The sequence below is a fragment of the Asanoa hainanensis genome (assembly GCF_900188485.1).
Lineage (GTDB): Bacteria > Actinomycetota > Actinomycetes > Mycobacteriales > Micromonosporaceae > Asanoa > Asanoa hainanensis.
Genome location: NZ_FZPH01000001.1, coordinates 679722 through 735810, shown reverse-complemented (window position 1 = coordinate 735810; position 56089 = coordinate 679722). Strand labels below are relative to the sequence as shown.

Sequence of the window (56089 nt, the reverse complement as noted above, 5' to 3'; positions counted from 1 at the left end):
CCTGGCCCAGGCCGGCGATGACCCGGCCGCCGCTGAACCGGTCGAGGGTGGCGAGCCGACGGGCCAGCATCACGGGCACGTGCAGCGGCGCCACCAGGACCGCGGCGCCCAGCTTGATCCGCTGGGTCACCGCGGCCAGGTAGCTCAGCGTCTCCAGCGGCTCGTAGACCGAGCCGTAGAAGTCCGCCATCGGCTCGGGCTCGCCGCCGTACAGCGGCACGACCTTGTCGATCGGCCGCAGCAGCCGCTCGAACGTCCACAGGGCGCTGTAGCCGAGCCGTTCGGCCGCCAGGGCGACCTTGACGATCGTCTCCGGCGACGTCTGCGGCCCGGCGGTGGGCAGCGCGAGACCAAGTTCCATGTCCCCGAGGGTCACACCCGCCTTGACCGCCCGACCACGCCGATCCGGCCCACAACTACTCGGATTCGGACGCGGCCCGCACGAGCCGGCCCACCGCGTCGTGGTACGCGTCCGGCTCCTCGATCTGCGCGAAGTGGCCGCTGTTCTCGAAGATCACCAGTTCGGAGCCCGGGATGCCGTCGTGCAGGAGCCGCGCCCACACCGGCCCGCAGATGAAGTCGTGCCGGCCGGTGAACACCACCGTGGGAGCGGTGATCTGCCAGAGCTCCGGGCGGTAGTCGACGTTCTTGTCCTCGAACGGTGTGTGCCAGGCCCGGACGGTCTTGCGGAGCACGTCGAACTCGGCGCGCCGGCCCCAGAAGTCCGCGAAGTAGAGCGGCAGGAAGGTCCGCAGGATGGCGGTCTGCTGCTCGTCGGTCTTCACCTCGTCCCACTGGGTCGCGGCCGCCACGATCTCGGCCGCCTCGGGGACGTCCGGGTGGCGCTCCCCGTACGCGGCGGCGTTGGCCTCCTCGGCGGCCCAGAACTCGGGCGTGGTGCACGGGGTCGCGCTGTACAGGGCCAGGCCGGCCGTCCGCTCGGGGTGCAGGAGAGCGAACCGCACGGCCACGATGCCGCCGTGGGAGTGGCCGAGCAGGAGCGCCCGCGCGACGCCGATGTGCTCGACCAGGGCATACAGGAAGTCGACGTAGGTGTCCACATAGGTCGCGCCGCCCGGCAGCGGGCCCGACTCACCGGTCCCGACCGGCTCGACGTACACCACGGTGAACTGCTCTTCGAGGCGCACCGAGCGCAGGTACGCGTACTCGACGCCGGGACCTCCGGGGTGGGCGATCATCACCGGTCCGCGACCGGCCACGTGGTAGACCTGCCGGGTCCCGTCGACGGTGAAGCTGTGCGTACCAGGGCTGAGGTTGTTCGTCACGAGGTCCAGATGCGGACCGGCGCCGGAAAGTTCGGTCCCCGAGCGGAGAATGTCAGCGCCAGAGGAACCAGCACAGGTACGCGGCCGACGGCAGCAGGCTGACCAGCGCCGCCCACAGCCACGCCAGGCCGGCGGTCATACCGGCGGGGCGCAGGCGCGTCACCCCGGCATTCATCGCCGCGAAGACCAGCAGGACCACCGCACTGGCGCCGACGAACAGGAAGCCGACGACGCCCACCTCGTCGCCGTCCACCGGAATCGGCGGGGGCCGGCCCGCGAGGGTCGCGTAGGTGTGGTTCGTCCCGACGACGTCCTGCGCGCTGTTCCCATGTGCCTCGGTTTCTGTGTCGGTTCCGGGCGGATTTCTGACCTGGTGGGTGATCCCGGGGTGGCTACGTGGAGTGAAGTCTGGAAGTCGGCTCGTAGTCGGTCGAGGAGTCGCGGATGAATCCGAACTGGGCGCGCCACGGGTTGCCCGCGGGTGTGTCGACGGTACTGGCCGTCGTCGTCGGTGCGTTGACCAACCTCGCCACCTCGAAGCCGTCGTGGGGGTTGGTCGCCGGCGTCGTGGTGGCCGCCGGGTGCTGGGCGGTCTGGGAGGTGCGGCTGCGGCAGCGGGACCAGCGGGCGGCGGTCGTCGAGGCCCGGGCCCGGGCGCTGGCTCCGATCGACCGGGTCGAGGCCGCCGACGGCGACGTCTTCGGGCTGCTGGTGGCGGCCCGGCGGGCTCTGCCGTTGCAGGGTCGGCGCGGTGAGCTCGACGAGCTGGTCGCCTGGTGTGCGGGCGATGCCGCGGTCTCGGTGCTGGTGGTGTGCGGGCCGGCCGGTGTTGGCAAGACCAGGCTGGGCCTCGAGCTGGCCGACGAGCTCGGCGAGCTGGCCGAGCCCTGGGTCACGGGGTCGTTGGTGCCGGGTCAGGCCGAGCGGGCGCTGCCCGCGATCGTGGCGTGCGGCGACCCGGTCCTGGTCCTCGTCGACGACGCCGACACCCGCACCGACCTGCCCGCGTTCCTGTCGACGCTGGCCGGGCACCGCGGCACTCCGCCGGTGCGGGTGTTGCTGATCGCCCGCGACGGCGCCGGCCTGCTGGCGGGACTGCGGCCCCTGGTGACCGACACCAGCCGCTCGCTGACCAGGGGTCAGCTCCTGGAGCTCGGGCCGCACGGCGGGCGTGGTGACCGGGAGCGTTGGTACGTCCAGGCCGTCGGCCGCTTCGCCCGGGACCTCAAGGTGCTGGCGCCGCCCGCGACCGTGCTGGCCGGGCGGGTCGGTGCCGACCACGAGACCATGCTGATGATCCTCGCCCGCGCGCTGCTGACCGCGCTGGCCGCCGAGCGGCACGGGTCGGTCCGGCGGTCGCCGATCGACGCGGTGATCGGCGACCTGTTCACCCACGAGGAGGCCTGGTGGGAGGCGGCCGCGTCGCCGTCGACCTGGGGCGTGTCCGCGCTCAGCTCGCAGACCCGGGAGCGCTGCATCCTGGCGCTCGCCCTGCGCGGCGCCGCCGACGAGGACGCCGCCGTGCGGGTCCTGCGCCGGGTCCCGGACCTGTCCGACGCGGCCGAGGAGAGACTGCGAAACGTCGCCCGGTGGGTCACCCATCTCTACTCCACCGGCGTACGGATCCAGCCGGACCTGTTCGGCGACTGGTTCATCGCCGACCGGCTGGCCCGACAGCCGGCGCTGGCGGAGCGGCTGCTCGCCGACCTGGATCCCGACGAGCGCCAATGGGCCACCACGGTGCTGACCCGGGCGGCGAGCGTCTTCCCCGCCGCGCTGCCGGCCCTCGCCCAGGTGTGGCGGGACGGCGACGCGGAGGTGGTCTTCCTGGCGATCCGGCTCGTGGCCGTGCAGCACACCGCCGCACTCGACCACCACCTCGCCTCCTTCATCGCCGACCTGGAGCTCGCCGAGGCGCACCTCGTGGCGCTCGATCAGCAGGTGGTCGACTACCAGCTGCCCCGCACCGCGATCGCGGTCTCGCGGCGGCTCGTCAGCCTTCGGCGGGCCCAGGCCGCCGAGGACCCCGAATACCAGCCCGACCTCGCGGCCGCGCTGAACGTCCTCGGCCTCCGGCTGGGCGGGTTGGGCGAGCACCGGGAGGCACACCTCGCCAGCGAGGAAGCCGTCACGCTCTGGCGGAGCCTCGCGGCGGACAACCCAGCCCATGAGCCGCAGCTCGCCCGGGCCTTGATCAACCTGGGTGCCCGGCGGTGGGCGTTGGGCGACTATCGCCCGGCCCTCGACATCGCCGAGGAGGCCGTCACCCGGTGGCGCACCTTGGCGGCCGACGACCCGGCCCACCAACCCAACCTCGCGTCGGCCGTCTCCGACCTCAGCACCCACTACGGAGCATTGGGCGAGCACCGGCAGGCACTTCAGGTCGCTCACGAGGCGGTCGTCCTCTGGCGCACGCTCGCCGCCGACGACCCGTCGCTCCAGCCGCGCCTCGCCGCGGCCCTCAACAGGCTCGGCTTCTGCCTGCGGGAGTCGGGCGAGTACCGGCGTGGCCATCTCGTCATCGAGGAAACGGTGGCGCTGTACCGCGCCCTCGCCGCCGACGAGCCCTCACACCAGTCCGACCTCGCCTCGGCCCTGACCAACCTCGGCGCCGCCCATCGCGAGCTGGGAGACGACCGGCAGGCGCACACCGCCACCGAGGAGGCCGTCACGCTGTATCGCGCGCTGGTCGCGGACAACCCCGCCCACCGACCCGACCTGGCCAGGGCCCTCAGCAACCTCGGCGCCCTGCTGCGGGAGCTGGGCGAGTATCGGCCCGGCTATACCGCCACCGACGAGGCCCTCGGGCTCTATCGCGCCCTGGCCGCGGACAACCCCGCCCATCAACCGAACCTCGGCTGGGCGCTGACCAACCTTGGCGTCCTGCTGCGCGAGTTCGGTGAGCACCGGCAGGCGCACGACGTCACCGAGGAGGCCGTGACCCTGTACCGCGTCCTCGTGGCCGACAACCCCGCCCACCAGTCCGACCTGGCCAGGGCCTTGAGCAACCTCGGCGTCCTGCTGCGGGAGCTCGGTGAGGACCGGCAGGCGCACGCCGCGACCGACGAGGCCGTCACCATCTATCGCGCCCTCGCCGCCGACAACCCCGCCCACCACCCCCGCCTGGCGGGGACGTTGGGCAACCTGGCGACGCAGCTCTGCGCGCTGAACGACCACGACGCCGAGTTCGCCGCGAGACACGAGGCGGTCGGCCTCTACCGCGCTCTGGCCGCCGCGGACGCGGAGCCCTACGAGCGCGACTACCGGCTCGCCGTGGCGCAACTCCAGGCCGCGTACTCCCGCCACGGCCGCGACGAGGACGCCATCCGCGTGGAGCTCCGCCTGCTCGCGAACGAGAACGACAGGAAGAACCGCACCTGACCCCCAGGGGTACGAGGGATCAAGGATGGTGTGGCGGGGCCGCCTTGTGGGGTGGTGGTGGCGGGATCGTGTCGACCGGGGGTGGCGGCGTCGGCCAGACCAGCAGGACCGCGCACGGGGCGTGGTCGACCACGAAGCGCGTCGGCGGGTTGAGGCTGCGCGGGCCGAGGCGGGTGACCGGGCCGTCGCGGGCCACCACCAGCAGGTCGGCGCCCTCGGCGGCCGAGACCACCTCGCGCTCCAGCCGCCCGCGCCGCAGTGCGGGTGACGAGGGCCGGTCCAGCCGGGCGGCCGCGGCGGCCAGCATGGCCTCCGCGGCGCGCGCGGCGGCCGCGTCGACAGCGAGACCTGGATCTCGCCCGCCGGAACCCCGACCGACCATTCCGGCGTACGCGTCGGACACGTCGGAGGCCAGCGCCGGATCGGTGACGTGCAGCAGGGTGATCGACGCGGCGGGCGGGGCCACCTCGGCGGCGGCGTCCACGCACGCCTGCCAGGTGCCCTCGGCCAACCAGACGACGACCTTCATAACACTGTGGATAGTTTCAGAGCCACCCATAGTGCGACAACCGCCGCGAGCAGACACGCCGGTACGGAGACCGCGCCGAGTCGCAGGAAGGCCGAGGTCGACGGTGGCTCGTCGCGGGCGTGCAGGATGCGCCGCCAGAGCAGGGTGGCCAGCGAGCCCACGTACGTCAGGTTGGGTCCGATGTTCACGCCGATCAACGCGGCCAGCACCAGCCCGGGGGTGTGCGCCACCACCGGGACCAGCACCAGCGTCGCCGGCACGTTGTTGACGATGTTCGCCAGCAGGGCGGCCAGCGCGGCCACGGCGAGCAGCCCGAGGAAGTCCGCGCTGCTCGGGGTGAGCGCCGCGATCAGGTCGTCGAGGCCGTTGCGGCGCAGTGCCAGCACCACCACGCCGAGCCCGAAGACGAAGAAGCAGAACAGCGGGTTCGTCGACAGCGCGATCTCGCGAGCGGTGCGGAGGCGCCGACCGACCGCACGCACCGACAACGGCACCGCCAGCGCGACGGCGCCCCCGGCCGCGACCCACGCCGGCGCCACACCCATGGGCTCCGCGGCGGCGAAGCCGGCCAGCGTCAGCGCCAGCACCACCAGGGCGAACCGCGGCGCGGGGGAGGGTGCGACCGGCGCCGGGCGCGCCGGAGTGGCCAGGTCACCGGCGAAGAACCACCGGAACACGGCGTACTCGACGGCGAGCACCGCCAACCACGGCAGCGCCATCATCCCGGCGAAGCCGAGGAACGTGAGCCCGGTCGCGCCGAACGCCAGCAGGTTCGTCAGGTTGGCCACCGGCAGCAGCAGCGAGCCCGCGTTGGCCAGGTGCGTGCACGCGTAGACCTGGGGGCGGGCCCGCACGCCGGCGGCCGCCGCGGTCGCGAACACCACCGGCGTGAGCAGCACGACCGTGGCGTCGAGGCTGAGCACCGCGGTGACCGCCGCCGCGATCCCGAACACGACGGTCAGCAGCCGCGTCGGGCTGCCGCGGGAGGCCCGTGCCGCCAGCGCGCCGGCGTACCCGAAGACGCCCCACGCGTCGGCCAGGTGGGCCAGGGCCAGGATCGCGGCCAGGAACCCGACCGTCGGACCCAGCATGATCATTTCGTCGCGGGCCGCTGCCCACGGCACGAGCCCGCCGCCGACGGCGATGGCGGCGGCCGGCACGGCGGCGGCCGCCTCGGGCAGGCCACGCGGGCGGACCACGGCGAACGCCAGCACGACGGCCAGCAGCAGCACGGCCCACACGGTCGACACAGAGCGCCAGGGTACGGCCGGTGCGACCGGTTCGCCCGGCGGCGGCGCGCCGGAAAGGGACAGGCGTTCGCCCACGAATGCTCAACCGGACGCAACCCGGTCATCATCTACGTCTCGATCATCAATGGGGTACGCGTTGTCAAACGGAAGGGCGAACCCCGACCCATGTCGTACCGTATCGACCGACGCCAACTCCTCACTCTTGCCGGCGCCGGTGGCGTCGGACTGGCCGCGACCGTTGCCGGCGTCAGCGCCGCCCCGGTCATGGCCGACCCCAAGCACCACCTCGACCCGTTCACCCTGGGTGTCGCCTCGGGTGATCCGCTGCCCGACGGCGTCGTCCTCTGGACCCGGCTCGCGCCCGAGCCGCTGGTCGCCGACGGCCTCGGCGGGATGAGCCGCCACGTCGTCCCGGTCCGCTGGGAGGTCGCCGAGGACGAGCGCTTCCGCCACGTCGTCAAGCACGGCGTCGAGCGCGCCACCCCGGAGCTCGGCCACGCCGTCCACGCCGAGGTGCACGGGCTGCGGCCCGACCGCGAGTACTTCTACCGGTTCCGCAGCGGCACCGACGTCAGCCCGGTCGGCCGCACCCGCACCGCGCCCGCCGCGTCGGCCCGGCCGCGCGAGCTCGCGTTCGCGTTCGTGTCCTGCTCGAACTACCCGACCGGCTACTTCACCCCGTACCGCCACCTCGCCGCCGAGAGCCTCGACCTGGTCGTGCACCTCGGCGACTACATCTACGAGGGCCCGGCGGCGGGCACGCTCGGCCGCGCGCACCTGCCGGCGACGGAGATCTTCTCCCTGGCCGACTACCGGGTGCGGCACGCGCAGTACAAGACCGACGCGGACCTCCAGCTCGCCCACGCCCGTTTCCCGTGGGCGGTCACCTGGGACGACCACGAGGTCGAGAACAACTACGCCGACGAGGTTTCCGAGGACGCCGCGCAGGACCCGGAGTCGTTCCTGCGCCGGCGGGCCGCGGCCTACCAGGCGTACTACGAGCACATGCCGCTGCGCCGGTCCGCCGTGCCGCACGGGCCGGACATGCGCATCTACCGGCGGCTGCGCTACGGCCGGCTGGCCGAGTTCAACCTGCTCGACGGCCGGCAGTACCGCGACGACCAGACCACCGACCCGGTCGAGCTCGACGACCCGGCCCGCTCGATGCTCGGCGCCGACCAGGAGCGCTGGCTGATCGACGGCCTGAGCCACTCGGCCGGCACCTGGAACATTGTGGCCCAGCAGACCGTGATGGCCAAGGCCGACCGCGACCCGGGGCCGGGCGAGCTGCTGCCGAACGACAACTGGAACGGCTACGAGCCGGCCCGCCAGCGCCTCTTCGACGGCGTGGTCCGGCGCCGGGTGGAGAACCTGGTCGTGATCACCGGCGACGCCCACTGCAGCATGGTCGCCGACCTCAAGCAGAACTTCGACGACCCGGCATCGCGTACGGTCGGCACCGAGTTCCTGGGCACCTCGGTCACCTCGGGCGGCGACGGCGCCCCGATGGACACCCGCGGCACCGAGTGGCTCGCGTCGAACCCGCACATGAAGTTCTACGACGCCCGTCGCGGGTACGTCCGGTGCACAGTGGACAACCGCACCTGGCGGAGCGATTATCGTGCCGTGCCACGGGTGTCCACTCCGGACGCTGCCGTATCGACGGTCGCCAGCTTCGTGGTCGAGGAGGGTCGTCCCGGCGTACACGCCGAGAACGCCTGATGAACGTGCGGGGTGCGTCGCCGGTGCGGGACGGCGCACCCCGCGCCCATGGCCCGGATCACATAGCCAGCGGCACGAACGCGTGGCTACGTTCGAGTCCGGCACCGTTCATGAGCTAGAGGGGAAGTGCTGGCCGGCTTCTCGATGGGCTCGGGCGAGGTGACGCGCTACCTCGGCACGTGCGGCTCGGGTCGGGTCAGGAAGGCCGCGCTGCTCGGCGCGATCCCGCCGTTCCTGCTCAAGACCGACGACAACCCGGAGGGCGTCGACCGCCAGGTCTTCGAGGACATCAAGTCGGCGATCGTCGCGGACCGCTACGGCTACTTCAAGGGCTTCCTCGACAACTTCTACAACGTCGACAAGCTGATGCCCGAGAAGATCAGCCAGCAGGCGTGGGACGCGAGTTTCCAGGTCGCTGCCGCCAGCTCTCCGTTCGCGACGTACGCGTGCGTGGACACCTGGCTCACCGACTTCCGGGGCGACCTGCCGAAGATCGACGTGCCGGTCCTGGTCGTACACGGCACGGAGGACCGGATCCTCCCGTACGAGGCGACCGCGAAGCGCCTGCCCGGGCTGGTCAAGGACCTCAAGCTGGTGCCGGTCGAGGGCGGCCCGCACAACATCGCCTGGACGCACCCGGACGAGGTCAACACGGCCCTGCTGGAGTTCGTCACCACGTGACCGGCGTGGGGTGCGCCGACGGGCGTCGACGCACCCCACCCGATCGATCAGCTCCGCTGACAGGTCACCGTGGACGGCGACCCGGAACCGCTGCCGAGGAAGCCGAACGTGGTCGTGCCGTTCGGTGCCAGGGCGCCGTTCCACGAGACGTTGCGGACCGTCACTGTCGTGCCCGACTGGGTGTACGTGCCTCCCCAGAGCTGGGTGACCTGGGTTCCGCTCGGGTACGTCCAGGTCACCGTCCACCCCGTGGTCGGGGTGCTGCCCGTGTTGCGGACCGTCACCTCGCCCTGGAAGCCGCCTGGCCACGAGCCGGTCGTCCGGTACGTCGCGCCGCAGCCACCGGGGGCGGCCGTGGGGGTCGCGGTGGGTGTCGGGCCGGTGGTGGGCGTCGCCGTCGGGCTGGCCGTCGGGCTCGCGGTCGGGCTGGCCGTGGGCTCGGCGCCCGTCCGGTCCGCGACCAGGATGCCCCGGCCGTTCGTGCCGAGGTAGACGCGCCCGAAGACCCGCGGGTCGCCGGTGATCGCCTCGCCCGCGTTGCCGTACTGGTGCTGGTCGTCGTTGATCCGCACCCAGGACGCGCCGGTGTCGTCCGAGCGGTAGACGCCCGTGACGCCGTCGACGGTGCCGACGAGGAAGATCGCCGGGTAGGAGCGCCCCGGAGCCGCCTTGCCGAAGCCGACGTTGACGGCGGCCGAGACGGTCGAGACACGGCCGAACGTCGCGCCGTTGTCGGTCGACCGGTAGAGCCCGCCGGAACCGGCCACCCAGACATCACCGCCGACGGTCCGCAGCTTGCCGCCGTCCGGCAGGCCCGACGCCCCACCGGTGAAGGTCCGCCCGCCGTCCGCGCTGGCGTAGACCCGCCCGGCCGCGTACCCGAAGAAGCGGGAGGCGCTGGTCCGGCTCGCCTCGACCTGGGCCCCGGCCGGGATGCCCGACGACGCCGTCCACGAGCTTCCGCGGCTCGTCGAGTAGTGCACGCCCGCACCCTGCGGGCTCCACACCACGGCGCTCGCGTCCGTGGCGAGCGCCACCGTGCCGCCGCCGGTCACGCCGCCGGGCTCCTGACCCTGGTACCACGTGCGCCCGCCGTCCGTGGAGACGCCGATCCGGTTGAGGTTGGGGTTGGCCGCCCGGTCGCCGTTGCCGACCCGGACCATCACGGACGGGTTCGCCTCGGCGAAGTCCAGGCTCGTGTTGCTGCCCAGGTTGGGCGTGTCGTGGAAGCTGGCCGGCACCGTCGTCAGGTCGTCGTGCCGGAAGCCGCCGATGTCGCCGAGCGCGCTGACGAGGGGCGCACCCGAGGGCGGGCTGGCCAGGTCGAGCACCGCCGTCTCCTCGATGCCACGGGCCATCGGCCGGACCGTGAACGTGCCGCTCGCGCTGTCCCACGCGGTCAGGTTGGTGGTGGCATAGAGGGTCGCGCCGGTTCCGTAGAGCAGCCGGTCCGAGTTGAACGGGTCGATCTCCAGGGACTCCGTCATCCACCCGAGCTTCGGGGTCTGCTCCGGAGCCGACGGGGCCGTGTTGAAGTCGAGCCACGGGTTGGCGGAGATGTCCATCGTGTAGCGGTTGGCGCGGTTGGGATAGCCGTTGAAGTCCCACACGCGGGACCAGGTGGCACCACCGTCGCGGGTGCGGAAGAAGATGACGTCGGGCCACCAGGAGATCTGGGTGGCGACCACCAGCGTGCCGGGGTTCTGCTTGTCGATGGTCAGTCCACTGTAGCCGTAGTAGTCGTCGGCACTGGTGGACGGGACCGGGCTGATCCGGGTCCAGGCGCCGGTCGACCGGGACAGCTTCCAGACGTCACCCTTGGCACCGTCGTACGGGCCGCCGGTGTCGCTGGTCGCGATGTAGAGGAAGCCGCCGGCCGGGTCGACGACGGCCTTGTGCGCGAGGTACCCGGTGGGCTGGTCCGGGATCCGCTGCCAGGTGGCGCCCGCGTCGGTCGAGCGGTAGACCGGGTTCTGCTTGTCCGCCACGCCGACGTAGATGGTCCGGGTCGGGGAGCCGGACGTGCCGGTCGACGAGTCGAAGTCGACCCACGTGACGCCCTGGTTGCCGGTCAGGTAGCCGTTCGGGTCCGACGGGTCCTGCGCGTAGTTGCCGGCGTTGGGGAACGCGGTCACCCGCGCCCAGGAGGCGCCGTAGTCGGTGCTGCGCCACAGCCCGTTGCCGCCCTCGGCGCCGTAGTAGAGGACGCGGCCGTCGTTGGGATCGACCGCGAGCCGTTCGCCCTGACCACGCCCGGGCATGTTGCCACCGACCTTGAACGGCAGGTTGTACGCCTGCCAGGTGGCACCCCGGTCGGTGGAGCGCAGGATCGCCCCGTTGTTCGGGTCCCAACTGTTGGTGTACATGCCGACCGCGGCGTACACCCTGTTGGTCTGCACCGGGTCGGCGGCCATGCTGAGCACGCCGTTCCAGCCCCACCGGTCCCAGCCGACCCAGTCGAGCAGCGGGACCCACGAGCCGGCGCCGGCGTTCCAGCGGTAGGCGCCGCCGATGTCGGTGCGGGCGTAGATCAGGTCGCGCTGGCCCGGGTTGAACACGATGCCGGAGATGAAGCCGCCGCCGTCGATCCGGACGTTCTTCCAGGTGTACGAGTCGGCGGCGGCCGCGGTGGACCGCACCGGCGCGAAGACGAGGGTGGCCGCCGCGGCGAGCACGGCCGCGACCAAGGCGGGCCACCAGGTTCTGATTGAGCGCATGTTCTGCCTCTCGGATGTGGCGCGCACTCCGGAGGGCATGAGGCCGCCGCCACCCGACATGCGCGGACGAGCGGAACGGGCGTGCGGCGCGCCTGCCCTGGCGCCGCACCCGGCCCGGCTCCCACGCCTCGGCCTCGCCGGTGAGGTTCACACGTGCTATCGGGCCCTGTCAATGGTGTGATGGCCGCATGTGTACGACGCAGGAGTGTCCAACACCGACCACCAACACCGTCACGCGACGGGCGGCCCTGCTCGGGGGCGCGCTGGTCGCCGCCGGCGCGGCACTGGCGCCCGCCGCACCGGCCCAGGCCTCGGGCCGGCGCGGCATCGCTGACCTCACCTACCCGCTGACCACCTCGTTCCCGGCGTTCGCACCGGGGGAGGAGGCGGCCAGGCGGACCTACGTGACCATCGAGGACAACGGCTACTACATGCAGGAGTGGCGAATCCTGGAGCACTACGGCACGCACGTCGACGCGCCCGGGCACTTCGTCGCCGGCGGCCGGCTGGCCACCGAGATCGGCATCGAGGAGCTCGTCGCGCCGGTCGTGGTCGTCGACATCGCCCGGCGGGCGGCGCGTGACCCGGACACCACCGTGACGGTCGACGACCTCGTCGCGTACGAGCGCCGCTACGACCGGATCCCGCGCGGCGCGGCCGTGTTCATGTACTCCGGCTGGGGTGCGAAGGTCGGCGACGCGGCCGCGTACCGGGGCACGGATTCGGCCGGTGTCCTGCATTTCCCCGGCTTCAGCCCGGAGGCGTGCGAGTGGCTGCTGCGCCGCAGGAGCATCCGCAGCCTCGGCGTCGACACGCTGAGCATCGACCCGGGTGTGTCGGCCACCTTCGACACCCACCTGGTCCTGCTCGGCGCCGACCGCTACGGGGTCGAGAACGTGGCCAACCTGCACCGCCTGCCCCGCCAGGGCGCCACCGTCAACGTCGGGCTCATCCCGTACGAGGCGGGTTCGGGCGGTCAGGCCCGGGTCTTCGCCACCTGGTGAGCTGCCGCCATACGAGGGCCCCTTTATTCATTTGAACACCCGCGATCGCCGCCGTGGGGCGAACTTCGGGAAATTCCATCATGGTCTTGGGAAGAGGTGAGTTTCCCCAGGTCGCGGGTACCGGCGGTGAGAGAGGAGTTGGGCAGATGATCAGCACTTCAGACGCCGCCAAGCTGACCGGTCGAGACGTGTTCGGTAGCAACGGCGACAAGATCGGCACCGTCGGGCACGTATGGGGCGACCCTGCCGGCGCACCGGCGTGGGCCAGCGTGAAAACGGGCTTGTTCGGGGCGAAGGAGTCGATGGTTCCGCTCGCGGACGCGAACCTGCGGCGGGGCCGCCTCATGGTGCCGTTCAACAAGTCGCAGGTGAAGGACGCGCCGCGGATCGACGGGTCGAGCACCGCACCGCTCGCGGACAACGAGTTCGCCCGGCTGTACGAGTACTACGGCCCGCAGGGCGCGAGCCGGTCCTCCGCCACCACGAGCGCCGGCTACACGGCCGACGACGTGGTCGAGGACCGCGGCACGGGGACCGCCGACTTCCTGACCCGCTCGGAGGAACGACTCACGGTCGGCACCGAGCGCGAACGGATCGGCCACGCCCACCTGCGCAAGTACGTGGTGACCGAACAGCAGCAGATGACCGTGCCGGTCTCCCACGAGGAGGTCCGCCTGGTCCGGGAGCCGATCTCGGGCACGACGGCGAGTGCCGCCGAACTGATCGACGCCGAGCTGGACGTCGAGCTCTTCGCCGAGCGCGCCGTCATCAGCAAGGAGACCATTCCCGTCGAACGCGTACGGATGGTCAAGGAGACCGTGACCGAGCAGCAGACGGTCAGCGGCGAGATCCGCAAGGAGCACATCGAGGCGGCTCTGCCGAACGAGGAGAAGCGCGACCTCGACTGAAGGCTTGCGGTTGGGGCCCGCCGGGTCAGTCGGGCCCCGACCGCTCGTCTTCGCCGTGCCGGCGCAGGGCCCGGATCGCCAGCTCCGCGTGGACCAGCGCGCCGTCGGCGAGCACCCGGTCGTCGAACACCGCCCGCGGGCTGTGGTTGACCGGTGCCGTCGCCGGATCGTCGGCGGCGCTGGCCCCCAGGTGCAGGTAGCACCCGGGCACCGCGGCGAGCACCTCGGCGAAGTCCTCGGCGGCGCTGATCGGGTGGGCCATCGGCTCGAACCGGTCCGCGCCGAGCACGTCGGCGACGACGGTGCTGGCGAACTCGTACTCCCGCTTGTCGTTGACCGTCACCGGGTAGCCGTCGACGTAGTCGACCTCGGCGGTCAGCCCGTGCGCCTCGGCGATGTGCCGGCACAACCGGGTCGCCTCGGTGCGCAGCCGCGCGTGGTTCGCCGCCGAGAACGTGCGCACGGTGGCCGCGATCTCGGCCGTGTCCGGAATGATGTTGGACCTGGTGCCGGCCTGGATCGACCCGACCGTGACGACCACCGGGTCGAAGACGTCGAACCGCCTGGTCACCATCGTCTGCAACGAGGTCACGATCTCGGCCGCCACGGTGACCGGGTCGAGGCCCAGGTGCGGCATGGACGCGTGCGCGCCGGCTCCAAGCACGGTGACCTTAAGGTCGGCGGTCGCCGCCATCAGCGTCCCGGGGCGGCTGCCGAACTGGCCGGCGGGCCTGTTCGAGCCCACGTGCATGCCGTACGCCGACGAGACCCGCTGCCCGGCGGCGTCCAGGACGTCCTCGTCGATCATGCGGGCGGCACCGTTCCACCCCTCCTCTCCCGGCTGGAACATGAACACCACGTCGCCAGCCAACGCGTCGCGGTTCTGGCTGAGCAGTCGGGCCGCGCCGACCAGCATCGCCGTGTGCAGGTCGTGCCCGCAGGCGTGCATCACGCCGTCGATCTCGCTGGCGTAGTCGAGCCCGGTCGCCTCGGTCATCGGCAGGGCGTCCAGGTCCGCGCGCAGCAGCACGGCCGGGCCGGGTCGGCCACCACGCAACACGGCGGTCACTGAGCTCAACGCCTTGCCTGGCGTGATCTCCAGCGGGAGGCCAGCCAGCTCGGCCAGCACGGCCCGCTGTGTCCGTGGCAGGTCGAGCCCGACCTCCGGGTGCCGGTGCAGGTCACGCCGCAACCGCACCAGGTCGTCCTGAAGCGCCGCCGCGTCGTCGCGCAGTGTCATCACGTACCCCCTTGTCACCCTGAACGGCGTAGCAGAGGGTCGCACAACCTGTTCGTGACCCGGATCGCACGGCTAGCGTGCCCGGGTGGATGTCACCCGTACCTTCCTGACCGAGGTCGACGCCCGGCAACCCGGTGCGCTGACCGGGCTGTTCCTGCACGGTTCGCTGTGCTGGGGCGAGTTCTTCGCCGGCAGCGACGTGGATTTCGTCGGCGTGTGGACCCAACCACCCGACCACGCCCTGCTGGCCGAGGCCCACCAGGCGACGAAGGCCCGCCACCCGGACGTGGTTTTCGACGGCTTCCACTGCTCGCCGCATGACCTGGCCGGCTCGTCGTTGACGGTCGGCAAGCGCCCGGCCTTCTACCAGGGTGAGTTCGACGCGAGCGGCACGATCGACATCAACCCGGTGACGTGGCACGAGCTCGCCGAGCGCGCGGTGGTGGTCCGCGGCGCGTTGCCACCGGTGCACACGGACCGGGCCGAGCTGCGCTCGTTCACCTGGAACAACCTCGACACGTACTGGCGGTCCTACCTCCCGCAGATCTCGCAGGGCGGCGTCGAAGCGATCGGCGGCCACGATCCAGCGGTCGCGTGGATCGTGCTCGGCGTCGCGCGTCTGCACCACCTGCTGGCCAAGGGCGAGCTGACCTCCAAGAGCGGAGCCGGCCGGTACGTCGCGGCGGAACTGGACCCGCGCTGGCACCGCCTGGGCGTCGAGGCCCTGCGCATCCGCGAGAACCCGGACCGCCCGACCGCCTACGACGACCTCGTCGAGCGGGGCCAGGCAACCTACGACTTCCTACGCTGGGCGGTCGAGGACGGCGTGGCTATTCCACCGGGCGGCGCAGCGAGTACGTGACGCCGTACAGGCGGTGGGGTTCGTTCGGGAAGTAGGTGGCGCTGCGGTCGTAGGCCTGCCAACCCGCGGCGCCCGCGCGGTTCAGGTGGCGCATGTCGTTGAACCGCTCGTCGGTGCCCCACCGTTGGGCGCCACCGGAGTGGTGGAAGGTGGCGTTCCAGTCCATGAACTGGTCCTCGCCGTAGGTGCCGGCGGCCCGATATTCCAACCGGGCGTACTCCCATGTGGTCACAGCGAGGATTCTGCCGGTCGGCGGTGGTGTTCAGCGACTCGCTGTCGCGAGATCGACGGACCTGGCGGGCTCGGGCGCCGGCTGCGGGGTCTCGGTTCGGGTCGGGCGGGTGGAGAGCCAGCAGCCCGCGACGATCAGGGCGAAGCCGAGCAGCGTGCTGGTGTGCAGGGGCTCGTTCAGGATCGCGACGCCCAGCAGGACCGCGACCACCGGGTTCGCGTAGGTGACCAGGCCCGCGCGGCCCGGGCCCGCCTCGCCGATCAGGCGGTAGAAGGCGAGCAGCGCGACTGCGGTGCAGAGCAGGCCCAGGGCCAGCAGCGCCGCCCACGATCCGCCGCTGACCGGGGTCGTCGGCAGCGCGAACGCCGCGAACGGGGCCAGGACCAGCGTGCTCACGGTCGTCGTGCCGGCGACCAGCGCGGTCGGCGGCACCTCCGACGCCTTGCGCTGCACGTAGACCGTGGCCACCGCGTACAGGAACGTGGCCAGCAGGATCATGCCCGCACCGAGCAGGCCCAGGCGGTCGCCCGAGATGTCGAGGCCGACCAGGACCGCCACGCCGACCAGGCCCAGCGCCAGGCCGGCACCGCGCACCGGGGTCAGCCGGTCCGTGCGCAGCATGAGCAGCGCGATCAGCACCGGCTCGATGGCGATCAGCAGGCCGGTCAGGGACGAGCTGATGTGCACCTCGCCGTACGTGATCAGCAGGAACGGCCCGACGATGTGGACGAGGCCCAGGAAGGTCACCGGGCCGAGATGGCGGCGCAGCGACGACAGGGTGCCTTGCGCGGCGGCGATCGGCACCAGCACGAGGGCCGCGATGGCCACCCGGCCGAAGACCACCAGCAGAGGCGACAGGTCCTCGATGGCGATCTTGATCAGCAGGTACGGGATGCCCCAGAGGACGGCGACCGTTGCGAAAAGGATCCAGGCTCGTCTGTTCACACTTCGAGCCTCGCCCCGTACCGTATTCAGCGGTAGTGATGATTTGGGTTGCTCGTATTAAGGAAAACTGATGATCGACGTGCAGCGGCTCAGGATCTTCCGTGAGGTCGCCCGGCAGGGCAGCTTCAACCGCGCGGCCGCCGTGCTCCGGCTCACCCCGTCGGCGGTCTCGCAGCAGATCAGCGCGTTGGAGCGGTCGCTCGGCGCCGGCGTGGTCTGCCGCAGCACCCGCGGCATCGAGGTCACCGAGGCCGGCCGGGTGCTCGTCGAGGCGGCCGACGTGATCGCCGCGGAGCTCGAGAGCGCCGAGCGCGAGATCGCCCGGCTCGCTTCCGTGGGGCCGCGGCTGACCATCGCGACGTTCGCCAGCGGTGGCCAGCGGCTGCTGCCCGGCGCGCTGACCCGCTTCTCCGCGCTGCACCCCGAAGCGTCGATCACCGTGCTGGAGAGCGAGCCCGACGAGGCGCTCCTCCAGGTGCGCTCGGGCGAGGCCGACGTGGGGCTGAGCTACCACTTCGAGGGGCCGCCGCCGGTCAGCCCCGACGACCGGTCCGGGCTGACCTGGACCCCGCTGCTCGACGATCCGATGTGGGTCGTGCTGCCGGCCGGGCACCGGCTCGCCGGCCGTGACGAGATCGCCATGGCCGATCTCGCCGGCGAGCGCTTCGTGCAGGGCTGCCTGACCGCGACCGACATGATCGGCCACCACGCCGCCCTGGCCGGCTTCGAGGTCGACGTGGCCTGCCGGAGCACCGACTACGTGTTCGCCCAGGCGCTGGTCCGGGTCGGCGTCGGCGTGAGCCTGATCCCGCAGACCGCGCTGCTCGCCGATGCCGCCGGTCTGGAGATGGTGCCGCTCGAGGCGCCGCGGCCGTCGCGCCGGATCGGCGTCGCGACCGCCCGACGGCGGTCCGCGGACCCTCTGACCCAAGCGCTGCTCGCGGCCCTGTCTCAAGAGGTGGGAGATCCCTCCCGGATAGCGGGATGATCGGCGTACGGTCGGCCGCATGGCCGTCTACACCCACGGGCACCACGAGTCCGTCCTGCGCTCCCACCGCTGGCGCACCGCCGAGAACTCCGCCGCCTACCTGCTGCCCGCGCTGACCCCCGACGCCCGGCTGCTCGACGTCGGTTGCGGCCCCGGCACGATCACCGCCGACCTGGCCACGCGCGTCGGCTCGGTGACCGCGATCGAGACCGCGCCGGCGGCCCTCGAAGCGGCCCGCGCGGTGGCTTCCGAGCGCGGCCTGGCGATCGACTTCGCCGTCGAGGACGTGCACGCCCTGAGCTATGCCGACGACAGCTTCGACGTCGTGCACGCCCACCAGGTGCTCCAGCACGTCGCCGACCCGGTGACCGCGCTGCGCGAGATGGCCCGCGTCTGCCGGCCCGGCGGGGTCGTGGCCGCCCGCGACAGCGATTACGCCGCGTTCACCTGGTGGCCCGAGGTGCCCGCATTGTCCGAATGGCTCGACCTCTACCGCCGGGTCGCCCGCGCCAACGGCGGTGAGCCGGACGCAGGACGCCGGCTGCTCTCCTGGGCCCGCGCCGCCGGCCTGTCCGACGTCACCGCGACGTCGTCGACCTGGACCTTCGCCACACCGGAGGACCGCGCCTGGTGGGGCGGCATGTGGGCGGACCGGGTGGTCGGCTCGGCGATCGGGGAGCGTGCGATCGAACTCGGCCTGGCTGGTCCGGCCGATCTGGAGCGGCTGGCCGCCGGCTGGCGGCAGTGGGCGGCGGCCGAGGACGGCTGGTTCGTGGTCCTGCACGGCGAGATCCGGTACACGATTTCCTGATCGTTATCGGTCCAGTACGGACGGTGACCAGCTCTTGTTGGATCTCCACAAGATGTCGGCCACGCCATGCGCGAGGTGGCGCGTTGGTGTACCGGAGGGTAATCGGGCAGGGTAAGGGCGAGTGTGGGTGATGGCCCGAGATCCGGGCTTCGCTTTCGCGCATTCGTCAGTGGGAGGCTCAGCCGGTGTTCAGTCGTGTCGCCATCGTCAACCGTGGAGAGGCCGCCATGCGGCTCATCCACGCCGTCCGGGATCTGTCCGCGGAGACCGGAGCGCGCATCGAGACGGTCGCCCTCTACACCGACGCCGACCGCAACTCGACCTTCGTGCGGGCCGCCGACATCGCGTACCCGCTGGGTCCCGCGTCCGCCCGCCCGTACCTCGACCATGCCGTCCTGGAACGCGCCCTCGTCGAGACCGGTGCCGACGCCGCCTGGGTCGGGTGGGGCTTCGTCGCCGAGGACCCGGCGTTCGCCGAGCTCTGCGAGAAGCTCGGTGTCACCTTCGTCGGCCCGAGCGCCGACGCGATGCGCAAGCTGGGCGACAAGATCGGCGCGAAGCTGATCGCCGAGGAGGTCGGGGTCCCGGTCGCGCCGTGGAGCCGCGGCGAGGTGGCCACCCTCGAGGACGCGCTGGCGGCGGGCGAGCGGATCGGCTACCCGCTGATGCTCAAGGCGACGGCCGGCGGCGGCGGGCGCGGCATCCGGATGGTGGCGTCGGGGGAGGACCTCGCCGACGCGTACGAGCGGACCAGCCAGGAGGCCCTGCGCGCGTTCGGCTCCGGCGTCGTGTTCCTGGAGCGCCTGGTCACCGGCGCCCGGCACGTCGAGGTCCAGGTCATCGCCGACGGCCAGGGCACCGCCTGGGCGCTGGGCGTCCGGGACTGCTCCGTGCAGCGCCGCAACCAGAAGATCATCGAGGAGTCGGCATCGCCGGCGCTCTCGCCCGATCAGGCGCTCGAGCTCAAGACCTCGGCCGAGCGGCTCGCGGTGGCCGTCGGCTACCGGGGCGCCTGCACCGTCGAGTTCCTCTACCACCCCGGCGAGAAGCTGTTTGCGTTCCTCGAGGTCAACACCCGACTCCAGGTCGAGCACCCGATCACCGAGCTCACCACCGGCACCGACCTGGTGCGGCTCCAGCTCCACGTGGCCGGCGGCGGTCGGCTCACCGGCGAGCAGCCGGCCGAGTCCGGCCACGCCGTCGAGGCCCGGCTCAACGCCGAGGACCCCGACCGCGACTTCGCCCCCGCGCCCGGCCGCATCGCGCGCCTGGTGCTGCCCGCCGGCCCCGGCATCCGCGTCGACACCGGCGTCAGCGAGGGCGACACCATCCCGGCCGACTTCGACTCGATGATCGCCAAGATCATCGCGTACGGGCAGGACCGCGAGCAGGCGCTCGGCCGCCTGCGCCGGGCGATGGCCGAGACCACGGTGATCATCGAGGGTGGCGCCACCAACAAGAGCTTCGTGCTCGACCTGCTCAACCAGCCGGAGGTCGTCGACGCGAGTGCCGACACCGGCTGGATCGACCGGGTACGCGCCGAGGGTCGCCTGGTCAGCCACCGGCACTCGGCGGTCGCCCTGGCCGTGGCGGCGATCGAGGCGTACGAGGACGAGGAAGAGGTCAGCCGCCGCCGGCTGCTGTCCACCGCGCACGGCGGCCGCCCGCAGGTGCACCACGACCCGGGCCGCCCGCTCGACCTCAAGCTGCGCGGCAGCGGCTACCGGGTCAGCGTCGCGCGCGTCGGCCCTAAGCGGTTCCGGGTCGGCATCGGCGAGGGTTGGGCCGACGTCGAGCTGGACCGCTTCGACGAGCACAGCGGCCAGGCCGTCGTCAACGGCAACCGGTTCCGGCTGGTCGCGGCGACCCACGGCCCGGTGCACCTGGTCGAGGTCGACGGCGTCACCCACCGGATCAGCCGCGACGAGGGCGGCGTCGTCCGCTCACCCGCTCCGGCGCTGGTGGTCGCGACCCCGCTGGCCGTCGGCGACGAGGTCGAGTCCGGGGCCCCGATCCTCGTACTCGAGAGCATGAAGATGGAGACGGTGCTCCGCGCGCCGTTCCGGGCCCGGGTCCGCGAGTGCCCGGTGTCCGTCGGCAGCCAGGTGGAGACCGGGGCGCCCCTCATGCGGCTGGAGCCGCTGGGCGGCTCGGAGGTTCCGGAGGAGTCGTCGTCGCCCGCTGTCGAGATCGAGCTGCCGGCGCCGCCGGCGAACGGCTCGGCCGCCGCCCGCGCGTCCCGTGGCCTGCAGGACCTGCGTGGCCTGCTGCTCGGCTTCGACGGCGACGCCGGTGACCACAAGCGGGTGCTGGCGGCGTATCTGGCCGCCCGCGCCGAGCAGGGTGGCCAGCCCGTGGAGGGCGAGCTCGGCCTGCTCACCGTGTTCGCGGACCTGTCCGAGCTGAGCCGCAACAAGCCCGGCGGCGAGCTGGACGCCGAGCCCGACAGCCCGGTGCACAGCCCGCGCGAGGCCTTCCACAGCTACCTGCAGAGCCTCGACATCGAGCGGGCCGGTCTCAGCGAGAGCTTCCAGGCCAAGCTGGCCACGGTGCTGGCCCACTACGGGATCGACGGCTTCGACCGTACGCCCGAGCTCGAGTCCGCGGTCTTCCGGATCTTCCTGGCCCAGCAGCAGATGACCACCTCGGTCCGGATCGTCTCCGAGCTGCTACGCCAGTGGCTGGTCGGCAACCCGCCGGTCGAGGCCCTCACGGAGCGGGCCGGCCTCACCCTCGAACACGTCATCGCCGCCACCCAGGTCCGCTTCCCGGCGATCTCCGACCTGGCCCGCGGCGTCGTGTTCCGCTGGTTCGCCCAGCCGCTGCTGCGCCGCAACCGCGCCAAGGTGTACGCCGCCGTCCGCGCCGACCTGCGCTACCTCGACCAGAACCCGGCCGCACCCGACCGCGCCGCGCGGATCCAGGCCATGGTGGCCAGCAACGAGCCGCTGGTCCGGCTGATCGGCCAGCGGGCCGGTCGGGCGGGTCTGGACCACGCGCCGCTGCTGGAGGTGCTGACGCGGCGCTACTACGGCAACCGGGCACTGTCGGCGGTGACCGTCCGGGAGACGGCGGGCTGCCGCTTCGTCACGGCGTCACACACGGGGCCGCGCGGCGTGACGCAGGTCGTGACGACCGCCGTCGACATCGCGGCGCTGCCGTCCGCTCTGGGTGCGGTGGCCGCGTTCGCCTCCTCGGGGCCAGCGCGCGGGCTGGTCGCGGACCTCTACATCACGTGGGAGGACCAGCCGGACGGTGACGCGGTGGCGGAGCGGCTCGGCGAGCTGGTGGCCGCCGCCGCGCTGCCAGAGGGCGTCCGCCGGATCACGACGACGATCGCCGGCACCAGCGGCGCGGTCGTCCACCACCACTTCACGTTCCGCCCCGCCTCTGGCTCGGACTCCGGTTTTGTCGAGGACCGGCTGATCCGCGGGCTGCATCCGCAGATCGCTCAGCGGCTTCAGCTGCAGCGGTTGCGCGAGTTCCACCTCACCCGGCTGCCGTCCGCCGACGAGGAGATCTACCTCTTCAAGGCGGCCGCGCGCAGCAACCCGGCCGACGAGCGGCTGATCGCGATGGGTCAGGTCCGCGACCTGACGCCGCTGCGCGAGGCCGACGGCCGGCTGGTCGCGCTGCCCGCGCTGGAGGACGCGATCACCGCCGGCCTGGACGCGATCCGCAACATCCAGGCGCAGCGCCCGCAGAACAAGCGCTACGACACCAACCGGATCATGATGTACGTCTGGCCGTCCACCGAGCTGACCATGGACGAGCTGCAGGCGCTGGTCGCCCGGATCCTGCCGACCACGGCCGGCGCCGGTCTCGAAGAGGTGCAGTTCATCGCCCGGCAGCGCAACGCGGCCGGCGAGCTCGCCGAGGTCGCGGTGCGCATCACGCTCGACCCGGGCCACGGCTCGACGCTGCACGTCGACAAGCCGACCACTGAGCCGTTGCGGCCGCTGGACGACTACCGCCAGAAGGTGCTGCGCGCGGCCCGGCGGGGCAACGTCTACCCGTACGAGCTGACGGGTCTGCTCGGTTCGTTCGTCGAGCACGACCTGGACGCCGCGGGTGTGCTGGTGCCCGTCGACCGGCCCAAGGGGCGCAACACGGCCGCGATCGTGGCGGGCGTGGTCACGACCGAGACGCCGCGGCACCCCGAGGGGATCACCCGGGTCGTGTTGCTCGGCGACCCGACCAAGGCGCTGGGTGCGCTGTCGGAGCCGGAGTGCGCGCGGGTGATCGCGGCCCTCGACCTGGCCGAGTCGATGCGGGTGCCGCTGGAGTGGTTCGCGCTGTCGGCCGGCGCGCGGATCTCGATGACCTCGGGCACCGAGAACATGGACTGGGTCGCGGCGGCGCTCAAGCGGATCGTCACGTTCACCCAGGCCGGCGGCGAGATCAACATCGTCGTCGCGGGCATCAACGTGGGCGCCCAGCCGTACTGGAACGCCGAAGCCACGATGCTCATGCACACCAAGGGCATCCTGGTCATGACGCCGGACTCGGCGATGGTGCTCACCGGCAAGCAGTCCCTGGACTTCTCGGGCGGCGTGTCGGCCGAGGACAACTTCGGCATCGGCGGGTACGACCGGGTGATGGGCCCCAACGGCCAGGCGCAGTACTGGGCGCCGAACCTGACCGCCGCCCGCGACGTGCTGATGGCGCACTACGACCACACCTACGTCGTGCCCGGCGAGTCCGGCCCGCGTAAGGCAGTGACCTCGGACCCGACCGACCGCGACGTGTCTGACTTCCCGCACGTGGTGGCCGGCAGCGACTTCACCACGGTCGGCCAGATCTTCTCACCGGCCCACAACCCGGACCGCAAGAAGGCGTTCGACATCCGCACGGTGATGCGCGCGCTGTCCGACCAGGACCACGCGGTGCTGGAACGGTGGGCGGGCATGGCCGACGCCGAAACGTCGGCGGTGCAGGACGTCCACATCGGAGGCTGGCCGGTCTGCCTGGTGGGCATCGAGTCCCGCTCGGTCCCACGGCGCGGCTTCCCGCCCACCGACGGCCCGGACACGTACACCGCGGGCACCTTGTTCCCGCGCTCGTCGAAGAAGACGGCCCGAGCGATCAACGCGGCCTCGGGCAACCGCCCGCTGGTGGTGCTGGCGAACCTGTCGGGCTTCGACGGCTCACCGGAGTCGATGCGCAAGCTCCAGCTGGAATACGGTGCCGAGATCGGCCGGGCGATCGTCAACTTCGAGGGCCCGATCGTCTTCTGCGTGATCTCCCGCTACCACGGCGGCGCGTTCGTGGTCTTCTCGAAGGCCCTGAACCCGAACATGACCGTGCTGGCCCTGGAAGGCTCGTTCGCCTCGGTCCTGGGCGGCGCCCCAGCCGCGGCGGTGGTCTTCTCGGGCGACGTCAACAACCGCACGGCCACGGACCCACGGGTGACCGACTTGCAGGCCGCGGTGTCAGCGGCCAGCGGGGCGGAACGCGCGGCGTTGAACGCGCGCCTAGCCGAGATCACGTCGTCGGTCCGAGCCGAGAAGCTGGGCGAGGTGGCCGCGGAGTTCGACCGAGTCCACAGCATCCAGCGCGCGGTCGAGGTCGGCTCGGTGGACGCCATCATCAGCGCCGCCGAACTCCGCCCACGCATCATCGAAGCCATCGAGCGCGGCCTGGCCTGACACGTGCGTCACGGGCTCGACCCGGCCCCGGGGCGCCGCGCCAGGCCCAGGCGTCACCCGTGCGGTTCGGGCTTGGGTCGGGGTCTGGCTTTGGCCGTGCGGTTCGGGCTCAGGCCCGCGGTCTGGCATTGCCCGAGCGGTCGGGGCTTAGCCGCGCTCCGGCATTGCCCGAGCGGTCGGGGCTAAGCCGCGCTCCGGCATTGCCCGAGCGGCCCGGGCTAGGGCCACGCCCAGGCCTCGCCCAAGCGGCCCGGGCTAAGGCCAACGCGTCTGCCCGCTTGGTGGGGCGGTCAGTCGGCGACGTGGGCGGTGTTGTCGAGCCAGTGTCGGACCAGGGCGGCGTCGCCCTCGATGGTGATGTCGGTGGCATTGCCATCCATGAGCGGTAGTCGTCGGACCAAGGTCAGGAACAGCGATCCCGCCGGCCCGGATACCGTCACGTCGGCCTGCTGCCGCCCGTGCTGCCAGGTCGCACCCTCCGGTCGGCGCTCGACGAACCAGGCACCTGGGTCGTCCGTGGCCAGCCACTGCAGGGTCTGCCCGGTGCCCCGGATCGCGTGAGCTGATGCCGACCGCCGCAGCTCCCACGTGGGGGACGTGAGCATCGCGAGATGGTTGCTGACGAGCGCGGCTGCGATGTCGGCCTCGACGTCGGCCGGCCTGCCCGCCGCCTCGGCTGCGTCGAAGCCGTGGACCACCGCCTCGTTGAGGCTGCTGTCCAGCCAGAAGCGCGCGCCGGATCGCTCGTCGCCCGCGGCGTTGAACACCGGTGCGTGCAGAGCGTCGTCGGAGAACGCGCTCGCGACCCGCGCCGCGGACTCCGACAGCCACGCCTGCCATGCGGCGGGGTCGGCGGGGAAGACCGCCATCTCTGTCGGCAGCTTCGCGGGGTCGGTGATGCGCTGTTCGATCATCTCGGCTACCCAGTGCTGGGTCTGGCCCACGTGCGCGACCAGCTCGGCGACGGTCCACTCCGGCGCCGTCGGCACGGCGGCGTCGGGTCCGGCTTCGGTGGCCGATGCCGCCAGCCGCCGGCTGTGTTCGACGATCGCCTGCCGGGCACGCTCCACGTTCAGTGTGGTCACTGGGTCGTCCTTTCCAGTAAGTCGAGCTCGATCGTCATCGTGCCGGGCTCACCTCCGACCCGCTGAGCGACTTGGCCAACGTGGCCGAAAACCGGGGAAGGAGGTCCGGTTCCGGCGCGTGGTCGGGGTTGACCTCGGTCAGGACGAACCCGGCGAACCGCGGGCTGGACGCGAACACGGACAGGCTCGCGGCCAGCTCGGTCAGTCGCAGGCCGATCGGCTCGTCGCCCGAGTCCGGCACGTCGGCCAGGGGAGTGTCGTTGAACGACAGCACGTCGACGTCGCAGTGCACCACGAACCGCGGCCCGGCCGACTCGATCGCCGCACGTGCCCGCGAGGCAGCCCGCACGGGGTCGGCACGCACGTCGTCGGCATGCACGTGGGTGATGCCCAGCCGGTCAAGGAGGCCCCGCTCATGGTCGACCGCCGGCAGTGAGTGTCCGTAACACACGACATCTGAAACGGCCAGCAGAGGCACGACCGGCCCGACGCCCGCCACCGCCGGAACATGACCAGGAATCGCCAGCAGGTGGGCCAGACCCATCGAGTCGAGGTTGCCGTTAACCCTGGTCAAGGGCGTGTAGAGGTCGGGCCCGCCGTCGACGTAGAGCAACGCCGGACCCACGCCGGCGCGGGCGAACCCAGCGACCACTCCGACGGTGATCGAACAGTCTCCGCCGATGACGAACGGCAACTGTCCCGCCGCCAGGATGCGCTCGACCCCGGCCGCCGTGTCGGACGCGACCCGCGCGACGGCATCGACGTTCTTGGCGGTGGGCCGAGACAGGTCAGCGCGCCAGCGGAAGCCGGGCACGTCGCCGTGGTCGAGGACCCCGCCGGCCAGGAGAGACGCCAGCCCCGCGGCCCGGAGCGCCGCCGGACCTTTCTCCAGACCTGGTGTGTGCGCGCCGGCACTGGACGGCACACCGAGCAGTCCCCACCGTTCATCCATGTCCATGAGGTTCGCATGCGCCTACGACACTCTTGGGCGGCGACGTCGGCGGACCGGGCGGTTCGTCGCTAGGTTCGGTCCATGGCCGCGAGTTTGGTCGCTGTCGCGGCGACGTCGGGATGGCTGTCGCCCAGCACCTCGCGCCGACGGGCCAGTGTTTCTTCCAGGATCGCTTGCGCTGTCGTGCGGTCGCCTCGTCTCAACGCGGCAATGGCCAGTTGGTCGGCGCATTGGAGGGTGGCCGGGTGGCTTTCGCCGAGCACTCGCCGGAGAGTGGAGTGCGTTTCGTCGAGTTGCCTGTATGCGGCCTCGAACTCGCCGAGTTCGATCAAATCCATTCCGATGTAGAACGCGGAGATAAGTGTCGCGGGGTGTTCGGCGCCGTGTACGCGTCGGGAGCGTCCCCACGTGTCCTGGTGAAGTGCTTTGGCAGCGGCGAACTCACCGGATTTGCGCAGGGTGGAAGCGAAGTTGTTCGCCGTCCTCAACGTATCGGGATGATCGTCGCCCAAGGTCCTCCGCCGGCGGGCCAGCGTGTCGTGGTCCAATGCGCGGCCAGCCGCGAGGTTGCCCATGCGCGTGAGACTCCCTCCGAGGTTGTTGGCCGATTCGAGGGTGTCGGGGTGGTCGGGGCCGAGGAGGCGCAGGCGAGCCGCGTATGTCGCGGCGTCCATGTCCTGGGCCTCAGGCCATAGGCCCGCGAGGTAGTAGGCATGCCCGAGCAAGAACGACGCATGGAGCATCGTCAATTCATCCTGGTGGTACCTCGCTGACCACCGCCGGTGCAGGTTTTGGATGAGCGCGAGACCGTCTGCGATCTCCCCGCGTTTGAGCTGGGTCCGGATGAGCCCACATACGAGCTCACGGAACGGGATCTCGTCGGCGTCCACGGAGTCGATCGCGAGAATGTGTGGCGCGAGCGCGGCCCAGGTCGGCCAGTACCGCGGGTCATCCGTGTCCGGAGGCTGAGCGCCGACGAGCAAGCTCCGGATCCGCGACAGGTCAGCCTCGAGTGTTCGCGGCGGCGCCGAGGACCGGAGGACCGACTGGGTGAGGCGGTGAAGCTGAATCGTCGTCTTGTCCACCCGAGCGAGGCCTAGTCGGGCCAGCAAGCCGATGCTGCCGCGCAGTCGCACCGGGTCTTTGACAGCCGCCGACAGCGGTGTGGGGAGGATGCGATCCGCGGCTCCGGTGAACAGCCACAGCGGAATCGGCTCTGGTCCGAGGGCCGCGCAGAGCCGGAGCAGCTGCCACGCGGGCAGGTCCGTCTCCCGCACCCGCTCTGCGGCGAGCTTGACGGCCGCGGGCAGGGTCAACGGGTAGGACGCCGGTCGGCCTTCCTGCAGGATGCGGCTCGCACCGGCCTCCAGGGAGGCCAGGTAGTCGTCGATCGGAATGCTGGTTTCGCTGATGAAGCCCGCCGCTTGGACCAGGGCGAGAGGAAGATCGCCGAGCTTGTCCGCGAGTAGGTGCGCGCCGTCGCCAGTGAGATCGGTGCGGCGGGTCAGCAGCGCCACAGACTCGGCCCGTGGGAGCACATCGACACGGACGGGGGTCGCCAACTCGCGCCAGTCCGCGCGGCGGGACGTGATCAGAACGTGTCCGGCGCCATCCGGAATCCAGGGCCGTAGTGCCTCGGGATCTTCCGCGTTGTCGAAAATGATGAGCCAGCGTTGGCGCTCGCGGAGGCAACGGCGGGCTGCGGCGGACGCGACCATTGTGTCGCTGCCCGCCGGCGCCACTCCAAGCGCGACAGCGAGCTGTGCGTACTGCTCGGCCAGAAGCTGAGGTTGTTCCGACACGAACCACCACACCACGTCGTAGTCGTCGGCGTACCGATACGAGTACTCGATCGCTGTCTGGGTCTTCCCCACCCCGCCCCAGCCGTGGAGCGCGTTGATCACCGCGGGTCCGCTGGTGAGCGCGTTGTTGATCGACACGATCAAGTCGTCGCGTCCGATGAAGGCGGGATTCCTCGCCGGAAGGTTCCGGACGAGAACTGACGCGGCGGCCTCGTTGTCGCGCTCCGTGAGCTCGGAAGAGCTGGGTACGCCACGCGACGCGACGCTCCGGCGCGAGGCGATCAATGCGACCAGTAGCGCCGCCACGCCCGCCACCCAGCTCAGGCGTTCCATCCAGGCCCACGTCGACGCCGCACTTCCCCGGTCGATCAGCGCACGGACCCAGGCCGAACGCATGACGGCGGCGACGACGCCCGCGGCGCCCCCGATGCCGCACGCCCACCATGCCGCCCAACGCCAGCGGTGGCGTCGCGAGACCGTCATCCCTGCATCATGCTGTCGCGGCCTCGATGATCGCGAGTGGCGAGCGGGACGGTTCCCGTGTGGATGATCCCTCCGTGTCAACGAACCAACGCCAGCAGTTATCTTGAATTGTTCCAGAATGTGGCCTAGCGTCATCGCGTGGCGGCGAGCGGCCTCGTCGAGGCGCGGCTGCGGGAAGGAACGCAGATGAGCGACATACAGGACAAGGACCAGACCAGCGGCGGCGGGTGCCCGGTCGTGCACGACTCCGCGACCGCGCACGGCAGCGAGAGCGAGAACCCGGCGATCGACGCGCCGACCCCGAAGAACAACCGGCCGCTCACCAACCGCGACTGGTGGCCCAACCAGCTCGACCTCTCGGTGCTGCACGCCCACTCGGCCAAGGGCAACCCCCTCGGGGAAGACTTCAGCTACGCCGCGGCGTTCGCGTCCCTCGACGTCGAAGCCCTCAAGCGCGACATCGCCGAGGTGCTCACCACCTCGCAGGACTGGTGGCCGGCGGACTTCGGCCACTACGGCGGCCTGATGATCCGGATGAGCTGGCACGCCGCCGGCACGTACCGCATCCATGATGGTCGTGGTGGTGCCGGTGACGGCGGCCAGCGGTTCGCGCCGCTCAACAGCTGGCCCGACAACGCCAACCTCGACAAGGCCCGCCGTCTGCTGTGGCCGGTCAAGCAGAAATATGGTCAGCAGATCTCGTGGGCCGACCTGCTCGTGCTCGGCGGCAACGTCGCCCTGGAGTCGATGGGCTTCAAGACCTTCGGATTCGGCTTCGGCCGCGCCGACGTGTGGGAGCCCGAGGAGATCTTCTGGGGTCCCGAGGACACCTGGCTCGGGGAGCGCTACGTCGACGACACCACGATGGCCGACAACGTCGGCGCCACCGAGATGGGCCTGATCTACGTCAACCCAGAGGGTCCGCGCGGCAACGCCGACCCGGCCGCCGCGGCGCACTTCATCCGCGAGACCTTCGGCCGCATGGCGATGAACGACGAGGAGACCGTCGCGCTGATCGCCGGTGGTCACACCTTCGGCAAGACGCACGGCGCCGGCATCGCCGACGACCACGTGGGTGCCGAGCCCGAGGGCGCGCCGCTGGAGGCGCAGGGCCTCGGCTGGCTGAGCAGCCACGCCAGCGGCAAGGGCGCCGACACGATCACCAGCGGCCTCGAGGTCACCTGGACCGACAAGCCGACGCAGTGGAGCAACCGCTTCTTCGAGATCCTCTTCGGGTACGAGTGGGAGCTCACCACCAGCCCCGGCGGCGCCAAGCAGTGGGTGGCCAAGGACGCCGAGGCGATCATCCCCGACGCGTACGACCCGGCGAAGAAGCACCGCCCGACGATGCTGACCACCGACCTGTCGCTGCGCGTCGACCCGGCGTACGAGCGGATCTCCCGTCGCTTCCTGGAGAACCCCGACGAGTTCGCGCTGGCGTTCGCCAAGGCCTGGTACAAGCTGCTGCACCGCGACATGGGTCCGGTCAGCCGCTTCCTCGGCCCGTGGGTCGCGGAGCCGCAGCTCTGGCAGGACCCGGTGCCGGCCGTCGACCACGAGCTCGTGACCGAGGCCGACGTCGCCACGCTCAAGGCGATGGTGCTGGAGTCGGGCCTGACCACGGCCCAGCTCGTCTCGACCGCGTGGGCCTCGGCCGCGAGCTTCCGCTCCACCGACAAGCGTGGTGGTGCCAACGGCGCCCGCATCCGGCTCGAGCCGCAGCGCGGCTGGGAGGTCAACGAGCCCGAGCAGCTCGCGACCGTCCTCGACACCCTCGAAGGCATCCGGCGCAAGTTCAACGAGGCCGGCGGCGCCAAGATCTCGATCGCCGACCTGATCGTGCTGGCCGGCTCGGCCGCCGTCGAGAAGGCCGCGCGCGACGCCGGTGTCGAGGTCAGCGTGCCGTTCCACCCGGGCCGCACCGACGCCACCGCGGAGCAGACCGACGTCGAGTCGTTCCGGGTGCTCGAGCCGCGCGCTGACGGGTTCCGCAACTACCTGCGTGCCGGGGAGAAGACCCAGCCCGAGGTGTTGCTGATCGACCGCGCGTACATGCTGAACCTGACCGCGCCCGAGCTGACCGTCCTCGTCGGCGGCCTGCGCTCCCTGGGCGCCAACGTCGGCGGCGCCAAGCACGGCGTGCTCACCGACCGGCCGGGCCTGCTCACCAACGACTTCTTCGCGAACCTGCTCTCCCCGGGCACGCGGTGGAAGGCGTCGGAGACCGACGAGCACGTGTACGAGATCCGCGACGTCACCACCGACGAGGTGAAGTGGACCGCCACCGCGGTCGACCTCGTCTTCGGCTCCAACTCGCAACTGCGGGCGCTGGCCGAGGTCTACGCCAGCCAGGACGCTGGCGAGCGGTTCGTCACCGCCTTCGTCGCGGCCTGGACGAAGGTCATGGAGAACGACCGCTTCGACCTGTCCTGAGCCTTTACGGATGAGCCCGGCCGCCTGCGGTCGGGCTCATTTGGCGTTCGGGGATCGTTTCTCCGTGCCGGACGGCTCGAGCTGGGCGGGGTCTCCGGCGCCGCGGCCCAGGTTGATCAGAGCGAACCCGGTCCGCAGCTTGTCGCGGAACGTGGGGTCCACGGTGATCAGCACGTAGAGCACCGCCCAGCCGATCGTGAGCAGGCGCGCCCAGTTGAGGATCGTCTCGTTGAACCGCAGCCACGGCTGCGCGGCCAGGACGACGCCGAGCGGGAGGCCGGCGAAGAACAGCATGCGCAGCGCGTCGACCGCGATCTGGCGGCGGGACCGGCGGTGTGTCTCCGGCGCGGGCGGGTCGGTCGCGTGGAGGCGGCCGAGCGACCCGGTCGCCAGTGCGGCGATGTCGTCGCGCAGGACGGTCTCGACGCGCCGCCACGCACCGGGTGGCGCGGCCACCACCAGGTACTTCAACTCGCGAAGGGCCGCCGCCGCCCGCCGGCCACGGTGGCGCAGGAGGTCAGCACTGCCCGGGTCGTGGGCGAAGAACAGGGGCAAGTCGATCTCCATTCTGGCGGCGACCTGCTCGAGTGTCTGTGACCATTGGCGGCGCCAGCCCAGTTCATTGCGGAACACCGGCCGGCGGAGTTCCGAGAGCATGTCCAAGAGGCTGATCAGGGCGTAGCCGCGTGGATCGGCCCGCTGGATGCGGCGCACCTTCAAGGCCTCTCCGACCCGCACGGCGGACGCGGTCACCAGGCGCAGCATCGCCACCGCCGCGACGGATACGACCGTCACCCCGACGAGCAGCGGCCAGCGGCCGTCGATCCGGGTGACCGCGTAGCCGGCCGCGGCGACCGCGAGGATGGCTGGCAGGACGCGGGTCAGAACCCGGCTGCCGGGCTCCGCACGGGTGAAGCGGTAGACACCTCTCAACGCGCCCAGGATGATCGCGGCCGCCCCGACGCCGACCACCGAGGACCAGAGCGGACCGAGGTCGCTCGCCAGGCGCGCCACGACGAAACCGCCCACCACGATCCCCGCGTAGCCGGCGGTCAGGCGGGCGACCACATTGGCCCGGCCCCACCTCAGCCGACACCGCAGCTCGTGCAGCACCGCGCGATCCGGTGCCACCCGAAGCTCGTCGAGCCGCTCGGGTCCGACGACAGAACCGAGAACAATGCCGAGGTCCTCGCAGCGATCCTTCCAGAACTCGAGCGTGAACTGGTCGCTGTCCCGCAGGCGCTTGTGGAGCCAGCCCAGCGGCCAACCGATGCGCCACCACTGCCTCCGCCGCGAGCGTGGCGACCAGCCGCGCAGGTCAGCGGGACCGAACGCATCCCAGGACAGGGCGGAGAAGCCGAGGCCATTCAACAGGTACCCGTGGGTCGCGCGCGCATTTTGGGGCCGGCCGAAGGATGCGGCATGCCGATCGCAAGCTCGCACTCCCTCGAAGTCTCGGTCGAGGAAGCTCAGGGTCATCACTTCGATGTCGAACAAGGAGGCTTTCGCCGGCTCCAACGCACGGGCATCGCGGATCCGGCGCAATGCTTCCTCTTCCTGATTGTTCAGGTAGAGGGCCCAGGCGAGTTGTTCGAGCAATGGCACGCTCGGCCGGTCCGGGTCGTTGGCCGCGGTGAGAGTGGCGACCGCGGGTCCGCGGCGCTGCTGGTCGGCCTTGGTGAGGGCTTCGTGGACCTCCGCGGCCCGGGTGAGCGCGCCGGCCAACGCCGCGGGCGCGATTTCCTCGATCGCACCATGGCTCGAGCCCAGCCGGTCGGCGAGGTTCTCCTGATCCCGTCGGCGGCCCCGAGACCGGACGAACCACAATGGCCCACCGGTGCGCCACCAGAGCCGGCGCCAGTTCCGTCGCCACGAGGAGGTGTCTCCCCGGGCGTCGACGGCCAGGTACGACAGTCCCACGTCGACGAGAAGCTCGGCCCGGGCCTCGCGGAACTCGTTGCCGGCGGCGCCGTTCTGCAGCCGCGTCCACGCGTCCATCAACCGACCGAGCTCGGTCAGCAGGCCGGCGTGCCGCACAGGCAGACCACTGGTGGCGGGGTCGAGCAGGAGGAGGATCCGCAGGGCCAGCCTCGTATCGCCCAGAGCCGCGGCGACCCCCACTGCCTCGCGGAGCACAAGGGGATGTGGCCCGGTGGAGGAGATGCCGTCCGCGAGCAGTCGAGCGGCGGCCGGGGCGGCGGCGTCGTCGTCGAGCCGAAGCCGGCTGGCCTGCTCGGCGAGCAGCCAGGCAGCTCGGTCGCGGTCCGCATCGGCGAGCACGTCCCGCAAGAGTAGCGTGACCGCGCCGGCTGCGACCTCCCCACCACCAAGCCGGTCCTCCAGCTCAGCCGTTTCCTGCCCACGGAGCGCGGCGCGGACGAACCAGAGCGGCCCGCCGGTGGCCCACCACAGCCGCCACCGTCGCCGGGCACCGGACTTGCCGCGCCGGAGGGCGTCCAACGCGAGTGTGCGTAGGCCGAGGTCCACGTAAAGCTCGGCCAGTTCGAGCTGGGCGTCGCGTGGCGCGACGGCGAGCAGCGCTTTTAGCCGGGCGACTGCTCGCATATCCTGCCCCCGGGCCTGCAGGGCGCTCCGCAGAGCCGACAGCGTCAGCCAGTCCGGATCCCATTCGGCGGCCGCGTCGAGCAGCGCAAGTGCTCTGACCTCGTGACCGAGGTCGCGCTGCGCTCTGCCGAGGTGTAGCGCCAGGCCCGCGTCGAGCGGATCCGAGCCGGCCGATCCGAGGCCCAGCAATGCCTCGGCCAGCATTCTGGAGGTCTCGGCTGGATCATCCAGTTCGGAGGCCTGCTGCAGCAGTCGATCACGGTCCACGTGTCCAGCATGGCGAAATCGGCCGCCAGGCGTTATCAGCGATCCGACCGGGACCGGCCACCTAGGTGGCCGCCAGGCCCTCGTACGCCTCGATCATGTTGTCGAGCTCCGGCTGCACGGCGTGGGCCGGCCCGGTCGGCTGGTCGATGTATCCCCGCACGGTCTTCACCACGTTGTCGGCGCACGCTCGGATCTCGGCCGGCGAAGAGCCCGAGGGCACGCCGTACCGCGTGTAGGCCTCGTAGTCGGAGGCCGAGACCTCGAACCCGTCGGTGCCGACGCCTCCTCCCCAGAGGATCTCCTGGCCATCCTTGACGACCGCGTACACCGAGTAGCGCCAGGCGTACACCGCAGCGCCGCTCGCGGCGGGGCCGATCGTGACCGACAGCGCATCGACACTGCGGGGCTCCACCGCGAAGTTCTGCGGCCCGGTCGCCGACCATTCACCGGTTGACGGGACGGGGAAGCGGAAGTCGTAGTTGAGTGTCGGAGCTACCTCGCCGCCCGCGACGCTGGCGCAGGACGGCACCGTGAAGACCTCGTGGACGACCACCTTGAGCCCGGTCAGGACGAGGGGGTTGTCGCCGGTGTTGCGCAACGTCAGCACCAGGGGCCGTACCCGCGCGGGTGTGGTATCGGGCGCGGGCGGCTCCGTGGTCGGGGCCCCCGGTTCGAGCATGCCGGTGACCGCGACCTCGGCCGCCTCCTGCCCGTACTCCATCTCGACGAGCTCGAGGAACTCGTCAGCGGGCGTCTCGGGTCGAGCCGGCCCCGATGTCGCCGGTGGCGGAGTGGGGGTGGCGCTCGTCCGCTTCGGATCGGAGGACGGTCCACACTGGGCGATCCCGAAGACGACGGCGATCAGCGCGCTGGCGATCCCGGCGACGGCACCGACAGCGTCCCACTGACGGGGCCGTCGCCGGGATCGTGGCCGGGGCGGGGGAGCGCTCACGAAACGGACGATAGGCAGCGGTCGACCGCCTCGAAAGGCCCAGCCGGTCGCACCCCGTTGCCGACCCGACACGGACAGCGCCGATCATCCAGTCAACAGGACCAGAACGGGGGCTGGGGCGAACCGGCTCGAGCAACTAGGCCAGCACGAGGTCCACGCCGAGGTGCGGGTCGCGGAAGGGGATCCCGGCGCCACCGGCGTACGCCACCCGGGTCACCGCGTCCACGCCCGTGAACTCCAGGCGGGCCGGCCCGATCCGGATCCGCACGCCCGGGCCGCGGAAGGTGAACTCGCCGGCGCCCGACACCTGGCCGCCCAGCAGCCGGAGCAGGCCGGCCGTGCGGGCCTCCTCCGTGGCCGGGCAGGTGACCACCCGCAGCGCGGCCGTCGCCCCACCCGCCGGGGGCAGGTCGGCGGGCGGGGGCGGCAGGGGTGCCGGGCCGGCCTGGGCGAGCTGCACCAGCGTGCCCCCGGCCACCTTCGGATGGATGAACGCCTCGTGCCAGGAAGGGTCGACGGTGCGTACGCCGAAGCAGGGATAGCCCGCCGCCGTCGCCGCCTCGACCGCGGCCGCCAGGTCGGGCACCTTGAACGTCAGGTGGTGCAGTCCGGGCCCGCCGCGCGACAGGAACCGCGCCACGAACGGGTTCTCGTCCGTCCGATGTGGCTCCAGCAGCTCCAGGCACATCCCGTTCGCGTACCGCAGCGTGCTGAACCGGAAGCCCGGCGCGGTGCCGCTGATCGCCCACGACCCACCGAGGGCCCGGCGGAGCAGCGGCCACGCGGGCCGGGCCTCGGTCACCGCGATCGAGACATGGTCGAGGAGGGCGGGAGGCATCATCCCGACAGCTTCCCGGACGGGCGGCCACGGCGCATCGGCGAAAGCACCCAGGGCCTACGCGTGCGGCCCCAGGTGGGTGCGCTCGCCCTCGTGGTCGAGGATGCAGAGGATCTCGGCCGGGCCGCCGTGCGCGCCGAAGGCGTGGGGGACCATCGTCGAGAACTCGGCCGCCTCGCCCGGGCCGACCAGGATCGTGCGCTCGCCGAGGCGCAGGACGATCGTGCCCGAGAGCACCGTGAACCAGTCGCGGCCCGGGTGGACGCGCAGGTCGTCCGGGACCTTGCGGGTGACGCGCATCTTGCTGACGGTCTGGCCCTTGTCGCGGGAGAGCAGCCAGGTCGTGACGCCGCGCGCCTCGTCCTGGTGGGGGCGGATCACCACGTCGTCGTCGCTGTCGGACTCGACGAGGTGGTCGAGCGTGGTGCCGAGCGCCCGGGCGATCGCGGTCAGTTGGTCGAGGGCGATCCGCCGGTGGCCGGTCTCGATGCGGCTGAGCGTGGACGGGCTGAGCAGGCAGGCCGCCGCCAGCTCGTCCAGCGACCAGCCCCGGGCGACCCGCAGGCCGCGGATCCGCTGCCGGACCCGTACCTCCAGGCCATCGTCCTGCTTCATGCGCAAGATGCTATGCCATTGGCGCAAGGTGCGGCTACCGTCGACGCATGGCACACGAGCACCTGATCGAAATGCTGGACCTTGACGCGGAGGTCCTGGCCGACTACCACCGCGAGCTGATCGGTTGGGTGGGCCGCGAGGCCGCCGCCCGGCCCCACGTCGTCGACATCGGCGCCGGCAGCGGCACGGGCTCCCTGGCCCTCGCCCGGGAACTGCCCGGATCCGAGATCACCGCCGTCGACGTCGACACGCAGATGCTGGCCCACCTGCGGGCCCGCGCGGACGACCAAGGCCTGGGCGACCGGATCCACACCGTCGAGGCCGACCTCGACCAGCCCTGGCCCGACCTCGGGCCCGCCGACGTGGTCTGGGCCGCTTCCTCGATGCACCACATGGCCAATCCCGAGCAGGCACTGGCCTCGGCGTACGCGGCCCTGCGCGAAGGTGGTCTGCTGGTGATCGCCGAGCTCGACTCGCTCCCGCTCTTCCTGACCGGCACCCAGGACGAGGCGGTCGAGCAGCGCGGTCAGGTGGAGTTGGCGAAGATGCGCCACGAGGCCGGCATGCACATGCACGAGAACTGGGGCGACCGCGCCACCCACGCCGGATTCGGCGCGGTGACGCAGCGGGTGTTCGAGATCGACCTGCGGTCGCCACTGCCGCCGGTGGCCGCGCGCTACGCCGAGGTCACCCTGGGCCGCATGCGCGAGCGCCTGGACGGGCGACTCTCGGTGTCGGACCTGGCCGCTCTGGACAAGGCCGTCGCGGGTCTGGGGGGACGCGAAGACCTCAGCGTGCGTACGACCCGGACGGTGTGGCTGGCCCGACGCTAGCCGCTGCGGCGGCTGCCGTAGTTGCGGGGAGGCTGGAAGGTGCCACCCTTGCCGGTGAACCCACCGGAGCCGTGCTGGTGGGTCTGGCCGCCCTTGCCTTTGCCCTTGCCCTTGGCGGCGCGACGCTCGGCCCGGTTGGCGAAGGTAGGGGTCTCCTCGACCGCCTCGTCCTCCGGCGTCTCGTCCGGCGTGGTGTTCTCGTCGTCGGACATGAAAATCTCCCGGGTCATTGCGGTACGCGGTCAACGAACAGCGTAGCCCGCAGGGTCCCCTATGCCACGGTTGGGACACCTGAGGGCGACGGGCGAAATAGAGTGGGTCCCGATGGAGACATGGGATGCGATCCGGGCCAGGCGCAACGTTCGCGCGTACACCGCCGAGCCGGTGACCGACGAGCAGCTGACCCGGATCGCCGAGGCCGGCTGGCGGGCGCCCTCGGCGTCGAACCGCCAGCATTGGGACTTCGTCCTCGTGACCGACCGCCAGCAGCTGGCCGAGCTCGGCACGGTGTGGCACGCCGCCGGCCATGTCGCGAGCGGGGCGGCGGCCATCGCGCTGGTGCTGCCGGTGCCGGTCGACGAGCGGCAACGACTGCTCGACCAGTACGACCTGGGTCAGGCCACGTACGCGATGATGCTCGCCGCGACGGACCTCGGCATCGGCACGGGGCACTCCTCGGTAGGTGATCACGCCCGGGCGCGGGCGATCCTGGGGGTGCCGGAGACGCACGAGGTGACCTACCTGCTCGGGGTAGGCCACCCCGCCGACCGGCCGCTGCGGCCCATCAAGCGACCCAACCGCCGTCCGTTCGACGAGGTCGTCCACCGCGGCGGTTGGTGATCAGGGTTTGCGGGCCACCCCGCCGAACGCGTCGGTCTGGACCGGCTCCGCGTCGTCGGCGTGCCAGGCCGTGATCTGCGCCAGGCCAGGCTCGACCAGGTCGAGGCCCGTGAAGACCGCGCCGAGGTCGGCGAGGCTGCGCAGGTGGTATTCGTCGCCGCCGCTCTCGACGAGCTTCTTCGCACCCTCCACGACCGACGGGGTCGTGTCGGTGCTGTCCCAGAACACCAGGTAGCTGCCCGAGACCGTCGCCGCCACCACGCGGTCGATGATGGACCGGACCACCGCGATGTCGGGCTCGTAGCCCATCACGCCCATGAACATCACCGCGATCGGCTGCGTGAAGTCGAGGGTCTTCGCGGCCTCGGCGAGGATCGTCTCGGGCTCGTAGTAGTCGGCCTGCAGGTAGGTCACCTGCTCGTTGGAGCCGGCCTCGCCCAGTAGGGCCCGGGCGTGCACGAGCACCAGCGGGTCCTTGTCGACGTAGACGATGCGGCTCTCGGGCGCGATCTCCTGCGCGATCTCGTGGGTGTTCTGCATGACCGGCAGGCCCGTGCCGATGTCCAGGAACTGCCGGATGCCCTGCTCGGCCGCGAGGAAGCGCACCGCCCGGGTCAGGAACTGCCGCGACTGGCCGGCCATCAGCCGGATCTCCGGATAGACCCCGGCGACGGCGTCACCGGCGGCGCGGTCGGCGGGGTAGTTGTCGGTGCCGCCCATCCAGTAGTTCCACATGCGGGCCGCGTGCGGGATGTCGGGCTGCAGCTGTGCCGTGAGGTCGGCATCCGAGATCGTCATGCACAAACTCCAATACGAGGGGCGAGGCTCCGCCGATCGTACGGTCTCCGGGCCGATGCGCGATGTCCCTATTGGACTCTCGTGGCCGGGTAGCCGATGTGGTCCAGATCCTCGGCCAGCTCAGCCACTGTTATCGGACGGCAGCCCGGTGAGCAGGCCCGGCCACAGCTCGTAGTCGTTGACCGCCGGGCTCATCGCCGACTCATGGTCGAAGCCCCGGACGAAGGCGCCGGCGGTCGAGAACACGATCGACCACTCGTCGCCCGACCCGTTCGCCATGGACGCCAGCTGCTCATCCGGCCCCCAGTACGCGTCGAACGTGTAGTGCCGGTATTCCAACCGTGGGCTCAGGACGGCGTCGACCATCGCCAACGCGCGGCACCGCTCGCGCAGGACCGCGATGTCAGGGAGCGAGTCGTACGTAACCACCGGCACATCTAACCCCACCCGGTCTTCAGGCACATTCGTGTGCCTTTTGTGGGCCCGTGATTCTTCTGCATCATGGGGCTACGAACGGAAAGTGAGAAATGGAGTGGGGTGCCATGAAGATCGAGTTCTGGTCGGACATCGTCTGCCCGTACTGCGGGCTGATGGACCACCGGATAAACCAGGCCCTGGGCCGGCTCAGCTACGGCGAGCAGGTTCAGGTCGTCCATCGTTCGTTTCAGGTCCACCCTGACCTGCCGCGCGAGGGTGTCACGCAGCGCGAGGTGATCAAGATGGCCGGTGCGCCCCCGACGACCGTGGACCACGTCCTGCGGCCGATCGAGCGGCAGGCCAAGGCCGAGGGCCTGACTCCGTACCGCGCGGTCGACCGAACTCTCGGACCGACGGACCTGGCCCACGAGCTGCTCGCGTACGCGACGGACCAGGGCCGTAGCAACGAGATCTGGACGGCGATGTTCCGGGCGCACTTCGGGCAGGCCCGCAAGCTGTGGACGGAGGGCGAGGTCCTCGGTTTCGCCGCCGAAATGAACCTGGACGGCGCCGCGAAGGCCCTGCGGAGTCGCCGCTACCGGGGCCGGGTGGACGCCGACCAGCGCCAGGCGGTGCGGCTGGGCGCCCGCGGCGCGCCGTTCCTGGTGTTCGACGGCCGGTTCGCCGTGCCCGGCGCCATCGGGCTCAACGACCTGGTCTCCGTCATCGACCGGGCGTGGGCCGAGGCCAAGCCCAAGCCCCAGCCGCTGCCGATCATCGGTGGCGGCGACGGGGTGTGCACCCCCGACGGCTGTGTGAGCTAGGGGAAGCGCACCGCGCGGGCGGTGCCGTGCATGTCGTGGGGGAGGTCCGCGTACGCCCACTGGTGTGCCCGGGTGTGCAGGCACGCGGCCTCCACGTCGCCGGACTCCAGCACCGCCAGCAGTTCGGCGTGCTCGTCGGCTACGTGCGACAGCAACGGCTTCGTCACCACCAAGGCGATGGCGGTACGCGACTCGATCTGCAGTCCCTCCCACGCCCGCTCCAGCAGGAAGTTGCTGCCGGCCAGCACCACCCGGCGGTGGAAGCGCGCGCTGGCCAGCCCCATCGCCCGCACGTCGTCGTCAGCCGCGCAGCGGTACATGTCGGCGACGTCGGCGCGCATCGCGTCGAGGGGGAGCCGGTCGTTCAGCATCGCGAGCCGGGTCGCGGCCTCTTCCAGCGCCGCGCGCACCACGTACGCCTCGCGGATCGTCTGTTCGACGAACGGCAGCACATGACGCCCGCGCCGGGGGCGGCTCTCGACCAGGCCGAGGCCCTCGAGCTCGCGCAACGCCTCGCGCACCGGGGCCTGGCTCGTGCCGAAGTCCGCGGCGATCCGGGTCTCGATGAGCCGCTCGCCGGCCTTGAGCTCGCCCGAGACGATGAGCTCGACCAATCCGTCCCGGATGCTCTCGCTCAGGGTCGGCTTCGACGGGCGGCCCGTAGACGACTCGTTGACCAACATAGGAGAGACCGTATACGTTCATTATCGATATCGATAAAGGGGGCGCGCATGTTGACCGAGGTTCACGTCCCCGACGACGTCTCGGCTGCGGTGAGGCTGCTGGCCGGAGGAGCCACGGCGATCGGCGGTGGGACCTGTGTGCTGCCGTGGCTCAACGACTACGCCTCACCGCCAACCGAGCTCGTCAGCCTGCGCCGCGCGGGGCTGTCGGGCATCCGCCTGCACGGAGACACCGTCGAGATCGGCGCGGCGACCACCCTCGCGCAGGTCGAGCACGACGACCGACTGGAAGACCTCAACGCGGTCGTACGGAGCATCGCCTCGACACCCGTCCGCAACCTGGCCACCGTCGGCGGCAACCTGTTCGCCCGCCAGCCGCACGGCGACCTCGCCGTCGCGCTCGTCGCGCTGGACGCCCGGGTCACGCTCGTCGACGAGACGGGGAGCCGCGAGCTGCCGGTCGAAGAGCTGACCAACGGCGCCGGGCTCGTCACGACCGTCACCTTCGAGCTACCCCGACCTGGCACCTTCAGGTACGTCAAGGCGGCCCGCCGCCGCTACAACTCCGCGTCCCTGGTCACGGTGGCGGCGACCGTCACCGAGGAAGAGGGGACCGTCACCGGCGCCCGGATAGCCCTCGGCGGCGTCGGCCCGCGCGTCATCCGGGCGCACGCCGTCGAGGCGGCCCTGGTGGGTCAAGAACTGACCGCCGACACGGTACGCGCGGCGGGGGAGGCCGGCCGCGGCGAGATCGAGCCGGCCGACGACGCCTACGCCTCCGCGTGGTACCGCACCCGCGTCTTCCCCGTCCACCTCCGCCGAGCCCTGCTCGGCCACTGATAGGGAATCAGACCCATGCCGGTCAGGATCGTCAATCTCAAGGTCAACGGAGTCGACCAGGCCTTCATGGCCAAGCCCGAGACGACGCTGCTGCTCGCCCTGCGGGAACAGCTCGGCCTGACGGGTGCCAAGCGCGGATGCGCACAGGGCGCCTGTGGCTCGTGCACCGTCCTGCTCGACGGCGCGCCCGTGGTCTCGTGCCTCGTGCCGGCCGCCACCGTCGACGGCTCCGCCGTGGCGACCGTGGAGGGCCTGGCCGACGGCCAGGAGCTCAGCGACGTCCAGCAGGCCTTCATCGACGGGTTCGCCACCCAGTGCGGCTTCTGCACGCCCGGCATGATCATGTCGGCCGAGGCCCTGCTGGCCCGCAACCCCGACCCGACCGCCGACGAGGTCAACGAGGCGATCAGCGGCAACGTGTGCCGCTGCACCGGCTACGCGCCGATCGTCAGCGCCATCCTCGACGCGGCCCGGCGCCGCCGCGACCGCGCAGGACAGGAGGCCACCCGCTGATGGCCCGCATCGACAGTGAGTACTTCCGCGACGAGCGCTCGTCGGACTTCACCGTGATCGGCACCGCGGTGCAGCGCTCGGACGTGCTCGGCCACGTCACCGGGCGCACGGAGTTCATGGAGGACCGGACCTTCCCGAACCTGGCCCACCTCAAGATCCACCGCTCGGCGCACCACCACGCGCTGATCACCGACGTCGACTACTCCGAAGCCCTGAAGGTCCCCGGCGTCCTGCGCGTCATCACCTACAAGGACGTTCCGGAGAACTGGTACGGCGTGCTGCGGCTGATCGGCATCGGACCCGACGACGAGCCCGTCCTGGCCGAGGACCGGGTGCTCTACAAGGGCGAGCCGATCGTGGCCGTGGTGGCCGACTCGGAGGCCGCCGCGCTCGAGGGCGCGAGCAAGGTGAAGGTGACCTACACCGAACTGCCAGCCGTCCTCGACGTCGAGGAGGCGATGCTCCCGGAGACGCCGGTCATCAAGCGGGCGGGCACGAACTACTTCGTGTACGAGGGACACCACGCGCGCCGGATCCGCTTCGGCGACGTGGAGGCCGGTTTCGCCGAGGCGGACCACATCTTCGAGTACCGCTACAGCTCGGCCCCGATCGAGCACGCGCCGACCGAGACGACCGGCTGCATCGTCGTGCCGCAGCCCGGCGGGCGGCTGCTGATCCACAGCAACACCCAGGCGGCGTTCTTCACGCTCGACAACACCGCCCTGACGCTCAAGCGGCCGTTCACGGACCTGCAGGTCAAGGGCGGCACCGTCGGCGGCGGCTTCGGCGGCAAGGTCGACGTCATGGTCGAGCCGCTCGCCTGCATCGCCGCCACGATGACGAACCGGCCGGTCAAGTTCGTCTACACCCGCGAGGAGGAGATGCAGGTTTCCTCGCCCCGGGCGGCCGAGCGCATCTACATCAAGGACGGCGTCATGAACGACGGGCGGATCGTCGCCCGCAAGATCATGCTCTATGTGGACGCCGGCGCGTATGCCCGCCACTCGCCCTACGGCGCCACCAAGGCGGCGGCGCACCTGCCCGGCCCGTACACGATCCCGAACGTCTATGCAGACTGCCACTGCGTCTACACCAACCGGACCCCGTCCAGCGCCATGCGCGGTTTCGGGGTCACCATCGCCGACTTCGCCATCGAGTCGCAGATGGACCAGGTGGCCCGCGCCCTGCACATCGACCCGCTGGAGTTCCGGCTGCGCAACGCCTACCGCGACGGTGACGTGAAGGCCCACCGCAAGGTCGCCTCCGGCACCGCCCTGATCGAGGTCATCCAGAGCACCGCGGCGCTCGTCGGGCACGAGCTTCCCGAGGAGTACCGGGCCATGTCGTCGTCCACACCGAGAGGAGCCGGAGCATGACGTTGCTGTACGGCCGCGGCTTCGCCTCCGTCAACTACCCCACGGGGATGAACCTCGGCGGCGACCCGTCGCAGGCGCTGATCCACGCCACCACCATGGGCGGCTTCGTCATCAGCCTGTCCTCCGTGGACCTCGGGCAGGGGCTCAAGACCGTCGTCGCCCAGTGCGCGGCCGAGACGCTGGGCATGCCGATGGAGCAGATCATCGTCGACACCGCCGACACCGACACGGGACCGCACTGCATGGGCACGTTCGCCAGCCGCGGCACCCACCGGGTCGGCAACGCCGTCATCATGGCCGCCCGCGAGGCCCGCGAGGTGATGCTCCAGGTGGCCGCCGACGAGCTCGAGGTCGACGCCGGCGACCTGGAGACCGACGGCTCGGGCTACGTGCGGCTCAAGGGCAGCCCGGCCAAGCAGATCCACATCTCGGACATCGCCCTCGCGGCCCACTTCAAGCAGGGCAAGTCCATCTCCGGGCGCGGGATGTTCCTCAAGGAGCGCAGCTACCCGGTGCCGGAGACCGGCGAGATGGACCCGGACTCGTGCCAGGCACACGCGTGCACGGTGGCCGACGTCGAGGTCGACGACGAGACCGGCGTGGTCACCGTGCTGCGCCTGCACAACACGTACGAGATCGGTCGGGCCCTCAATCCCGCGATGGCCACGCAGCAGGTCGAGGGCGGCGCGTGGATGGGTGTCTCGCACGCCATCTTCGAGTCGACCGAGCCCTACTACCCGGCGTCGCGGGCGCACGGCCCGGTCGACTTCTCGGAATACCTGATGCCCGGCTCCGGTGAGATCCCCGAGCAGACCAGCGTCATCCTGGAGCGCCCGTCGTCCAACGGACCGTTCGGCGCCAAGGGCATCGGCGAGATGACCGCCAACGCCCCGATCCCGGCGATCGCGAACGCCATCTTCGACGCCTGCGGCGTGCGGCTGACCACGATGCCGTTCACCCCCGAGTCGGTCCTCCGCGGACTCGACGCCCTGCGCGACGGAGCCTGATGCTGCTCGACCACGCCGCCCTGAGCCAGCAACTCAAGGACCGCCGCTACTTCGCCGACGAAGGACTGCTGACCGCCGTCCGGCTCGCGGTCGCGCTCGGCCGGCCGTTGCTGCTCGAGGGCGAGCCGGGCGTCGGCAAGACGCGGATCTCGCACGTGCTGGCCGACGCCCTGGGCCGCGAGCTGATCCGGCTCCAGTGCTACGAGGGCATCGACGTCTCGCAGGTGCTCTACGAGTGGGACTACCCCAAGCAGCTGCTGAGCCTGCGGGCCGCGGAGGTCGAGGGCACCCCGGTCGGCGACCTCTACGCGGGCGAGTTCCTGCTCGAACGCCCCCTGCTGCGCGCGCTGCGCAGCGCGGCCGGCGCGGTGCTGCTGATCGACGAGATCGACCGGGCCGACAGCGAGTTCGAGGCGTTCCTGCTGGAGTTCCTCGACACCTTCCAGATCACCATCCCGGAGGTCGGCACCGTCGCGGCGACCGTGCCCCCGCTGGTCGTGCTCACCTCCAACCGCACCCGGGAGCTGCACGACGCACTCAAGCGGCGCTGCCTCTACCACTGGATCCCGTTCCCCGACCCGGAGCGCGAACGGGCCATCGTCGAGGCGCAGACACCCGGGCTCAGCGCGCGGGCGGCCGCCCAGCTCGTGCGGTCGGTCAACGTCATCCGCTCGCTCGGACCGCTCAAGCGGCCCGGGATCGCCGAGGCCATCGCCTGGGCGCAGGGCTCCCTCGCGCTGGCCGACGAAGGTCTGGAGTGGACAGACGCCCTGCGGGCCTCGTTGGGGCTGGTGCTCAAGAACGCCGACGACGGAGCTCTGGTCGCGGCGCACGCGGTCGAGGTGTTCGGCGATGACGACCGCTGAGTTGGTGACCCGGGCCGAAGACCACCTGTTCGGCTTTCTCCGCGGCCTGCACGACGCCGGCCTGCGCGCCCCGGCCAACAAGCAGAGCGAATTCCTCGCTGGCATCGAGGCCCTGGCCCCGTCGACCACCGGCCAGCTCTACTGGATCGGCGCCGCCACGCTGGTGACCTCGGAACCCGAGCGGCACGTGTACGACGAGGTGTTCCGCCGTTTCTTCGGCCTGACGTTCGACGCCTTGACCGTCACCGACGAGCCGGCCGCCGACTCGGACGAGGAGCCGACGGGCATGCCCGGATCGGGCGGGGCCGACGTCGAAGACGTCGTCGCCGACCCGGCCGGCAGCTCCGGACTCGCGGCCAGCACGGTCAGCCTCGACGGCGTGCGGCGGTTCGCGGCCACCACACCGCGCGCCCACGAGCTCATCGGCGAGATCTGCCGTGAGCTGCCGAGAGCCATCCCGAAAACCAGGTCAAGGCGCCGCCGCACCGGTGGCCGCCGGCAACGCGTGGACCTACGCGCGATCTACCTCGAGTCCCGGCGTACCCACGGCGAGATCATGCGGCTGCACTGGCGCCACCGGCCGCCCCAGCCGCGCCGCCTTCTGCTGCTCGTCGACGTGTCCGGTTCGATGAAGCAGCACAGCGCGGACTACCTGCGTTTCGCGTACGCCGTCGTCGCGACCTGTCCCGGTGCCGAGGTCTTCACGTTCGGAACGCGACTGACCCGGGTGACCGGCGCCCTGCGCGCCTCCGATGTGGACACCGCGCTCGCCGCGCTGGCGCAGGTGGTGCTCGACGCCGACGGCGGCACCCTGATCGGCACGAGCCTCACGGCGTTCCTGGACGACCACGCGAACCTGGCCCGCGGCGCCCTCGTGCTCGTCCTGTCCGACGGGCTCGAACGCGGCGACTGCACCGCGATGGCGACGGCCACCCGCCGGCTGTCGCTGCTCGCCGCCCAGCTGTGCTGGTGGTCGCCGCTGGCCCGCGACCCGGCCTACCGGCCGCTGACCCGCGGGATGTCGGCCGTACTCGCCGATCTCGACGCCCTCACCGGGGTAGACGACCTCGATTCCGCGCTGCTCGCGGTGCGGGGGAAGTTCGCGACGACGCAAAGGAGCGCGCATGTCTGAGGATTCGCTCTACGCGGGCGACATCGTCGACTCGCACCACCATGTCTGGCGCCAGGCCGACATGCCGTGGCTGTCCGGGCCGATGGTCCCGCGGATATTCGGACCGTACGAGCCGATCCGGCGCGACTACCTGATCCAGGAGTACCGCGACGACGCCGCCGCGGCGGGCATCAGGACGTCCGTGTACGTGCAGCCGAACTGGCCCCTGGACCGCGTCGTCGACGAGGTGCGCTGGATCGCCGAGCTGAACGAGCGCACCGGCTGGCCGATGGCCATGGTGGGCTGCGCGGACCTGTTCGCGCCGAACGCCGTCGACGTGATGCGGGAACAGCAGGCGCTCAGCCGGCTCGTCGTCGGCACCCGCCTGCAGCTCCACTGGCACGAGCGCCCGGAGTTCCGCTTCGCCTCCGGCCCGGACACGATGAAGGATCCGGTCTTCCGTTCCAACATCGCCGCGTTGGCCGACCTGGGCTGGCTGTTCGAGCTCCAGGTCTTCGCGGGCCAGATGCACGACGCGGCGGCCCTCGTCGCCGACCACCCGGCGGTCACCTTCGTGCTCGTACACGCCGGGATGTTGACCGACCACACCGACCCCGAGGTCGTGGCATCGTGGCGGGCCGGCATGCGTATGTTGGCCGCCCTGCCGAACGTGGTCGTCAAGCTGACGGGCCAGGGCACCTTCGTGCACCGCGTCGACCCGTCCCTGATCCGGTTCGTGGCCGACGAGGTGCTCGACCTGTTCGGCTCGTCGCGCGCGATGTTCGGCACGAACCTGCCGGTCGAGAAGCTGTGGACGACCTCGGCCGAGCTCACGCACGCGTGGAAGCAGGCCCTGCGCCACCGCACCGAGGACGAACAGTTCGACGTCTTCTCCCGTACGGCCCGCCGGGTCTACGGGCTCTGACCCCTGTCGAAGGAAAGGCGACCATGGCCCACTTCATCCTGACGTACGGCTACAACGACACCCCGCTGCGCGCCGAGAAGCGCCCCGACCACCTGGAGCACCTGGCGAAGCTGAAGGCGGACGGCGCGCTGGTGCTGGCGGGCCCCCTGGCCGACCTGAGCGGCGGCATCATCGTGCTGGCCGCCGACGACCTGGCGAGCGCGGAGGCACTGGTCGCGCAGGACCCGTACACGCAGCTCGACGTGACCAAGGACCGCGAGCTGAAGGAATGGAAGATCACGGTCGGTCTCCCGTCCTGACGGCTTCAGTGGGGAAAGGCCCGGGGAGTGCGGTGCGCGCCCCGGGCCTGACTACGCCAGGCCGAACCACGGCCGGCACTCCGCCAGGCCGTCGACGGTCGTCTCGCCGCCATGGCCCCACTGCTCGGCCGTCAACCGCAGGTGTTGGAGCTCCACGAGGCCGCGCCCGGAGGCGTTGAGGCTGACGCCGTTGCCGGTGTAGCCGAGTCTCCGGGAGACGCCGAGCGAGGCGCCGTTGTCGTGGCGGGCGGAGCTGATCGCGGCCAGGGCGCCGAGATGGTCGAAAGCCAACCCCAGGACGGCCATCCGCATGGCCACCCCGACGCCGCGCCCCCGTGCCGAAGGCACGAGCCAGGAGCCGGAGTCGACGGTACGCAGGGTAGGGAAGCCCTCGGCCTCCAGGGCCTGCACGCCGACGACCGCGCCCTGGTATTCGACGGCGAAGTCGAGCTGCCACGATTCGGGCGACCAGGTGCCGAGCGCCCGCCAGTGGTTCTGGTAGACGAGCCGGGCACGGTTGGCGGCGAAGTCCAGCCCCGCCAACATCTCGACGCGCGGGTCGTGCTCGTAGTCGTCGGGCTGCATCGACGCGAGCAACGGCAGGTCGGCCTCGCGCACTGGTCGCAGTCGCACGTCCCGACAGCTCAGGCGAAGGCCGAACAGCGGCCAGTGCGGTTCCGTCACGTCGGCGAGTCTCGCACCGCATCTCCGCTCGCGCACACGGTTTGATCGCGGCGTGCGATCCTGTCGCGGTGTATCCGAGCCGTACTACCCAGACGTGGGGCATTCTGCTGATCGTCGCCGCGGTCGTCGTTCCGGGCGGGTTCCTGTTCATGACCTCCGACCTGATCCCGGACCAGAACCCCACTGCTGAGATGCAGGCCGAGGCCGCCGCTGCCAACCGCAACCTGGTCATCGCCGGCGTCGTCGGGGTGCTCCTGTTGGTCGGCGGTGTGGTCCAGCTGGTTCGCGCGGCTCGGATGGCTCGCGACGAATAGCCCGCTCAGAGCTCCGTGAAGCTCCGCGACGTCGGGCGGCCGTTCTCGTACGGCATCACCCCGTGGAACTGGCGGGGGTGGTCCGCGAAGACGTACGGGAGGAACGCCCGGTCGCCCTCCCACATCGGGACCTGACCGGCCAGCACGTCGGAGATCGGGGTCCAGACCAGCGTGCCCTCCGGGTTCGCGGTCAGTGGCGTGCCGCTCCACGTCGGCACGCGGAACACGCCCACGAACCAGGCCTCGCCCGCCCGGCCGAAGCCTGGCCAGGACATCGTGCCGGCCAGTTCGAGCTCATCGCAGTCGATGCCGGCCTCCTCGCGGATCTCCCGGCGCATGCCGCCGGCCAGGTCCTCGTCCGGCTCCAGCTTGCCGCCCAACCCGTTGTACTTGCCGAAGTGGTGATCATCCCGGCGGGCGTCGCGGTGGATCAGGAGGACCCGGTCGCGGTCCGGTGACAGCACGTAGCCGAGGGTGGCGAGGATGGCCTGCACGACGTAGAACGTAGCCGTGTCACATCCTGGGCCGCGGCGGTGCTACCCAGGTGTGGACGTTGAAGCGGTGCTGGTCGGGCGGAAGGGCGGCGTAGTGGTTTCCATGCCCCGAGCCGTTCGGGCCGACCTCGAACAGGTGTTCCGTTCCGCGTACCCCCGGGTCGTCGCCGTCGCGGCCCGGGTGCTCGGGTCGCGGAGCGAGGCCGAAGACGTCGCCCAGGAGGTGTTCCTGACCTTCGGTCGGTCGGCCGTGCCGGCCGCCGAGGCGCTCGGCTGGCTGTCCGTCGCCGCCGCGCACACCGCGCTCAACCACCTGCGGTCGGGCCGGCGGCGGGCGGCGCGCGAGGCCGCGGTCCGCGACGGCGCGACCTCCGTGCCGGATGTCGCGGACGCGGTGGTCACCCTCGACGAGCGTCGCCGGGTACGCGCGGCGCTGGCCCGACTGCCTCGCAAGCAGGCGGTGGCCCTCGTCCTGCGGCACAGCGGGCTCAGCTACGCCGAGGTCGCGGCCGCCCTCGATCTTTCGCCCGGCAGCGTCGGCACCACCGTGCGGCGCGCCGAGATCGCCCTTCGGGAGGAGTTGAACCGTCATGCGCCATCCGAATGACGGCACGCTGCGCCGGCTCCTGGACGAGCCGGCCGGGGTCGCCGACGCCGACCGCGCCCACGTCGCCGACTGCGAGCGGTGCAAGGCCGGGCTCGCCGCCGCCCAGCGGGACGCGGCCGCCGCGAGCGCCGCGCTCGACACGGAGGTGACCGTGGACGTCGACGCCGGCTGGCAACGGCTCTCCACCGCCCCCGCGACCCGGGTGCGACCATCAAGACCCGCCCGCCGTTGGCGGCTGCGCAGCCCGGTGGTCGCCGCCATCGGGGTCGCCGTCGTGCTGGCCGGGGCCAGCGCCGCGGCCGCCGGCGACTGGCTCGAGATCTTCCGCACCGAGCGCATCGCGCCGGTCACCGCGCCCGAGGCCGACCTGATCAAGATGCCGGAGCTCGACGAGTTCGGCGAGCTCACGCCGATCGAGCCGGTCGAGATCCGCCAGGTCGCCGACGCGGCCGCCGCGGCCCAGGCCACGGGACTGACCGTGCCCCAGGTGACCGACCTGCCGAAGGGGGTCAGCGGCCAGCCGACCTACCACGTGGGGGCGCGGGCGAGCGCGCTGTTCACCTACTCGGCCGAGCGCGCGGAGCAGACGGCCCGCGCCAAGGGGCACACCCTGCCGCCACCGCCGCCGGGTCTGGACGGCAGCCAGTTCCGGCTGACCGCCGGCCCCGGCCTGGCCGCGATGTGGTCGGAGGGCCGCCCGACGCCCGGGCTCGTCGTGGTCCGGGCGGTCACGCCGACGGCGTACTCGACCGGGGTGCCGTTCGGCACGGCCCGCGACTATCTGCTGTCCCTGCCCATCCTGCCGGCGAACGTCGCCGCGCAGCTGAAGAACTTCTCCGCGGAGGGTACGACCTTGCCACTGTTCATGTCGGTCGAGCACATGAAGAGCACGGCCACCGACGTCGGGGGAGTGCCGGCGACCCTGCTCACGTCGCGGGACCGCACGATGGCGGCGGTGCTCTGGCTCAACGGCAACGTCGTCACCGCCGTGGCCGGCCCGCTGAGCGGCGACGAGGTGCTCGCGGTGGCCCGCGGGCTGGGTGCCCGATGAGCGCCGCACCCAGCGCCGAGGAGGTCCTCGCCGACCTGCCGCCGACCGCCGCCGTGTGGTGTTCGGGCCTGCGCAAGCGCTACCGGAAGCGGACCGCCGTCGACGACGTGTCGTTCACGGTCGGCCGGGGCGAGGTGCTCGGGCTGCTCGGCCCGAACGGCGCCGGCAAGACCACGGTGATCAAAATGCTGCTGGGGCTGGTCCGGCCGGACGCGGGGGAGGTGCTGCTGCTCGGCCGGCCCTCCCGCGACCCGCGCTCCCGGGCCAAGGTCGGCTACCTGCCGGAGCTGTTCCGCTACCAGCCCTGGCTGACCGCCGCCGAGGTGCTCGACCTGCACGTCCGGCTCGCCGGCGCCTCCGTGCCCGCCGCCGAACGCCGCGAATGCCTCGCTCTGGTCGGCCTGGCCGACCGGACCGGCGACCGGGTCGGCGGCTTCTCCAAGGGCATGCAGCAGCGCCTCGGGCTGGCCGTGGCGCTGGTGGCCCGGCCGGAGTTCGTCGTGCTCGACGAGCCGACCAGCGCCCTGGACCCGATCGGCCGGGCCGACGTGCGGGACCTGCTGCTCTCGCTGCGGTCGCGGGGCGTCGCCGTGCTGCTCAACTCGCACCTGATCGGCGAGGTGGAGCGGGTCTGCGACCGCGTCGTCATCCTCGACAATGGCAAGATCGCCGCTGAGGGCACGCTCACCGAGCTGCTCGGGCAGCGCGAGCTGCGGCTGCGGCTCGACAAGGTCGACGACGCCGCGTCGGCGCGGCTCGCTGCCACCGGCACGCTCACCCGCGACGGCGACCTGTTCACGGTCGCGCTGCCCGCCGACCCGGACTCCGGCACCGTGCCGGACCTCGTCGCCGACCTCGTCGAGCTCGGGGTGCGGGTGCACGCCGTGGAGCCGGGGCGGATCAGCCTCGAGGAGCGGCTGCTCGACATCCTTCGTACCGGCACCGAGGAGCACCGATGATCGTCCTGACCATGGCCGCCCTCACCCTGCGGGAGGCGGCCCGCCGCAAGGTGCTGCGGGCCCTCGCGGTGATGACGTTCGTGTTGCTGGGCCTGAGCGCCTGGGGCTTCCACCAGATGAACGCCGAGTTCGGCGGGCTCACCAGCGGCGAGGCGCGGCTGGCCGCGTCCATCGTGCTCAACCTGGTGATGTTCGGGCTGAGCCTGATCGCCGCGCTCGGCACCGCGTTCCTGGCCGGCCCGACCCTGGCCGGCGAGATCGAGTCGGGCGCCTCCCTGGCCATGCTGGCCCGCCCGGTCCGGCGGTCCTCGGTGCTGGTCGGCAAGTGGCTGGGCCTCGCGGTCTTCGGCTGTGGCTTCGTCGCCGTGGCCGGGCTGGCCCAGCTTCTGATCGTGTGGATCACCATGGACTACTGGCCGCCGGCGCCGGCGACCGGGTTGGCGTTGCTCGCCGCCGAGACCACCGCGTTGCTCACCCTCGGGCTGCTGCTGTCCAGCGTCATCTCGCCGATGGCGTCGGGCATCGTCGCGGTCGGCCTGTTCGGCGCGACCTGGATCGCCGGCGTGGTCGGCTGGGTCGGCCACTCCCTCAACAACGCGAGCGTGGAGCGGATCGGCGAGGTGTCCCGGGTCCTGCTGCCGACCGACGGGCTGTGGCGCGGGGCCATGAACGCCTTCCAGGACCCGACGCTGCTGATGAGCCTCGGCCCCGGCATGAAGGGGCATCCGTTCATGAGCGACGCGTCGGTCACGTGGACCTACCTCGCGTGGACGACCCTCTGGGTCGCCCTGGTGCTGGGCCTGGCCGGGCTTGCGTTCCGCCGGCGGGATCTGTGACGTCGCGCCAATCCGCTGCTCGCGCCGCGCCGAATACGGGTTAGGCGCGACGCAGCCGGCTCGCAGCCCCCGACGGGATTGCGAGGCGGACGATGATCGCGCACCGCTTCAACCGCTGCCTGGCCACGGTGGGAATGGTGGTCGGCCTGGCCTTCGCCGCGCTGGACGCCCGGGCCGCGCAGGGTCTGCACGTGTTGCAGCTCAACCTGTGCAACAGCGGCTGGGCCGGCTGCTACACCGGGCGGGCGGTCGCCGAAGCGGCACACGTGATCGCCGCCGAACGACCGGACGTGGTGACGCTCAACGAGATCTGCCGCTCCGACGTCGACACGCTCGCCCGGGCGCTGGGCCGCGGCGCCGCGGTCTCGTTCCAGCCAGCCATCGATCGGCGGGTGGGCGACCCGATCCAGTGCCGGGACGGTGAGCCGTACGGGATCGGCCTGCTGGTCCGCCGCGCCGACGACGGGCTCGGGCACGGTGACACGTACCCGATCCAGGATCCGGTCGGTCCGGAAGGTCGGGCCTGGCTGTGCGCTCCGGCCGCGCGGGGGTTCGTCGCCTGCACCACGCACCTGGTCAGCACCAGCCCGCTGATCGCGCTGGCCCAGTGCCGCCACTTCTTCACCACGGTGGCGGCCGGTTTCCCGGGCCCGGTCGTCGTGGGCGGCGACTTCAACCTCGGCAACCTCACGACGTGCCTACCGGGGTCCTATGAGGACGGATCGGACGGCGGCCTCCAACACGTTGCCGTCACGGGTGCGCCGGGCCAGGCCCGCCGAAGCATCATCGACATGGCGGGTACGACGGACCACCCGGCGCTGTCGGTCACGCTGCCGGCCTAGTACGCGCCCATCTCCTGGGCGAGCAGGACCCTCACCTCGTCCTCCCGGAGCCGCAGGCTGTCGGCGAACGGGTTGTAGCTGCCGATGCTCTTGGCGATCCAGTCGGTGCGAACCGACTCGTGGATGTGGTCGAAGTGGCCCGCGGCGTCGAACGGCTTCCAGTCGGTGCGCACGCCGTAGCTCTTGCCCTGCCAGATCAGGTACTTCGTCCACGGCCGGCGGCCGGCCTTGCAGTCCTCGATCCAGCGCGGGAACAGCGCGTCGCAGTCGAGGCCGCCCGTGTCGTCCATGTAGTCGATGGCGCACACCACATAGCCCCCGGGTCGCTTGGGCAGCGGGTCAGGCCATTGGTCGGTGGAGTAAGGCGTGTGGTCCTTCGGCGTCGCGGCTTCCAGGTGTGCCGCGTCGCACTGGATCCCGCCCATCGTGAGCGTCAGCACGGGTACGCCGACCACGGTGTTCGGGTGCGCCGCTTTGAGTAGGACCTTGGTCTCGGCGATGGGACGGGCATCTCGCCACGGTCGACCATCTTGGACCCATTTGTGAAATGCGCTGCTGGCCATGAGACCCCCCGGTTCTGCCAGGCCAATGCCGGCCGGATCGACGTCGCCTGATCCGCCGTTCTCACTAATCCCAATGAGGGACAGCTGCGTCGCATTCGAATTTATCAAGAAAGGGGCCGACTAATCTGGCCCGATGGCCGACTCACTAGCCGCGCCCGCCCCACGCCGGTCCCGCGCCCGGCGGGCCCCAGCGGCCACCCCGCCGCCGGTCGCGCTCTTCCTGCCCGGCATTCGGAAGTCGCCGCGAAACTCGGCAGCCCGGGTGGCCGAGCTCATCGCGATCAAGGCCAGCAAAGGTCCCGGCACGTACGTCGCCCAGGAGCTTTCGAGCCCCAGCAAGCACCTGTCCGAGGGCCGGCGCGTCGTGGACGCCGACGGCGGCGCGGTCCTCGACCTCTTCACGGTCGACTACCACGCGGCCCTGGGCCTCCCCGACGTCGCCGGTACCCGCATCGCTCCGACCATCCGCCGTTTCGGGCTCGCGCTCGCCCATCTGGTCGGCGCCGTGCTCATGCTGTTGTCGGCGGGCAAGCGGGCCAAGTCCACTGTGGCCAAGTTCCAGCTCGTCCTCGGCCTGGGCGCGGTGTTCCTGTTGATGCTGTCCGCGGTGTTCACCGGGCTGGCGATCCTGGTCGCGCTCGGGCTGTGGACCGAGCCCGCCGTCCCGGACACCGCCGCCGACGCGGTCGCCCTCGGTGGGACCGCGCTGACCACCTGGATGTTCTTCAGCGTGCGCCCGGCGGTCGCCCGCGGTGCCAAGCTGCTCGAGCAGGTCCTCGCGTATGCCCAGGACGAGCGGCACGCCGCCGGCGTCACCGGGCTCGTCGACAGCGCCATCGACGACCTCCTGGAGCAGGATCCGGGCCGCAAGGTGTACGTCGTCGGCTACAGCATCGGCGCCCTGATCGCGATGGACTTCGCCTTCCCACGCCGGTCGTTGGCCCAGCCGCTGGACGCGCGGCACCGCGACGCGATCGCCGGCCTGGTCACCGTCGCCTGCCCGCTCGACTTCGTGCGGCTCTACTTCCCGACGTACGCGGACGACCGGCAGGAACGCGTGCCCGGCCTGCCGTGGACGAACATCTACATCCCGGCCGACATCCTCGCGTCGAACATGGTCGACGGCGACGACTACGCGTACGCCCCGGCGGAGCAGAGCCCGGACGTCGTGACCGTCGCCGGTGTGCGACCCGTGTGCCGGCGCTACACCAGCCAGACGCTGACGTACCGCAACGTCTGGACCCGCACCGGCCTGCTGACCCACGGCGGCTACTGGGACGAGCCCGAGCGGGAGAACTGCCTGCACCTCGTCATGCGCCAGATCTGCCCGGAGACGCTCGCCGACGCCACGGCCGAGCCCGCCACCGCCACCGGCGGCTGGCGCCGCTGACCCGTGGGGCACGATCCCCACATGGCGTACGACGGCTTGGCCTACACCTCGACCCCGGGCGACCGGGCCGCACGGCTGCGGACGGATCCCGACTGGGTCGCCGAGCGGTTGCGCGCCGGCGACACCCGGATCATCCCGATGTGGCGGGGCCGGCCGCTGCTGACGGCGGGCGGCCAGCCGGCGACGCTGACCGCTGTCGGGGATGCGCACCAGACGGCCCTGCTGAGCGTGGACGGCCCGACGGCGGTCTTCGCCGCCGACCTCAGCGACGTCGAGGAGGCCGAGGCGGTGCGCCTCGCCGCCGCGCACTCCAGCACCGACCTGCGCGCGCTGGCCACGACCCTGCCCGGACCGGTGCTGGCGACGCTGGCGTACGCGCGAGGTCTGCTGCACTGGAACCGCCAGACCCGATTCTGCGGATCGTGCGGCGGGCCGACCGACAGCCGGCACGCCGGCCACCTCCGGCTCTGCCGCGGCTGCGGGCGCGAGCTGTTCCCCCGGATCGAGCCCGCGGTGATCGTGCTCGTCGAGCGCGGGGACCGGTGCCTGCTCGCCCGCCACCACGGCGCCGGCCCGGACGGCTTCTCCCTGCTGGCCGGCTTCGTAGAGATCGGCGAGAGCCTGGAAGGCGCGGTGCGCCGCGAACTCGCGGAAGAGGCCGGCGTCACGGTGGGCGCGGTGGCGTATCAGGGCTCGCAGGGCTGGCCGTTCCCGGCGGGCCTCATGGTCGGCTTCGTCGCGACCGCCACCTCGGACGCTGTCACGGTCGACGGCGCCGAACTGGTCGAGGCCCGCTGGTTCACCCGCGCCGAGATCGTGGC

The 56089-nt window shown here is 71.6% G+C and carries 51 protein-coding genes and 1 pseudogene (2 of these 52 only partly in view); 29 read left to right on the top strand and 23 right to left on the bottom strand.

Translation table 11 applies throughout. The annotated features are described in order from the left end of the window. The 3 genes in view from CHC05_RS03435 to CHC05_RS03425 are tightly spaced (at most 55 nt apart) and all read right to left on the bottom strand, a layout consistent with a single transcriptional unit that may run on beyond the window. Nucleotides 1-361 carry the beginning of a TIGR03619 family F420-dependent LLM class oxidoreductase gene (locus CHC05_RS03435; RefSeq protein ID WP_089244493.1) on the bottom strand. 602 nt of this gene lie to the left of the window's left edge, so 361 of the gene's 963 nt are visible here — the first part of the coding sequence; the start codon lies at nucleotides 359-361; its stop codon lies beyond the left edge, outside the window. Between the two features lie 55 nt (nucleotides 362-416). Beyond that, nucleotides 417-1286 (bottom strand): alpha/beta fold hydrolase, encoded by an 870-nt coding sequence (locus CHC05_RS03430; protein WP_245870633.1) that lies wholly within the window; start codon nucleotides 1284-1286, stop codon nucleotides 417-419. A gap of 52 nt (nucleotides 1287-1338) precedes the next feature. Then, on the bottom strand, nucleotides 1339-1539 hold the full coding sequence (locus tag CHC05_RS03425) for a hypothetical protein (protein ID WP_089244491.1): 201 nt from the start codon (nucleotides 1537-1539) through the stop codon (nucleotides 1339-1341). A 191-nt stretch (nucleotides 1540-1730) separates the two neighbouring features. On the opposite strand from CHC05_RS03425, the gene CHC05_RS03420 reads away from it, so the two are divergent. Next, nucleotides 1731-4667 carry a tetratricopeptide repeat protein gene (locus CHC05_RS03420; RefSeq protein ID WP_089244489.1) on the top strand — a complete coding sequence of 979 codons (2937 nt, stop codon included), beginning with the start codon at nucleotides 1731-1733 and terminating at the stop codon, nucleotides 4665-4667. 19 nt (nucleotides 4668-4686) lie between these two features. On the opposite strand, the gene CHC05_RS03415 is transcribed toward CHC05_RS03420, so the two are convergent. Then, complete coding sequence (locus tag CHC05_RS03415) at nucleotides 4687-5196, bottom strand: universal stress protein UspA (RefSeq protein ID WP_089244487.1); 510 nt, start codon at nucleotides 5194-5196, stop codon at nucleotides 4687-4689. Further along, nucleotides 5193-6446, bottom strand: coding sequence for an ArsB/NhaD family transporter (locus CHC05_RS03410; protein ID WP_089244743.1), 1254 nt, complete (start codon nucleotides 6444-6446; stop codon nucleotides 5193-5195). The genes CHC05_RS03415 and CHC05_RS03410 overlap by 4 nt, the downstream gene beginning before the upstream one ends. A 165-nt stretch (nucleotides 6447-6611) precedes the next feature. Between CHC05_RS03410 and CHC05_RS03405 the strand changes: the two genes are divergently transcribed. Next, the gene (locus CHC05_RS03405) at nucleotides 6612-8168 is read left to right on the top strand and encodes an alkaline phosphatase D family protein (RefSeq protein WP_089244485.1); all 1557 of its coding nucleotides are present in this window, start codon (nucleotides 6612-6614) and stop codon (nucleotides 8166-8168) included. 126 nt (nucleotides 8169-8294) lie between these two features. After that, on the top strand, nucleotides 8295-8849 hold the full coding sequence (locus tag CHC05_RS03400) for an alpha/beta hydrolase (protein WP_218824410.1): 555 nt from the start codon (nucleotides 8295-8297) through the stop codon (nucleotides 8847-8849). 47 nt (nucleotides 8850-8896) lie between these two features. On the opposite strand, the gene CHC05_RS03395 is transcribed toward CHC05_RS03400, so the two are convergent. Continuing rightward, nucleotides 8897-11566 (bottom strand): cellulose binding domain-containing protein, encoded by a 2670-nt coding sequence (locus tag CHC05_RS03395; protein WP_089244483.1) that lies wholly within the window; start codon nucleotides 11564-11566, stop codon nucleotides 8897-8899. A gap of 188 nt (nucleotides 11567-11754) precedes the next feature. Between CHC05_RS03395 and CHC05_RS03390 the strand changes: the two genes are divergently transcribed. Together CHC05_RS03390 and CHC05_RS03385 are read left to right on the top strand one after the other, a co-directional pair. Then, complete coding sequence (locus tag CHC05_RS03390; RefSeq protein ID WP_089244481.1) at nucleotides 11755-12570, top strand: cyclase family protein; 816 nt, start codon at nucleotides 11755-11757, stop codon at nucleotides 12568-12570. A 146-nt stretch (nucleotides 12571-12716) separates the two neighbouring features. Further along, nucleotides 12717-13478 (top strand): PRC and DUF2382 domain-containing protein, encoded by a 762-nt coding sequence (locus tag CHC05_RS03385; RefSeq protein ID WP_089244479.1) that lies wholly within the window; start codon nucleotides 12717-12719, stop codon nucleotides 13476-13478. Nucleotides 13479-13503: 25 nt separating this feature from the next. On the opposite strand, the gene CHC05_RS03380 is transcribed toward CHC05_RS03385, so the two are convergent. Further along, nucleotides 13504-14718, bottom strand: coding sequence for a M20 metallopeptidase family protein (locus CHC05_RS03380; RefSeq protein ID WP_089244477.1), 1215 nt, complete (start codon nucleotides 14716-14718; stop codon nucleotides 13504-13506). 85 nt (nucleotides 14719-14803) lie between these two features. Between CHC05_RS03380 and CHC05_RS03375 the strand changes: the two genes are divergently transcribed. Beyond that, nucleotides 14804-15580, top strand: coding sequence for a hypothetical protein (locus tag CHC05_RS03375; RefSeq protein ID WP_089244475.1), 777 nt, complete (start codon nucleotides 14804-14806; stop codon nucleotides 15578-15580). On the opposite strand, the gene CHC05_RS03370 is transcribed toward CHC05_RS03375, so the two are convergent. After that, nucleotides 15549-15812: a hypothetical protein gene (locus CHC05_RS03370; RefSeq protein ID WP_089244473.1), complete on the bottom strand. Its 264-nt coding sequence runs from the start codon at nucleotides 15810-15812 to the stop codon at nucleotides 15549-15551. The genes CHC05_RS03375 and CHC05_RS03370 overlap by 32 nt on opposite strands. A 30-nt stretch (nucleotides 15813-15842) precedes the next feature. Then, nucleotides 15843-16757, bottom strand: a complete 915-nt coding sequence (locus tag CHC05_RS03365; RefSeq protein WP_089244471.1) for a DMT family transporter — start codon at nucleotides 16755-16757, stop codon at nucleotides 15843-15845. A gap of 70 nt (nucleotides 16758-16827) precedes the next feature. On the opposite strand from CHC05_RS03365, the gene CHC05_RS03360 reads away from it, so the two are divergent. The 3 genes from CHC05_RS03360 to CHC05_RS03350 all read left to right on the top strand — a co-directional run bounded on the left by CHC05_RS03360 (nucleotide 16828) and on the right by CHC05_RS03350 (nucleotide 24204). Next, nucleotides 16828-17745: a LysR family transcriptional regulator gene (locus CHC05_RS03360; protein ID WP_089244469.1), complete on the top strand. Its 918-nt coding sequence runs from the start codon at nucleotides 16828-16830 to the stop codon at nucleotides 17743-17745. Nucleotides 17746-17764: 19 nt separating this feature from the next. Further along, entirely contained in the window at nucleotides 17765-18556 is a 792-nt protein-coding gene (locus CHC05_RS03355) for a class I SAM-dependent methyltransferase (RefSeq protein WP_089244467.1), read from the top strand. A 185-nt stretch (nucleotides 18557-18741) separates the two neighbouring features. Further along, nucleotides 18742-24204: an ATP-binding protein gene (locus CHC05_RS03350; RefSeq protein WP_089244465.1), complete on the top strand. Its 5463-nt coding sequence runs from the start codon at nucleotides 18742-18744 to the stop codon at nucleotides 24202-24204. Nucleotides 24205-24494: 290 nt separating this feature from the next. Here CHC05_RS03350 and CHC05_RS03345 read toward each other — a convergent pair whose 3' ends face one another. The 3 genes from CHC05_RS03345 to fxsT all read right to left on the bottom strand — a co-directional run bounded on the left by CHC05_RS03345 (nucleotide 24495) and on the right by fxsT (nucleotide 28526). Then, a complete protein-coding gene (locus CHC05_RS03345) occupies nucleotides 24495-25289 on the bottom strand; it encodes a maleylpyruvate isomerase family mycothiol-dependent enzyme (RefSeq protein ID WP_089244463.1) in 795 nt (264 codons plus the stop codon). Nucleotides 25290-25323: 34 nt separating this feature from the next. Continuing rightward, nucleotides 25324-26241, bottom strand: coding sequence for an arginase family protein (locus tag CHC05_RS03340; RefSeq protein ID WP_089244739.1), 918 nt, complete (start codon nucleotides 26239-26241; stop codon nucleotides 25324-25326). Nucleotides 26242-26309: 68 nt separating this feature from the next. Next, nucleotides 26310-28526 (bottom strand): FxSxx-COOH system tetratricopeptide repeat protein, encoded by a 2217-nt coding sequence (gene fxsT / locus CHC05_RS03335; RefSeq protein WP_179266030.1) that lies wholly within the window; start codon nucleotides 28524-28526, stop codon nucleotides 26310-26312. Nucleotides 28527-28712: 186 nt separating this feature from the next. Here fxsT and katG point away from each other — a divergent pair, with 186 nt between their 5' ends. Further along, nucleotides 28713-30959, top strand: coding sequence for a catalase/peroxidase HPI (gene katG / locus CHC05_RS03330; RefSeq protein ID WP_089244737.1), 2247 nt, complete (start codon nucleotides 28713-28715; stop codon nucleotides 30957-30959). Between the two features lie 36 nt (nucleotides 30960-30995). Here katG and CHC05_RS03325 read toward each other — a convergent pair whose 3' ends face one another. The 4 genes from CHC05_RS03325 to CHC05_RS03310 all read right to left on the bottom strand — a co-directional run bounded on the left by CHC05_RS03325 (nucleotide 30996) and on the right by CHC05_RS03310 (nucleotide 36196). Further along, nucleotides 30996-33791, bottom strand: coding sequence for a hypothetical protein (locus tag CHC05_RS03325; RefSeq protein WP_144022460.1), 2796 nt, complete (start codon nucleotides 33789-33791; stop codon nucleotides 30996-30998). 61 nt (nucleotides 33792-33852) lie between these two features. Next, entirely contained in the window at nucleotides 33853-34743 is an 891-nt protein-coding gene (locus CHC05_RS03320; RefSeq protein ID WP_144022459.1) for a hypothetical protein, read from the bottom strand. Between the two features lie 136 nt (nucleotides 34744-34879). Further along, nucleotides 34880-35584, bottom strand: a complete 705-nt coding sequence (locus tag CHC05_RS03315; RefSeq protein WP_089244455.1) for a VOC family protein — start codon at nucleotides 35582-35584, stop codon at nucleotides 34880-34882. Nucleotides 35585-35638: 54 nt separating this feature from the next. Further along, nucleotides 35639-36196, bottom strand: coding sequence for a helix-turn-helix domain-containing protein (locus CHC05_RS03310; RefSeq protein ID WP_089244453.1), 558 nt, complete (start codon nucleotides 36194-36196; stop codon nucleotides 35639-35641). 47 nt (nucleotides 36197-36243) lie between these two features. On the opposite strand from CHC05_RS03310, the gene CHC05_RS03305 reads away from it, so the two are divergent. Continuing rightward, nucleotides 36244-37029: a class I SAM-dependent methyltransferase gene (locus CHC05_RS03305; protein ID WP_089244451.1), complete on the top strand. Its 786-nt coding sequence runs from the start codon at nucleotides 36244-36246 to the stop codon at nucleotides 37027-37029. On the opposite strand, the gene CHC05_RS03300 is transcribed toward CHC05_RS03305, so the two are convergent. After that, the gene (locus CHC05_RS03300; RefSeq protein WP_144022458.1) at nucleotides 37026-37241 is read right to left on the bottom strand and encodes a hypothetical protein; all 216 of its coding nucleotides are present in this window, start codon (nucleotides 37239-37241) and stop codon (nucleotides 37026-37028) included. The two genes, CHC05_RS03305 and CHC05_RS03300, sit on opposite strands and share 4 nt — an antisense overlap. Before the next feature lie 112 nt (nucleotides 37242-37353). On the opposite strand from CHC05_RS03300, the gene CHC05_RS03295 reads away from it, so the two are divergent. Beyond that, the gene (locus CHC05_RS03295; RefSeq protein WP_089244447.1) at nucleotides 37354-37869 is read left to right on the top strand and encodes a nitroreductase family protein; all 516 of its coding nucleotides are present in this window, start codon (nucleotides 37354-37356) and stop codon (nucleotides 37867-37869) included. Here CHC05_RS03295 and CHC05_RS03290 read toward each other — a convergent pair whose 3' ends face one another. Further along, nucleotides 37870-38667 carry an SAM-dependent methyltransferase gene (locus CHC05_RS03290; protein WP_089244445.1) on the bottom strand — a complete coding sequence of 266 codons (798 nt, stop codon included), beginning with the start codon at nucleotides 38665-38667 and terminating at the stop codon, nucleotides 37870-37872. Nucleotides 38668-38805: 138 nt separating this feature from the next. Then, a pseudogene (locus tag CHC05_RS03285) lies at nucleotides 38806-39102 on the bottom strand (hypothetical protein); the annotation flags it as partial. 107 nt (nucleotides 39103-39209) lie between these two features. Between CHC05_RS03285 and CHC05_RS03280 the strand changes: the two are divergent. Further along, the gene (locus tag CHC05_RS03280) at nucleotides 39210-39908 is read left to right on the top strand and encodes a DsbA family oxidoreductase (RefSeq protein ID WP_179266029.1); all 699 of its coding nucleotides are present in this window, start codon (nucleotides 39210-39212) and stop codon (nucleotides 39906-39908) included. Here the strand turns inward: CHC05_RS03280 and CHC05_RS03275 are convergent. Beyond that, entirely contained in the window at nucleotides 39905-40591 is a 687-nt protein-coding gene (locus CHC05_RS03275; RefSeq protein ID WP_089244441.1) for a GntR family transcriptional regulator, read from the bottom strand. The genes CHC05_RS03280 and CHC05_RS03275 overlap by 4 nt on opposite strands. A gap of 48 nt (nucleotides 40592-40639) precedes the next feature. Between CHC05_RS03275 and CHC05_RS03270 the strand changes: the two genes are divergently transcribed. From CHC05_RS03270 to CHC05_RS03235, 8 genes are read left to right on the top strand one after another with little or no spacing between them, the layout of a single operon-like run. After that, complete coding sequence (locus tag CHC05_RS03270) at nucleotides 40640-41431, top strand: FAD binding domain-containing protein (protein WP_089244439.1); 792 nt, start codon at nucleotides 40640-40642, stop codon at nucleotides 41429-41431. A gap of 15 nt (nucleotides 41432-41446) precedes the next feature. Then, on the top strand, nucleotides 41447-41944 hold the full coding sequence (locus tag CHC05_RS03265) for a (2Fe-2S)-binding protein (protein WP_089244437.1): 498 nt from the start codon (nucleotides 41447-41449) through the stop codon (nucleotides 41942-41944). Next, nucleotides 41944-43320: a xanthine dehydrogenase family protein molybdopterin-binding subunit gene (locus CHC05_RS42980; protein WP_089244435.1), complete on the top strand. Its 1377-nt coding sequence runs from the start codon at nucleotides 41944-41946 to the stop codon at nucleotides 43318-43320. The genes CHC05_RS03265 and CHC05_RS42980 overlap by 1 nt, the downstream gene beginning before the upstream one ends. Further along, entirely contained in the window at nucleotides 43317-44327 is a 1011-nt protein-coding gene (locus CHC05_RS42975; RefSeq protein WP_089244433.1) for a xanthine dehydrogenase family protein molybdopterin-binding subunit, read from the top strand. The genes CHC05_RS42980 and CHC05_RS42975 overlap by 4 nt, the downstream gene beginning before the upstream one ends. After that, complete coding sequence (locus CHC05_RS03250; protein ID WP_089244431.1) at nucleotides 44327-45193, top strand: AAA family ATPase; 867 nt, start codon at nucleotides 44327-44329, stop codon at nucleotides 45191-45193. Before CHC05_RS42975 ends, CHC05_RS03250 begins: the two co-directional genes overlap by 1 nt. Then, nucleotides 45180-46325, top strand: a complete 1146-nt coding sequence (locus CHC05_RS03245) for a vWA domain-containing protein (RefSeq protein ID WP_089244429.1) — start codon at nucleotides 45180-45182, stop codon at nucleotides 46323-46325. The genes CHC05_RS03250 and CHC05_RS03245 overlap by 14 nt, the downstream gene beginning before the upstream one ends. After that, nucleotides 46318-47229, top strand: a complete 912-nt coding sequence (locus tag CHC05_RS03240; RefSeq protein ID WP_089244426.1) for an amidohydrolase family protein — start codon at nucleotides 46318-46320, stop codon at nucleotides 47227-47229. The genes CHC05_RS03245 and CHC05_RS03240 overlap by 8 nt, the downstream gene beginning before the upstream one ends. A gap of 23 nt (nucleotides 47230-47252) precedes the next feature. Continuing rightward, nucleotides 47253-47528 carry a YciI family protein gene (locus tag CHC05_RS03235; protein WP_089244424.1) on the top strand — a complete coding sequence of 92 codons (276 nt, stop codon included), beginning with the start codon at nucleotides 47253-47255 and terminating at the stop codon, nucleotides 47526-47528. Between the two features lie 51 nt (nucleotides 47529-47579). Here the strand turns inward: CHC05_RS03235 and CHC05_RS03230 are convergent, their stop codons facing one another. After that, nucleotides 47580-48161, bottom strand: coding sequence for a GNAT family N-acetyltransferase (locus tag CHC05_RS03230; RefSeq protein WP_179266028.1), 582 nt, complete (start codon nucleotides 48159-48161; stop codon nucleotides 47580-47582). 119 nt (nucleotides 48162-48280) lie between these two features. On the opposite strand from CHC05_RS03230, the gene CHC05_RS03225 reads away from it, so the two are divergent. Beyond that, nucleotides 48281-48526 carry a hypothetical protein gene (locus CHC05_RS03225; RefSeq protein ID WP_089244420.1) on the top strand — a complete coding sequence of 82 codons (246 nt, stop codon included), beginning with the start codon at nucleotides 48281-48283 and terminating at the stop codon, nucleotides 48524-48526. Nucleotides 48527-48531: 5 nt separating this feature from the next. Here the strand turns inward: CHC05_RS03225 and CHC05_RS03220 are convergent, their stop codons facing one another. Further along, nucleotides 48532-49020 carry an NUDIX hydrolase gene (locus CHC05_RS03220; protein ID WP_089244418.1) on the bottom strand — a complete coding sequence of 163 codons (489 nt, stop codon included), beginning with the start codon at nucleotides 49018-49020 and terminating at the stop codon, nucleotides 48532-48534. Nucleotides 49021-49123: 103 nt separating this feature from the next. Between CHC05_RS03220 and CHC05_RS03215 the strand changes: the two genes are divergently transcribed. From CHC05_RS03215 to CHC05_RS03195, 5 genes are all read left to right on the top strand, one after another. After that, nucleotides 49124-49627, top strand: a complete 504-nt coding sequence (locus tag CHC05_RS03215) for a sigma-70 family RNA polymerase sigma factor (protein WP_089244416.1) — start codon at nucleotides 49124-49126, stop codon at nucleotides 49625-49627. Then, nucleotides 49611-50678, top strand: coding sequence for a hypothetical protein (locus tag CHC05_RS03210; RefSeq protein WP_089244414.1), 1068 nt, complete (start codon nucleotides 49611-49613; stop codon nucleotides 50676-50678). Before CHC05_RS03215 ends, CHC05_RS03210 begins: the two co-directional genes overlap by 17 nt. After that, nucleotides 50675-51637, top strand: a complete 963-nt coding sequence (locus tag CHC05_RS03205; protein WP_089244412.1) for an ABC transporter ATP-binding protein — start codon at nucleotides 50675-50677, stop codon at nucleotides 51635-51637. The genes CHC05_RS03210 and CHC05_RS03205 overlap by 4 nt, the downstream gene beginning before the upstream one ends. Beyond that, nucleotides 51634-52473: an ABC transporter permease gene (locus tag CHC05_RS03200; protein WP_089244410.1), complete on the top strand. Its 840-nt coding sequence runs from the start codon at nucleotides 51634-51636 to the stop codon at nucleotides 52471-52473. The genes CHC05_RS03205 and CHC05_RS03200 overlap by 4 nt, the downstream gene beginning before the upstream one ends. Nucleotides 52474-52565: 92 nt before the next feature. Beyond that, complete coding sequence (locus CHC05_RS03195; RefSeq protein WP_089244408.1) at nucleotides 52566-53315, top strand: endonuclease/exonuclease/phosphatase family protein; 750 nt, start codon at nucleotides 52566-52568, stop codon at nucleotides 53313-53315. Here the strand turns inward: CHC05_RS03195 and CHC05_RS03190 are convergent. Continuing rightward, nucleotides 53312-53770, bottom strand: a complete 459-nt coding sequence (locus CHC05_RS03190; RefSeq protein ID WP_089244406.1) for a hypothetical protein — start codon at nucleotides 53768-53770, stop codon at nucleotides 53312-53314. The genes CHC05_RS03195 and CHC05_RS03190 overlap by 4 nt on opposite strands. Before the next feature lie 241 nt (nucleotides 53771-54011). Here CHC05_RS03190 and CHC05_RS03185 point away from each other — a divergent pair, with 241 nt between their 5' ends. Together CHC05_RS03185 and nudC are read left to right on the top strand one after the other, a co-directional pair. Beyond that, a complete protein-coding gene (locus CHC05_RS03185; RefSeq protein WP_144022457.1) occupies nucleotides 54012-55268 on the top strand; it encodes an alpha/beta hydrolase in 1257 nt (418 codons plus the stop codon). A 21-nt stretch (nucleotides 55269-55289) separates the two neighbouring features. Continuing rightward, nucleotides 55290-56089, top strand: the 5' portion of a protein-coding gene (nudC, locus tag CHC05_RS03180; RefSeq protein ID WP_089244402.1) for an NAD(+) diphosphatase. The gene runs 106 nt beyond the window's last position; only the first 800 of its 906 coding nucleotides appear in the window; it begins with the start codon at nucleotides 55290-55292; its stop codon lies beyond the right edge, outside the window.

What these genes read in the sequence shown, in the direction of transcription:
- CHC05_RS03420 (WP_089244489.1), top strand. Translation starts at nt 1,731, where the DNA reads ATGAATCCGAACTGGGCGCGCCACGGGTTGCCCGCGGGTGTGTCGACG.
- CHC05_RS03415 (WP_089244487.1), bottom strand. Translation starts at nt 5,196, where the DNA reads ATGAAGGTCGTCGTCTGGTTGGCCGAGGGCACCTGGCAGGCGTGCGTG.
- CHC05_RS03405 (WP_089244485.1), top strand. Translation starts at nt 6,612, where the DNA reads ATGTCGTACCGTATCGACCGACGCCAACTCCTCACTCTTGCCGGCGCC.
- CHC05_RS03395 (WP_089244483.1), bottom strand. Translation starts at nt 11,566, where the DNA reads ATGCGCTCAATCAGAACCTGGTGGCCCGCCTTGGTCGCGGCCGTGCTC.
- CHC05_RS03390 (WP_089244481.1), top strand. Translation starts at nt 11,755, where the DNA reads ATGTGTACGACGCAGGAGTGTCCAACACCGACCACCAACACCGTCACG.
- CHC05_RS03385 (WP_089244479.1), top strand. Translation starts at nt 12,717, where the DNA reads ATGATCAGCACTTCAGACGCCGCCAAGCTGACCGGTCGAGACGTGTTC.
- CHC05_RS03380 (WP_089244477.1), bottom strand. Translation starts at nt 14,718, where the DNA reads ATGACACTGCGCGACGACGCGGCGGCGCTTCAGGACGACCTGGTGCGG.
- CHC05_RS03360 (WP_089244469.1), top strand. Translation starts at nt 16,828, where the DNA reads ATGATCGACGTGCAGCGGCTCAGGATCTTCCGTGAGGTCGCCCGGCAG.
- CHC05_RS03355 (WP_089244467.1), top strand. Translation starts at nt 17,765, where the DNA reads ATGGCCGTCTACACCCACGGGCACCACGAGTCCGTCCTGCGCTCCCAC.
- CHC05_RS03340 (WP_089244739.1), bottom strand. Translation starts at nt 26,241, where the DNA reads ATGGATGAACGGTGGGGACTGCTCGGTGTGCCGTCCAGTGCCGGCGCG.
- fxsT (WP_179266030.1), bottom strand. Translation starts at nt 28,526, where the DNA reads ATGACGGTCTCGCGACGCCACCGCTGGCGTTGGGCGGCATGGTGGGCG.
- katG (WP_089244737.1), top strand. Translation starts at nt 28,713, where the DNA reads ATGAGCGACATACAGGACAAGGACCAGACCAGCGGCGGCGGGTGCCCG.
- CHC05_RS03315 (WP_089244455.1), bottom strand. Translation starts at nt 35,584, where the DNA reads ATGATGCCTCCCGCCCTCCTCGACCATGTCTCGATCGCGGTGACCGAG.
- CHC05_RS03310 (WP_089244453.1), bottom strand. Translation starts at nt 36,196, where the DNA reads ATGAAGCAGGACGATGGCCTGGAGGTACGGGTCCGGCAGCGGATCCGC.
- CHC05_RS03305 (WP_089244451.1), top strand. Translation starts at nt 36,244, where the DNA reads ATGGCACACGAGCACCTGATCGAAATGCTGGACCTTGACGCGGAGGTC.
- CHC05_RS03300 (WP_144022458.1), bottom strand. Translation starts at nt 37,241, where the DNA reads ATGTCCGACGACGAGAACACCACGCCGGACGAGACGCCGGAGGACGAG.
- CHC05_RS03295 (WP_089244447.1), top strand. Translation starts at nt 37,354, where the DNA reads ATGGAGACATGGGATGCGATCCGGGCCAGGCGCAACGTTCGCGCGTAC.
- CHC05_RS03290 (WP_089244445.1), bottom strand. Translation starts at nt 38,667, where the DNA reads ATGACGATCTCGGATGCCGACCTCACGGCACAGCTGCAGCCCGACATC.
- CHC05_RS03280 (WP_179266029.1), top strand. Translation starts at nt 39,210, where the DNA reads ATGAAGATCGAGTTCTGGTCGGACATCGTCTGCCCGTACTGCGGGCTG.
- CHC05_RS03275 (WP_089244441.1), bottom strand. Translation starts at nt 40,591, where the DNA reads ATGTTGGTCAACGAGTCGTCTACGGGCCGCCCGTCGAAGCCGACCCTG.
- CHC05_RS03270 (WP_089244439.1), top strand. Translation starts at nt 40,640, where the DNA reads ATGTTGACCGAGGTTCACGTCCCCGACGACGTCTCGGCTGCGGTGAGG.
- CHC05_RS03265 (WP_089244437.1), top strand. Translation starts at nt 41,447, where the DNA reads ATGCCGGTCAGGATCGTCAATCTCAAGGTCAACGGAGTCGACCAGGCC.
- CHC05_RS42980 (WP_089244435.1), top strand. Translation starts at nt 41,944, where the DNA reads ATGGCCCGCATCGACAGTGAGTACTTCCGCGACGAGCGCTCGTCGGAC.
- CHC05_RS42975 (WP_089244433.1), top strand. Translation starts at nt 43,317, where the DNA reads ATGACGTTGCTGTACGGCCGCGGCTTCGCCTCCGTCAACTACCCCACG.
- CHC05_RS03250 (WP_089244431.1), top strand. Translation starts at nt 44,327, where the DNA reads ATGCTGCTCGACCACGCCGCCCTGAGCCAGCAACTCAAGGACCGCCGC.
- CHC05_RS03245 (WP_089244429.1), top strand. Translation starts at nt 45,180, where the DNA reads ATGACGACCGCTGAGTTGGTGACCCGGGCCGAAGACCACCTGTTCGGC.
- CHC05_RS03240 (WP_089244426.1), top strand. Translation starts at nt 46,318, where the DNA reads ATGTCTGAGGATTCGCTCTACGCGGGCGACATCGTCGACTCGCACCAC.
- CHC05_RS03235 (WP_089244424.1), top strand. Translation starts at nt 47,253, where the DNA reads ATGGCCCACTTCATCCTGACGTACGGCTACAACGACACCCCGCTGCGC.
- CHC05_RS03215 (WP_089244416.1), top strand. Translation starts at nt 49,124, where the DNA reads ATGCCCCGAGCCGTTCGGGCCGACCTCGAACAGGTGTTCCGTTCCGCG.
- CHC05_RS03210 (WP_089244414.1), top strand. Translation starts at nt 49,611, where the DNA reads ATGCGCCATCCGAATGACGGCACGCTGCGCCGGCTCCTGGACGAGCCG.
- CHC05_RS03205 (WP_089244412.1), top strand. Translation starts at nt 50,675, where the DNA reads ATGAGCGCCGCACCCAGCGCCGAGGAGGTCCTCGCCGACCTGCCGCCG.
- CHC05_RS03200 (WP_089244410.1), top strand. Translation starts at nt 51,634, where the DNA reads ATGATCGTCCTGACCATGGCCGCCCTCACCCTGCGGGAGGCGGCCCGC.
- CHC05_RS03195 (WP_089244408.1), top strand. Translation starts at nt 52,566, where the DNA reads ATGATCGCGCACCGCTTCAACCGCTGCCTGGCCACGGTGGGAATGGTG.
- CHC05_RS03185 (WP_144022457.1), top strand. Translation starts at nt 54,012, where the DNA reads ATGGCCGACTCACTAGCCGCGCCCGCCCCACGCCGGTCCCGCGCCCGG.